This is a genomic window from uncultured Aquimonas sp. (assembly GCF_937888285.1).
GTDB lineage: Bacteria > Pseudomonadota > Gammaproteobacteria > Xanthomonadales > Xanthomonadaceae > Aquimonas.
The window spans coordinates 112,684-168,550 of sequence record NZ_CALART010000015.1 but is presented as its reverse complement, the minus strand read 5'-3'; the positions used below and the strand labels follow the sequence as shown (position 1 = coordinate 168,550).

50 protein-coding genes (2 of these 50 running past the window's edge) are annotated in these 55,867 nt (G+C 70.7%); 27 read left to right on the top strand and 23 right to left on the bottom strand.

What is annotated here, in order from left to right; all coding sequences use genetic code 11:
- Both Q0654_RS05320 and Q0654_RS05315 read right to left on the bottom strand, forming a co-directional pair.
- Positions 1 to 189, bottom strand: the 5' end (the start) of a protein-coding gene (locus Q0654_RS05320; protein ID WP_298851241.1) for a hypothetical protein. The gene continues 435 nt to the left of window position 1, outside the view; 189 of the gene's 624 nt are visible here — the first part of the coding sequence; the start codon lies at positions 187 to 189; the stop codon falls past the left edge of the window.
- A gap of 128 nt (positions 190 to 317) precedes the next feature.
- Positions 318 to 1,148, bottom strand: a complete 831-nt coding sequence (locus Q0654_RS05315; protein WP_298851239.1) for an outer membrane protein assembly factor BamD — start codon at positions 1,146 to 1,148, stop codon at positions 318 to 320.
- A gap of 117 nt (positions 1,149 to 1,265) precedes the next feature.
- On the opposite strand from Q0654_RS05315, the gene rluD reads away from it, so the two are divergent.
- Together rluD and pgeF are read left to right on the top strand one after the other, a co-directional pair.
- Complete coding sequence (gene rluD / locus Q0654_RS05310) at positions 1,266 to 2,261, top strand: 23S rRNA pseudouridine(1911/1915/1917) synthase RluD (RefSeq protein WP_298851237.1); 996 nt, start codon at positions 1,266 to 1,268, stop codon at positions 2,259 to 2,261.
- A gap of 34 nt (positions 2,262 to 2,295) precedes the next feature.
- Positions 2,296 to 3,075, top strand: coding sequence for a peptidoglycan editing factor PgeF (gene pgeF, locus Q0654_RS05305; protein WP_298851327.1), 780 nt, complete (start codon positions 2,296 to 2,298; stop codon positions 3,073 to 3,075).
- A gap of 286 nt (positions 3,076 to 3,361) precedes the next feature.
- On the opposite strand, the gene Q0654_RS05300 is transcribed toward pgeF, so the two are convergent.
- Positions 3,362 to 3,997, bottom strand: coding sequence for an alpha/beta hydrolase (locus Q0654_RS05300; protein ID WP_298851235.1), 636 nt, complete (start codon positions 3,995 to 3,997; stop codon positions 3,362 to 3,364).
- A 6-nt stretch (positions 3,998 to 4,003) separates the two neighbouring features.
- Positions 4,004 to 5,764, bottom strand: a complete 1,761-nt coding sequence (aspS, locus tag Q0654_RS05295) for an aspartate--tRNA ligase (RefSeq protein ID WP_298851234.1) — start codon at positions 5,762 to 5,764, stop codon at positions 4,004 to 4,006.
- A gap of 183 nt (positions 5,765 to 5,947) precedes the next feature.
- Between aspS and Q0654_RS05290 the strand changes: the two genes are divergently transcribed.
- Entirely contained in the window at positions 5,948 to 7,429 is a 1,482-nt protein-coding gene (locus tag Q0654_RS05290; protein WP_298851232.1) for a tetratricopeptide repeat protein, read from the top strand.
- A gap of 60 nt (positions 7,430 to 7,489) precedes the next feature.
- On the opposite strand, the gene Q0654_RS05285 is transcribed toward Q0654_RS05290, so the two are convergent.
- Entirely contained in the window at positions 7,490 to 8,200 is a 711-nt protein-coding gene (locus Q0654_RS05285; RefSeq protein ID WP_298851230.1) for a hypothetical protein, read from the bottom strand.
- 135 nt (positions 8,201 to 8,335) lie between these two features.
- Between Q0654_RS05285 and Q0654_RS05280 the strand changes: the two genes are divergently transcribed.
- Both Q0654_RS05280 and Q0654_RS05275 read left to right on the top strand, forming a co-directional pair.
- Positions 8,336 to 9,271, top strand: a complete 936-nt coding sequence (locus Q0654_RS05280; RefSeq protein WP_298851228.1) for a hypothetical protein — start codon at positions 8,336 to 8,338, stop codon at positions 9,269 to 9,271.
- A gap of 20 nt (positions 9,272 to 9,291) precedes the next feature.
- Positions 9,292 to 10,038, top strand: coding sequence for a hypothetical protein (locus Q0654_RS05275; RefSeq protein ID WP_298851226.1), 747 nt, complete (start codon positions 9,292 to 9,294; stop codon positions 10,036 to 10,038).
- Positions 10,039 to 10,516: 478 nt separating this feature from the next.
- On the opposite strand, the gene Q0654_RS05270 is transcribed toward Q0654_RS05275, so the two are convergent.
- Entirely contained in the window at positions 10,517 to 11,746 is a 1,230-nt protein-coding gene (locus Q0654_RS05270; RefSeq protein ID WP_298851224.1) for a membrane dipeptidase, read from the bottom strand.
- A 151-nt stretch (positions 11,747 to 11,897) separates the two neighbouring features.
- Positions 11,898 to 12,794, bottom strand: coding sequence for a hypothetical protein (locus tag Q0654_RS05265; RefSeq protein WP_298851222.1), 897 nt, complete (start codon positions 12,792 to 12,794; stop codon positions 11,898 to 11,900).
- 370 nt (positions 12,795 to 13,164) lie between these two features.
- Here Q0654_RS05265 and Q0654_RS05260 point away from each other — a divergent pair, with 370 nt between their 5' ends.
- Positions 13,165 to 13,326, top strand: coding sequence for a hypothetical protein (locus Q0654_RS05260; protein ID WP_298851220.1), 162 nt, complete (start codon positions 13,165 to 13,167; stop codon positions 13,324 to 13,326).
- A 7-nt stretch (positions 13,327 to 13,333) separates the two neighbouring features.
- Here the strand turns inward: Q0654_RS05260 and Q0654_RS05255 are convergent, their stop codons facing one another.
- Both Q0654_RS05255 and Q0654_RS05250 read right to left on the bottom strand, forming a co-directional pair.
- Positions 13,334 to 14,191, bottom strand: a complete 858-nt coding sequence (locus tag Q0654_RS05255) for an SAM-dependent methyltransferase (protein WP_298851217.1) — start codon at positions 14,189 to 14,191, stop codon at positions 13,334 to 13,336.
- Positions 14,192 to 14,253: 62 nt separating this feature from the next.
- A complete protein-coding gene (locus Q0654_RS05250) occupies positions 14,254 to 15,459 on the bottom strand; it encodes an alkane 1-monooxygenase (protein WP_298851214.1) in 1,206 nt (401 codons plus the stop codon).
- 105 nt (positions 15,460 to 15,564) lie between these two features.
- Between Q0654_RS05250 and Q0654_RS05245 the strand changes: the two genes are divergently transcribed.
- A complete protein-coding gene (locus Q0654_RS05245) occupies positions 15,565 to 16,593 on the top strand; it encodes an AraC family transcriptional regulator (RefSeq protein ID WP_298851212.1) in 1,029 nt (342 codons plus the stop codon).
- A gap of 150 nt (positions 16,594 to 16,743) precedes the next feature.
- Here Q0654_RS05245 and Q0654_RS05240 read toward each other — a convergent pair whose 3' ends face one another.
- The 7 genes from Q0654_RS05240 to Q0654_RS05210 form a co-directional block, all read right to left on the bottom strand.
- Entirely contained in the window at positions 16,744 to 18,828 is a 2,085-nt protein-coding gene (locus Q0654_RS05240; RefSeq protein ID WP_298851210.1) for a bifunctional diguanylate cyclase/phosphodiesterase, read from the bottom strand.
- Positions 18,829 to 18,999: 171 nt separating this feature from the next.
- Positions 19,000 to 19,926, bottom strand: coding sequence for a class A beta-lactamase (gene bla / locus Q0654_RS05235; protein WP_298851207.1), 927 nt, complete (start codon positions 19,924 to 19,926; stop codon positions 19,000 to 19,002).
- 83 nt (positions 19,927 to 20,009) lie between these two features.
- Complete coding sequence (locus tag Q0654_RS05230) at positions 20,010 to 22,022, bottom strand: TonB-dependent receptor (RefSeq protein ID WP_298851205.1); 2,013 nt, start codon at positions 22,020 to 22,022, stop codon at positions 20,010 to 20,012.
- A gap of 171 nt (positions 22,023 to 22,193) precedes the next feature.
- On the bottom strand, positions 22,194 to 23,675 hold the full coding sequence (locus tag Q0654_RS05225; RefSeq protein ID WP_298851203.1) for a DUF4331 domain-containing protein: 1,482 nt from the start codon (positions 23,673 to 23,675) through the stop codon (positions 22,194 to 22,196).
- Positions 23,676 to 23,704: 29 nt separating this feature from the next.
- Entirely contained in the window at positions 23,705 to 25,795 is a 2,091-nt protein-coding gene (locus Q0654_RS05220; RefSeq protein WP_298851200.1) for a DUF4394 domain-containing protein, read from the bottom strand.
- Complete coding sequence (locus Q0654_RS05215; protein ID WP_298851198.1) at positions 25,792 to 26,622, bottom strand: DUF4198 domain-containing protein; 831 nt, start codon at positions 26,620 to 26,622, stop codon at positions 25,792 to 25,794. The genes Q0654_RS05220 and Q0654_RS05215 overlap by 4 nt, the downstream gene beginning before the upstream one ends.
- Positions 26,623 to 26,847: 225 nt before the next feature.
- The gene (locus Q0654_RS05210) at positions 26,848 to 27,621 is read right to left on the bottom strand and encodes an RcnB family protein (protein WP_298851196.1); all 774 of its coding nucleotides are present in this window, start codon (positions 27,619 to 27,621) and stop codon (positions 26,848 to 26,850) included.
- Between the two features lie 494 nt (positions 27,622 to 28,115).
- On the opposite strand from Q0654_RS05210, the gene Q0654_RS05205 reads away from it, so the two are divergent.
- On the top strand, positions 28,116 to 28,844 hold the full coding sequence (locus Q0654_RS05205) for a class I SAM-dependent methyltransferase (RefSeq protein WP_298851192.1): 729 nt from the start codon (positions 28,116 to 28,118) through the stop codon (positions 28,842 to 28,844).
- An 8-nt stretch (positions 28,845 to 28,852) separates the two neighbouring features.
- On the opposite strand, the gene Q0654_RS05200 is transcribed toward Q0654_RS05205, so the two are convergent.
- Together Q0654_RS05200 and Q0654_RS05195 are read right to left on the bottom strand one after the other, a co-directional pair.
- Positions 28,853 to 29,992, bottom strand: coding sequence for a tetratricopeptide repeat protein (locus Q0654_RS05200; protein WP_298851190.1), 1,140 nt, complete (start codon positions 29,990 to 29,992; stop codon positions 28,853 to 28,855).
- Positions 29,993 to 30,099: 107 nt separating this feature from the next.
- Positions 30,100 to 30,351, bottom strand: coding sequence for a DUF3297 family protein (locus Q0654_RS05195; RefSeq protein ID WP_298851188.1), 252 nt, complete (start codon positions 30,349 to 30,351; stop codon positions 30,100 to 30,102).
- Positions 30,352 to 30,483: 132 nt separating this feature from the next.
- On the opposite strand from Q0654_RS05195, the gene Q0654_RS05190 reads away from it, so the two are divergent.
- Positions 30,484 to 31,011: a phosphoglycerate mutase family protein gene (locus Q0654_RS05190; protein WP_298851185.1), complete on the top strand. Its 528-nt coding sequence runs from the start codon at positions 30,484 to 30,486 to the stop codon at positions 31,009 to 31,011.
- Between the two features lie 3 nt (positions 31,012 to 31,014).
- On the opposite strand, the gene Q0654_RS05185 is transcribed toward Q0654_RS05190, so the two are convergent.
- From Q0654_RS05185 to Q0654_RS05170, 4 genes are all read right to left on the bottom strand, one after another.
- A complete protein-coding gene (locus Q0654_RS05185) occupies positions 31,015 to 32,520 on the bottom strand; it encodes an aminotransferase class V-fold PLP-dependent enzyme (protein ID WP_298851181.1) in 1,506 nt (501 codons plus the stop codon).
- A 127-nt stretch (positions 32,521 to 32,647) separates the two neighbouring features.
- The gene (locus tag Q0654_RS05180) at positions 32,648 to 34,435 is read right to left on the bottom strand and encodes a sensor domain-containing diguanylate cyclase (protein ID WP_298851179.1); all 1,788 of its coding nucleotides are present in this window, start codon (positions 34,433 to 34,435) and stop codon (positions 32,648 to 32,650) included.
- A 72-nt stretch (positions 34,436 to 34,507) separates the two neighbouring features.
- Entirely contained in the window at positions 34,508 to 37,819 is a 3,312-nt protein-coding gene (locus Q0654_RS05175; RefSeq protein WP_298851176.1) for a S41 family peptidase, read from the bottom strand.
- Positions 37,820 to 38,004: 185 nt separating this feature from the next.
- Positions 38,005 to 38,916: an Hsp33 family molecular chaperone HslO gene (locus Q0654_RS05170; protein WP_298851174.1), complete on the bottom strand. Its 912-nt coding sequence runs from the start codon at positions 38,914 to 38,916 to the stop codon at positions 38,005 to 38,007.
- A gap of 12 nt (positions 38,917 to 38,928) precedes the next feature.
- Between Q0654_RS05170 and mtgA the strand changes: the two genes are divergently transcribed.
- From mtgA to Q0654_RS05085, 17 genes are all read left to right on the top strand, one after another.
- The gene (gene mtgA / locus Q0654_RS05165) at positions 38,929 to 39,672 is read left to right on the top strand and encodes a monofunctional biosynthetic peptidoglycan transglycosylase (RefSeq protein ID WP_298851171.1); all 744 of its coding nucleotides are present in this window, start codon (positions 38,929 to 38,931) and stop codon (positions 39,670 to 39,672) included.
- Positions 39,673 to 39,688: 16 nt separating this feature from the next.
- Positions 39,689 to 40,705 carry a glycosyltransferase family 2 protein gene (locus Q0654_RS05160; RefSeq protein ID WP_298851169.1) on the top strand — a complete coding sequence of 339 codons (1,017 nt, stop codon included), beginning with the start codon at positions 39,689 to 39,691 and terminating at the stop codon, positions 40,703 to 40,705.
- Positions 40,706 to 40,708: 3 nt separating this feature from the next.
- Complete coding sequence (locus Q0654_RS05155) at positions 40,709 to 41,251, top strand: sigma-70 family RNA polymerase sigma factor (RefSeq protein ID WP_298851167.1); 543 nt, start codon at positions 40,709 to 40,711, stop codon at positions 41,249 to 41,251.
- The gene (locus tag Q0654_RS05150) at positions 41,244 to 41,711 is read left to right on the top strand and encodes a hypothetical protein (RefSeq protein WP_298851166.1); all 468 of its coding nucleotides are present in this window, start codon (positions 41,244 to 41,246) and stop codon (positions 41,709 to 41,711) included. The genes Q0654_RS05155 and Q0654_RS05150 overlap by 8 nt, the downstream gene beginning before the upstream one ends.
- Positions 41,712 to 41,914: 203 nt before the next feature.
- Positions 41,915 to 42,508, top strand: coding sequence for an LON peptidase substrate-binding domain-containing protein (locus Q0654_RS05145; protein WP_298851164.1), 594 nt, complete (start codon positions 41,915 to 41,917; stop codon positions 42,506 to 42,508).
- Positions 42,509 to 42,590: 82 nt separating this feature from the next.
- Positions 42,591 to 43,601, top strand: a complete 1,011-nt coding sequence (gene mltB / locus Q0654_RS05140; protein ID WP_298851162.1) for a lytic murein transglycosylase B — start codon at positions 42,591 to 42,593, stop codon at positions 43,599 to 43,601.
- Positions 43,598 to 44,581, top strand: a complete 984-nt coding sequence (locus Q0654_RS05135) for a septal ring lytic transglycosylase RlpA family protein (RefSeq protein ID WP_298851160.1) — start codon at positions 43,598 to 43,600, stop codon at positions 44,579 to 44,581. The genes mltB and Q0654_RS05135 overlap by 4 nt, the downstream gene beginning before the upstream one ends.
- A 26-nt stretch (positions 44,582 to 44,607) precedes the next feature.
- Positions 44,608 to 45,846, top strand: a complete 1,239-nt coding sequence (locus tag Q0654_RS05130) for a D-alanyl-D-alanine carboxypeptidase family protein (protein WP_298851157.1) — start codon at positions 44,608 to 44,610, stop codon at positions 45,844 to 45,846.
- Positions 45,847 to 45,971: 125 nt separating this feature from the next.
- Positions 45,972 to 46,484: an EF-hand domain-containing protein gene (locus Q0654_RS05125; RefSeq protein WP_298851155.1), complete on the top strand. Its 513-nt coding sequence runs from the start codon at positions 45,972 to 45,974 to the stop codon at positions 46,482 to 46,484.
- 9 nt (positions 46,485 to 46,493) lie between these two features.
- Positions 46,494 to 47,093: an RNA polymerase sigma factor gene (locus Q0654_RS05120; RefSeq protein ID WP_298851153.1), complete on the top strand. Its 600-nt coding sequence runs from the start codon at positions 46,494 to 46,496 to the stop codon at positions 47,091 to 47,093.
- On the top strand, positions 47,090 to 47,524 hold the full coding sequence (locus Q0654_RS05115; protein ID WP_298851151.1) for a hypothetical protein: 435 nt from the start codon (positions 47,090 to 47,092) through the stop codon (positions 47,522 to 47,524). Before Q0654_RS05120 ends, Q0654_RS05115 begins: the two co-directional genes overlap by 4 nt.
- On the top strand, positions 47,521 to 48,054 hold the full coding sequence (locus tag Q0654_RS05110) for a periplasmic heavy metal sensor (RefSeq protein WP_298851149.1): 534 nt from the start codon (positions 47,521 to 47,523) through the stop codon (positions 48,052 to 48,054). The genes Q0654_RS05115 and Q0654_RS05110 overlap by 4 nt, the downstream gene beginning before the upstream one ends.
- Before the next feature lie 96 nt (positions 48,055 to 48,150).
- Positions 48,151 to 48,447 carry a DUF493 domain-containing protein gene (locus Q0654_RS05105; protein ID WP_298851147.1) on the top strand — a complete coding sequence of 99 codons (297 nt, stop codon included), beginning with the start codon at positions 48,151 to 48,153 and terminating at the stop codon, positions 48,445 to 48,447.
- A complete protein-coding gene (gene lipB, locus Q0654_RS05100) occupies positions 48,444 to 49,139 on the top strand; it encodes a lipoyl(octanoyl) transferase LipB (RefSeq protein ID WP_298851145.1) in 696 nt (231 codons plus the stop codon). The genes Q0654_RS05105 and lipB overlap by 4 nt, the downstream gene beginning before the upstream one ends.
- On the top strand, positions 49,136 to 50,128 hold the full coding sequence (lipA, locus tag Q0654_RS05095; RefSeq protein WP_298851142.1) for a lipoyl synthase: 993 nt from the start codon (positions 49,136 to 49,138) through the stop codon (positions 50,126 to 50,128). Before lipB ends, lipA begins: the two co-directional genes overlap by 4 nt.
- A gap of 230 nt (positions 50,129 to 50,358) precedes the next feature.
- On the top strand, positions 50,359 to 52,536 hold the full coding sequence (locus tag Q0654_RS05090) for a carboxy terminal-processing peptidase (protein ID WP_298851140.1): 2,178 nt from the start codon (positions 50,359 to 50,361) through the stop codon (positions 52,534 to 52,536).
- Positions 52,537 to 52,619: 83 nt separating this feature from the next.
- Complete coding sequence (locus tag Q0654_RS05085) at positions 52,620 to 53,624, top strand: metal-dependent hydrolase (protein ID WP_298851137.1); 1,005 nt, start codon at positions 52,620 to 52,622, stop codon at positions 53,622 to 53,624.
- A gap of 476 nt (positions 53,625 to 54,100) precedes the next feature.
- Here Q0654_RS05085 and lrp read toward each other — a convergent pair whose 3' ends face one another.
- Positions 54,101 to 54,589 carry a leucine-responsive transcriptional regulator Lrp gene (lrp, locus tag Q0654_RS05080; protein ID WP_298851134.1) on the bottom strand — a complete coding sequence of 163 codons (489 nt, stop codon included), beginning with the start codon at positions 54,587 to 54,589 and terminating at the stop codon, positions 54,101 to 54,103.
- A 193-nt stretch (positions 54,590 to 54,782) separates the two neighbouring features.
- Between lrp and ald the strand changes: the two genes are divergently transcribed.
- Positions 54,783 to 55,867: the 5' portion of an alanine dehydrogenase gene (ald, locus tag Q0654_RS05075; RefSeq protein ID WP_298851132.1), read on the top strand. It continues 34 nt past the right edge of the window; only the first 1,085 of its 1,119 coding nucleotides appear in the window; the start codon lies at positions 54,783 to 54,785; the stop codon falls past the right edge of the window.

Sequence of the window (55,867 nt, the reverse complement as noted above, 5' to 3'; positions counted from 1 at the left end):
GCTTGGAACCGGCCCCAGGTTCGTCACCGTCAGCGCCACCTTCGCCACCTCGCCGGGAGCTACGAAGGTTCCGCCGGGCAGGAAGACTTCACCGCGAAGGTCCGCGGCTGCCTGCGCTGGCGCAAACACGCATCCGCTCAGCACTACAGCCGTAAGCAGGCGCCCGATCGCTTCTGCATGCGTTGTCATGGATGCGGGTCGTCCGTCCGCGGCAGTCGGCCGAGGCCGAGCCTAACGCAGGCGCAGGGGAGGCGCCCAACGCAAGAAGGCCGCGCAAAGCGCGGCCTTCCTGTTAAACACCATCGCAGGCCGGAACCTCAGCCGCGCGTCTCACCCATGAAGGGGATCAGTTGCTTCCACTTGGCCTGCTCGCGCGGCCAGCCGCCCTGGAAGTAGGCGTGGTTGGGGTGGTTCAGCTCCAGCACGCGGCGGGCGTCGGCTTCCAGCGTGGTCTGGCCGAGCTGGCGGTAGCTCTCGGCCATCACCGCCACGGCGTCGCCGGTGAACTCCGACTGCGGGTAGTTCTCGAGGATGTACTGCGCGCGGTTGACGGCGCCGACATAGGCGCGGCGCTTCAGGTAGTAGGTGGCGACGTTGATCTCGTAGCGGGCCATCTGGTTGCGCAGGTAGATCATGCGCTGGCGGGCGTCGGCGGCGTAGCGGCCGTTGGGATAGCGCTGGATCAGCTCGGCGAAGTCGTTGAAGGCTTGGCGTGGCGCGCCCTGGTCGCGGCGGGTCATGTCGAGGCCGGCGATGCGCGAAAAGGCGCTGCGCTCGCGGTCGAAGTTGATCAGGCCGCGCAGGTAGTACGCGTACTCGATGCTCGGGTGGGTCGGGTAGGTACGGATGAAGCGGCCGACCGCCGAGGTGGCTTCCTCGGACTGGCGGTTGCGGTAGTAGACGTAGGCCAGCTCGATCTGCGACTGCTCGGTGTAGGGGCCGAAGGGGAAGCGCGCGATCAGGCGCTTGTAATAGCGCTCGGCCTTGGGCAGGTTGCCGTTCTCCAGCGATTCCTTGGCCTCCGCATACAGCGCCTCGACGGGCAGGGTCTCCAGCGGGTCGTCCTTGCCGAAGCGGCCGCAGGCGGCGAGCAGGAGGGCGAGCAGGCTGAGCAGCAGCAGGCGGGGCAGTCCGGCGGTGAAGGTCATGCGGAACGCGTTCCTGTTCGGGGTCAAGGCGAGTCGGGCATCATAGCAGCCCGCTTCCGGCGCGGTCCGGGCCCCTGGCCCGAGCCCGCACGGGGCGCCCACTAAAGCGCGCAATCGATGAATCCCTCTGGAACACCCGCCGACGCGACCTCGACCGAGGTCCGCGAGCTCACCCTGCCGATCGAATGCGCGGGCCTGCGCTTCGACCAGGCCTTGGCCGAAGCCCTGCCCGAGTTCTCGCGCTCGCGCCTGGCCGCCTGGATCAAGGCCGGCGACGCCCTGATCGAGGGTCGAACCGCGAAACCCAAGGAGCCGGTCAACGGCGGCGAGCGGGTGCGCCTGACGGTGCGGCTGGAGACGGTGGAGCACGCGGCACCCCAGGACATCGCCCTCGACCTCCTCTACCAGGACGCCGACCTGCTGGTGGTCAACAAGCCCGCGGGGCTGGTGGTGCACCCCGGTGCGGGCAACCCGGCCGGCACCCTGGTCAACGCCCTGCTGCACTTCGACGAGCGCCTGAGCGCGCTGCCGCGCGCCGGCATCATCCATCGCCTCGACAAGGACACCAGCGGTGCACTGGTGATCGCGCGTACGCCGCAGGCCCACGCCAGCCTGGTCGAGCAGCTGGCCGCGCGCGAGGTGCACAGGCAGTACGAGTGCGTGGTCTACGGCGTGCTGGTGGCCGGCGGCACGGTCGATGCGCCGCTCGACCGCCATCCGGTCGACCGCCTGCGCCGCGCGGTGGTCGAGGACGGCAAGCCGGCGGTCACCCACTACCGCGTGCGCCAGCGCTTCCGCGCGCACAGCCATCTGCAGGTCAACCTGGAAACCGGGCGCACGCATCAGATCCGCGTGCATATGGCGCACATCCGCCATCCGCTGCTCGGCGATCCGCTCTACGGCGGCGGGCTCAAGCTGCCCAAGGCCGCCTCGCCCGAGTTCATCGAGGCCCTGCGCGCCTTCAGGCGCCAGGCCCTGCACGCCGAGCGCATCGCCTTCGCGCATCCTCGCAGCGGCGAGACGATCGATGTGGAGGCACCGCGGCCAGCTGATCTGCAGGGCCTGCTCGATGCGCTGGCGGCCGATCTGGCCGAGGCCTCGGTCAAGCGTTGAGGCGGGCGTGATCGATCCGCGCATCGCCCAGCCTCTGGAACGCGCGCTCGACGCCCAGGCGCGGGCTTCGGTTCGCCTCGACGCCGACTGGCCGGCGCATCCCCGCGTGCGCGGCTTCTGCAGCTTGCGAAGTGGGCTGAATGTCGGTGTGTCCGGGCCGCCGTTCGACACCTTCAACCTGGGGGCGCACTGCGGCGATGAGCCGCAGGCGGTGGCCACCAATCGCGCCGCGCTGGGCTGGGCGGGCGCCCTGCCTTCGGCGCCCTGCTGGCTGCGCCAGGTGCACGGCACGCGGGTCTGGCGTTTCGATGCACCTGCTGCGGTCGAGATCGAGGCCGATGCCGCGGTGACCTCGACGCCCGGCGTGGTGCTGGCTGTACTCACCGCCGACTGCCTGCCGGTGCTGTTCGCAGCGAGCGACGGCAGCGAAGCGGGCGCGGCCCATGCCGGCTGGCGGGGGCTGTGCGCGGGCGTGCTGGAGAACACGGTCTCTGCGATGCGCAGCGCGCCGGTCGATCTGATCGCCTGGCTCGGGCCTGCCGCAGGTCCCCAGGCCTACGAGGTCGGCGACGAAGTCCGCGCGGCCTTCGTCGCGCGCGATGCCGCGGCGGCGTCCGCCTTCGTCGCAACGCGATCCGGCCATTGGCTCTGCGATCTGTATGCGCTGGCGCGCCAGCGGCTCGCAGCCGTGGGCGTGACCGCCGTGTACGGAGGCGGGCGCTGCACGATCCGCGAGACGACGCGATTCTTCTCGCACCGCCGCGACGGCCGCAGCGGCCGCATGGCCAGCCTGGTGTGGATCGAGCCGCGCTAGGCGCTCCTTGATCGTCAAGCAGGCGCAGGCGCATCGCAGCCGTCGTTCGCGCGTTTCGGGGGGCGTGCGTGGTGCGCCACAGGCGCACCCTACGAAAGCGCGCCACGCCCTGCCTCGCGCACCGTCTACGCGCCGGCTCGCATAGGGTGGGCCCTGGCCCACCGTGACCTCGAACGCCCGCCGGTGTGCGCGTTGCCGGTGTTCGTCGCGGGGGACTGCCAGCCATTGCGCTCCAGCCTTTCAAGCGATGCGGCTGCGCTCCGACCCAGGCGCAGTCTCCTCCGCCTCAACGCGTAAACCGCCCCTCGCGCAAGAACGCCGCCGCCTGCTGTGCCACCCCTCGCGAGTAGATCAGGCCGGTATGGCTGGTGCGCACTTCGAGATGATCGACGATACCCGCCACGCGGGTTTCCGCCACCGTCACCGTACCGTCATGGGCGCCTTCAAAACGCCCGAACCAATGGCCCAGCCCCAGCGGCAGGGTGCCGGCGATCACGCCGACCTCGAAGCCCTCGGGCAGCGGCAGCACGCCGGCGCGCAGCAGGTGCACGGCGCGGCCGAGCACGCGCCCCAGCGGTCCACGCGCCGCGACTCCGGCGGCGGTGCTGCTTCCCGTCAGCGGTGAGCCAAGACAGAGAATCCGCCCGATCGGCAGCTCCGGGTGCGCGCGCGCGCACTCGATCGCAAGCAGTCCGCCCATGCTGTGGCCGACCAGATGCACCGGCCCGCTGCCCGGCCATTCGCGGATCCGCCGCTCCAGCCGCGCGAGATGCTCGCGCGGGCTCTGGAACACCGAGCGGTAGTCGAAGCACTCGGCCTCGAAGCCCGCCGCACGCAGCCGCGCGCGCAGCGGAATCAGCGTGGCCCCGCGCAGCCACAGCCCGTGCAGCAGCAGCGCGCGCGGGCGCGCTGGATCCGACACGGCCGCTCAGCCCTGCGGCAGGTCGACCTTGACCGACAGCTCCTTCAGCTGCGCGGCCGGAATCGGCGACGGCGCCGAGGTCAGCAGGCACTGCGCGCTGGCGGTCTTGGGGAAGGCGATCACGTCGCGGATCGACTCGGTGCCGGCGATCAACGCGGCGATGCGGTCGATGCCGAAGGCGATGCCGCCGTGCGGCGGTGCACCGTGGTTCAGCGCTTCAAGCAGGAAGCCGAACTTGAGCTGGGCCTCTTCCGCCTCGATGCCCAAGAGCTCGAACACCGCCGCCTGCATGTCGGTGCGGTGGATGCGGATCGAGCCACCGCCGATCTCGTTGCCGTTCAGCACCATGTCGTAGCCGCGGCTGACCGCGATCTTCGCGTTGGCGCGCAGGTCGGCGATGTCGTCGACGGCCGGCGCGGTGAAGGGGTGGTGCAGGGCGACGTAGCGGCCGCCTTCCTCGTCCCACTCGAACATCGGGAAGTCGGTGACCCACAGCGGCTTCCAGGCGTTCTCAACGCGGCCCAGATCACGGCCGAGCTTGAGGCGCAGGGCGCCCATGAAGTCGCTGACGACCTTGTAGGTGCCGGCGCCGAAGAACAGCAGGTCGCCGTTCTCCGCACCCGCGAGCTTGAGGATGGCGGCGATGGCCTCGTCGCTGAGGAACTTGGCGATCGGCGAGTTGATGCCTTCGCGGCCGCGGGCGAGGTCGTCGACGCGCATCCAGGCCAGGCCCTTGGCGCCGTAGCGGGCGACGAAGGCGGCGTAGTCGTCGATCTGCTTGCGCGAAAGCTGCGCCTGCGGCGCGCGCAGCGCGACCACGCGGCCGTCGGCGTGCCCGGCCCATTCGGCGAAGACCTTGAACTCGCAGCCGCGCACGGCCTCGGCGATGTCGATGAGCTCAAGGTCGATCCGCAGGTCGGGCTTGTCCGAGCCGTAGCGGCGCATGGCCTCGGCATAGGTGATGCGCGGGAAGGGCTGATCGAGCTCGATGCCGTCGACCTCGCGCAGGACCTTGCGGATCATGTCCTCGACGAAGTCCTGCACGTCGCGCTCGCGGACGAAGGCGAACTCCATGTCGAGCTGGGTGAACTCGGGCTGGCGGTCGGCGCGCAGGTCCTCGTCGCGGAAGCAGCGGGCGATCTGATAGTAGCGATCGAAGCCGGCCATCATGAGCAGCTGCTTGAACAGCTGCGGCGACTGCGGCAGGGCGAAGAACTGACCGCCGTGCACGCGCGAAGGCACCAGGTAGTCGCGCGCGCCCTCGGGCGTGGCCTTGGTCAGGATCGGGGTCTCGATGTCCTGGAAACCGGCGGCGTCCAGATGCCGGCGCAGGGCCTGCACGAGCCTGATGCGGGTGCGCATCATGCGCTGCATCTCGGGGCGGCGCAGGTCGAGGTGGCGGTACTTCAGACGCGAGTCCTCGCCGGGGTTCTCGTGCCCGTAGAAGGGCAGCTTGCCGGCCTTGTTCAGGATCTCGATCTCGCTGGCGACGATCTCGACGCGGCCGGAGCGGATGCGCTCGTTGACGCTGTGGCGCGCACGCACTGTGCCGACCACGCGCAGCACGTCCTCGTAGCCGAGGCTGGCCGCCACTTCGAACAGCGCCGCCTGGTCGGGCTCGACCACCACCTGCACCACGCCCTCGTGGTCGCGCAGGTCGATGAAGCAGACGCCGCCCAAGTTGCGGGCGACATCGGTCCAGCCGCAGAGGGTGACGCTCTGGCCGAGCAGGGCCTCGTCGACGAGACCGCAGAAGTGGGTACGCATGGCAGCTCCGGGGCGCCGCGCAGGGCGCGGTCGCGATCAGCTAGGGAAGGGGGATCGAGGTGCGACGAGAGGCCGTGGCCAATCGCGCGGGCCGCATAGCGTAGGCCCGCGGCCGGTCTGCGGCAATGCGGCATCCGGGCTATGCTCGCCGGCTTTCGCCAAAGCACCGGACCCTATCGACGCATGAGCACCCCCCAGCTGGACGCCGCCTTGAATCTTCACCGTGCCGGGCGCTTCGACGAGGCCGAGCAGGCCTATCGGGCCCTGCTGCCGACCCAGCCGGCCAGCGCGGGTCGCATGCTTGGCGTGCTGCTGCTGCAGCGCGAGCGCTGGGCGGAAGGCGCCGCGGTGCTGGCGCCGCTGTCCAAGGCCGAGCCGCGCGACGCCGAGCTGGCGGTGAATGCCTCGCTGGCCCTGCGCCGCAGCGGCCAGGCCGAACCCGCCCTGCTGGCCGCGCGCTGCGCTACCGCCGCTGATCCGCAGCGGATGTCGGGCTGGAATGCGCTGGGCCTGGCGGCGATGGAGAACGCCGCCTTCGACGAGGCCCTGGCCGCCTTCGAACGTGGCCTGCAGTTGAGCCCCGGACATCCGGCGCTGCGCCTGCACCGCGCCCAGTGCCTGCGCCGTCTGGGGCGACTGAACGATGCCGGCCAGGCCTTCTACGAGCTGGTCCAGGCCGATCCCAACCTGCTGGAGGCCTGGCGTGGGCTGGCGGCGGTGAACGCGGCGGTCGGCAACAACGACCTCGCCCTCGAATGCCGTACCCGCGCGCTGGCGCTTCGGCCACTGGATCCCGAGCTGCGCCTGGAGCTCGCGATCGCGCAGCTGCTGCACGAGCAGGCCGACGCGGCGGTGGGCTCGATCGAAGCCCTGATCGCCGAGGGGCATGCCGATGCCCAGGCCTGGGCCTGGCTGGGCCGTGCCCAGCTCAAGCGCGGTGAGCGCGAGGCCGCGCGGGTGGCCTTTGTCGAGGCGCAGCAGCGCGATCCGCAGGACCAGGTCGCAGCGCATTTCCTCGCCGCCCTGACTGGTGAGCTGCCGAGCGGCGTCGAGAGCGACTACATCCGCCGCCTGTTCGACGACTTCGCCGGCCACTTCGAGAGCACCCTGGTCGGCAAGCTGGGCTATGCGACGCCGGCGCGGCTGGCTGCCTTCATCCGCGAACAGGCGGGCGATGCCTTCGCCAGCGTGCTCGATCTCGGCTGCGGCACCGGCCTGATGGCCGTCGAGCTGGCCGCCGAGGGCCGCGTCATCGACGGCGTGGATCTCTCCACGCGCATGCTCGATGGCGCCCGCGCGAAGAGCGTGTACCGCTCGCTGTATGCGGCCGAAGTGCTGGAGTTCCTGCGCGGGCTCGATCAGCGCTGGGCGCTGATCGTTGCCGCCGACGTGTTCGTCTACATCGCCGAGCTTGCGCCGGTGTTCGCGGCGGCCTTCGAGCGCCTGCCGCCCGGCGGGGTGTTCGCCTTCTCGATCGAGCGCAGCGCGGGCGATGCCACCGAGCTGCCGGCCGAGACCGGCCGCTACCGCCACGCGCCGCAGGCCCTGCGCGCGCAGCTGGCAGCCTGCGGCTTCGTCGACATCGCCGAGCAGCAGGTCGAGATCCGCCTGGAAAAGGGTGAGCCGGTGGCCGGGGTGCTGATGCTGGCGAAGCGGCCGGGCTGAGGCGCGCAGCCGATACCGCCCAGAAGGACGGTATCGGCTATATCCGACGCCTTCCCTGCCTCAGCTCTCCGCGCGCTTCTCGCCGTCGCCGTCCAGCGGCGGGTGGCCCCAGGGGGTGGGCGGGACGTCGACCGGCGTGCTCAGGTCGAACTCGACCTGGAACAGGCGGCCGCCCGGTCGCGACAGTTCATACAGGTAACGCTTGCCGGGCTCGATCTCGATCGCCCAGGTGTTGGTCGTCGAAACCGCACGGTCCTGCGCATTGAACAGGTCGATGCTGAACTGATCGACAGGGAATTCCTGGCGCTGGGCCGTGCCCTCGCTGGCGGTGTCGCCGCCGTACTGGGTCATGGCGTCTTCGCTGCCGTCTTCGTGGCGGTGATCGTGCTTGAGCCGCAGGCCCGTGTCGGTGCGGGTGATGACCCAGGTGCGCGAATGGTCGTCGCCGACGTGGAAGGGCACCTTGACCTCGCTGTCGCCGCACTCGCGCACGTGCATCACCAGCGCCTTGCCCTCGAAGGGATCGTTCGGCTCGGCCGGCACATTGGTGACGATGCGGCCACCGAAGGCCTGGCCGCAGTGCTGGCGCAGGGCATCGAGAAAGGCATCGGGTGCGGCGCGTACGACCTGCGCGACCGGTGCTTCGGCGGCAGCCGGTGCAGTGGCCGCGGGTGCCGGTGGCGGCGTTTCGGTGCTGGCGGGTGGAGCGTCATTGCCGCAGGCAGCGAGCAGACACAGGGCGGGCAGCAGGGCCAGGCGCGGAAGCTTCATCGGACGTGTCCTGTGAAAGTGGCGGGCCCGGGACCGTAGCAGAGCGCCGCGAACCGTGCATCGCCAGCGCCGTACAGGCCGCGCGCGGCGGCCGTTTCGGCGCTAGCATGCGCCACCGCCACCGGAGTTGCCGTCATGCGCCATCCCATCCGCTCGGCTGTTGTGCTCGGTCTGCTCTTGCTGTGTCTGCTGCCGGTACTCGCGCAGGCGCAGGCCACCCGCACCTGGGTGTCCGGCGTGGGCGACGATGCCAATCCCTGCAGTCGCACCGCGCCCTGCCGCACCTTTGCCGGCGCGATCAGCAAGACGGCGGCAGGCGGCCTGATCTCGGTGCTCGATCCCGGTGCCTACGGTGCGGTGACCATCACCAAGGCGATGACGATCGAATCCGAGGGCGACATCGCCGGCGTGCTGTTCTCGGGCACCAACGGCATCGTCATCAACGCCGGCGCCAACGACGTCGTCAGCCTGCGCGGGCTCAGCCTCAACGGCGCCGGCACGGGTCTTAGCGGGGTGCGCTTCCTGGCCGGCAAGGCGCTGATCATCGAGGACCTCAGCATCGAGTCGATGACCACGCATGGCGTCGATTTCCAGCCCGCGGGCCCTGCCAGCCTGGTCATGCGCAAGGTGCAGATCCGCAGCGTCGGCGGTACCGCGGGCGCGGATGCGGCCGTGCACATCAAGCCCGGCGCCGCGGGCTCGGCCGCGATCCAGCTGGAGCGCCTGCAGATCGCGCAGGCCGAGGTCGGCCTGCTGCTGCAGGGACCGGTGAGCGGCGACGTCCGCGACTCCACCATCCAGGGTGCGACGACGTACGGAGTCCACGCGCTCGCCACTCCGACGGCGGCGGTTGATCTGCACATCGGCAACTGCAGCGTGATCGACAGCGCCGAAACCGGTGTGCGCGTCGAAGGCGGCGCGGGCGTACTGCGGCTTTCCGGCAGCACGGTGACCGGCAATGCGCTGGGCCTGCAGTCTGTAGCGGGCGGGCAGCTGCTTTCCTACGGCGACAACCGGGTCAGCGGCAATCTGAGCAATGGCGCGCCGACCGGCACGCTGGGCCGGCTGTAATGCCCGTCGCAGGGTCGCGCGTGCGCGTCCTGTCGGCAGTCGCCTGCGGCTGGCTGCTGGCGTGCGCGCCAGCGTTGGCGCAGCAGGTCGTCACCCCGGGTTTTGGCGGCTGCGGCAGTTTCGATGCCGAGCGACGCCTCGAATTCAGCCTTGCCACGCCGGTGAGCGCGGGCCAGACGTTGAGCCTCGCGGTCGCCGTAGGGCCCGGGCTGGCCAGCGGGCTGAGCCTGGGCGACAGCCGCGGCAACGTCTATCTGCCCTTGGCGGCCAGCCGTGCCCGCGAGCACGGCGCGGCCGCTCTGCTCTGGGGCGGTCGACTGCAGCAGGGTCTGGGGGTCGGTGACCGTCTGCAGCTGCGCCTGGACAGCCTCGCCTCCGACGCCCGGGCCTGCGTACTGGCCTTGGGCTACGGCGATCTGCTGATCGAGCCGCGGGCCCTGCGCTCGGCGAATGCAGCGCGCGGGCAGAACGCACAGCCCAGCCTTGGCCTGCTCAACACCACGCCTGCCGTGGCCCAGGCGGCGCTGGCGGTGTTCGCCTTCGAGTCGAGCCCGGGGGCGCTGACGGCGGCGGCCGATCTCGCCGTACTCGGACCGATCTGCGCCAGCGGCGGTACGCCCTGCCTGGCGCTGGCGCACGCGCAGGGCGACAGCGGCAGCGCGATTGCGCCGAGCCTGGTGCTCACGGCAGCACAGGCCGCGGGCTGGCAGGGCGCCGCAGTGGTGCTGCCGCGCGCCAGTCTGTTCCGCGATGGCTTCGAGCCCTGAGAGGGTCTCAGCCCTTGGTTGCGGGCCGGGTGTTCGCAAAGAAACGAGGATTCACCGGCTTGCGCTGTATCCAGCCTGCTTGCAGGCGACCGCAGCCTCCGTTCTGTGCCCGCCCTGCGTGTCGCGAGCAAGCTCGCTGCTACAAGCAGGCGGCCTTCGCGGGGGCGGCGATAGGAGGGGGCGCAATCGACCTGTTTGTGGACATCTTTGTTGTCCCGCGTCGCGGGCCATGAGCCCGACCTCGCGAGCATGAAGGCCATGGTGGGCCAGGGCCCACCCTATGCGCGCTTCGCTCCCCTCTCCCCTTGAGGGAGAGGGGTCGGGGGAGAGGGGGCGGGGCTTGCCGCGACGCTTATCGCAGAATCGGGTGCTCGTCTCTGCCCCCGGGAAAGCCCCAAGCGGCAAGGCCACGGTGGGCCAGGGCCCACCCTATGCCCCTTCCGCTGTCACGCGCCTTGCCGCGGCGCATGCAGCGCGCTCAGCGCTGACCTGATGCAGCCTGTGCCGCGCGCAGGATGCGCAGCACATTGCCGCTCCACAGCTTGCCGATCTCGTCCTCGCTATAGCCGCGGCGCATCAGCTCCCAGGTGACGTTGAGGGTCTCGGCGGCGTTGTCCCAGCCGACCACGCCGCCGCCGCCGTCGAAGTCGGAGGCGATGCCGACGTGGTCGATGCCGATCAGATCCACCGCGTAGTCGATGTGGTCGACGAAGGCGTCGAGGCCGACGTCCGAGTAGCGCGCGCGCAGGTCGAGCACGCCCTGGTTATAGGCGGCGATGTCGGCTTCGCTGGCTTCGGCCCAGCCCTTGGCGATATGGGTGTTGCGCAGCTCGACGATGCCGGCGGCGACTTCCGGCGCCAGTGCGGCGACGTAGGAGCGGAAGGCCACCATCTGCGCCACGCCGCCGTTGTCGCGGATGGCCTTCAGCTGTTCGTCGTCGAGATTGCGCGCGTTCTCATAGCGGCCCGAGGCGCCGGAGTGCGAGGCGATGACCGGTGCGCGCGACAGCGCCACGGCTTCGAGCATCGAGCGTTTGCCGACGTGGCTGATGTCGACCAGGATGCCGTGATCGTTCAGCGCCTTGACAAGCGCGCGGCCCAGCTCGGTGAGGCCTTCGTCTTCGGAGGCGTCTCCCAGGGCAGGATTCGGATTGGAGCTGCCGCCGAACTGGTTGTGGCCCATGTGGGTCAGGCCGACGTAGCGCACGCCACGCTCGGCCCACAGCGGCACGCCGTCGATCGAGGGCCCCAGCGGGTAGGCGTTCTCCATGCCGATCAGGGCGACCTTGCGGCCGCTGGCGTGCACGGCTTCGACCTCGTCGGCGGTGGTGGCCAGCGCGATCTGGTCGGGGTAGGCATCGATCGCGCGGCGAATCGCGCGATAGCTGTCCTCGGCGCTGGCGGCGGCCTTGGCATAGCCCTCGGCGTCGCGCGGGCCCTGGCCGGTGTAGACGATCAGGAACTTGGCGTCGAGGCCGCCGGCGCGCATCTTCGGCAGGTCGACCTGGGCGCGGGTGAAGCGGCCGGGATCGAGCTGGTCGGTGGCATAGCCGCGACCGATGTCGACATGTGTATCGAGCGTCAGCACGCGGGCGTGCAGGGTGCGCGCTTCGGTTTCGGAGACGTCGCGCGGCGTGCGCGCGGCTTCGCTGGCGAAGGGCAGGGCAAGACCGGCAAGCAGCAGGCAGGACAGGACGGTTCGAGTCATCGACGGAGTTCGCAAGGGAGAGCCAGACCCGAGTGTCGCGGCGCGGCCTTCGCCTGCACAGCGCCGAAAGTCCCGTCCGGCGCGTCCCTGCGCCTGCTGCAGCGACCGCGGCGGGGTTCCGGGTGCCCGCCGCGGTCACTGCCCGAGTGTGTCAGCCCTCGGCTTCCACAGGCTCTTCGCCGTCGAACTCGATGTGCACGTGCCGCTTCCAGTCGCGCGCGGCCTCCTTCGTGTACCAGCGGCCCTCGACCAGCACCAGCGACTGTTCGAAGTGCAGGGGGGCGTCGAACACGGTGACCGTGGTGCGCACGCGCGCCTCGTCGCCTTCGACTTCCAGCACCTCCATGCGCGCGGTCGAGACGATGGCATCGAGGTCGATCCCGTACAGCTTCACCGCCTGCTTGCCGGCGCCGAGCATGCGCCCGCCGTGGGCCAGCAGCTGCTCGAAGCTGAGCATGCGGATCTGGTCGAGGTCGCTGATGCCGGTGCGGCGGGCGGCGTCGGCCACCAGGGTGAGCGCCTGGCGCAGGGTGTCGACGCTGAAGAAATCGGTCTCGATCACCCAGGCTTCGATGCCGGGCAGGGCGCGCTTCAGCATGGCGCGCTGCTCCTCGGTGAGATCGGAGTCGGGCGAGGTCACCGCCATGTTCATGGCGCCCAGGCCCATCAGGATCATGCCCTCGGACTGCACGGCGCGCTCGCGCATCTTCGGTTCGATCTCGGCCATCAGCTGGTCGACGGCGTCGGGCGTGATCAGCTTCTGCAGGCCCTCGGCGAAGTCGGCGCGGTCCTTGTCGCTGATCGGCTTGCTGCGGGCTTCCTCGTACTTGTCGAGCAGGGTCTGGTAGTGGGCCGGTGGCAGGCTGCCGCGGACGATGGCGGCCAGGTCATTGCTGCGGAACTGGCGAACCAGATCCTGCAGCTGCACCGAAGGGTCGGCAGCGGCGACCGCGCTCATCGCCACCGTCGTCGGCGTCTGCGCGGGCAGGGTCTGCGGGGCCAGGCCCAGACAGGCCAGGAGCGAAAGGGTGAGCATCGTGCTGCGCATGGGCATCCTCCTTGTGCGGCGCCGGGCGGGTTGCCGCGGCCGCGTGTCCCGATCGAGACTCCCGGCTGGCGTCCTGCCGGCCGGGGGTCGGTGTCCTGCATGCCGTCATCCGCTCGCAGCAGGCCCTGCTCGGCAGCGGTTGCGGTGGGCGTCCGGGGCAGCAGGTGGGTTTAGTGTTGTAGATAACTACAACACCAATCAGTGCCGGAAGTCATGGCTGCTGGCCGCGCGCCGTCACGCACCGCCTTGGGCAGGGTCTTGCGCCGGCGATCGCGCGCCGGCGGATGGCATGTTCGTTGACCGTGGCCTACCGTCGCTGCAGCGCGGGCCCTGCGCCTGCTTACGTCACGTCAACTTCAAGGAACCCACCATGCTGAGACTGTGGATCGCCCTGCTGCTGGTGCTGCTGCTGATCGGCGCGGTGGTCGGCGCGCTGACCCGCACCGAGCCCAAGCGGCTGCGGGCCTTTGCCCTGGGGCTGCTGTGCGTGGGCCTGATCGGCAGCGGGCTGCTGTGGATCTTCGCGCCCTGAGCAAGGGCTAGCGGCGCCGGTCTGCCGCCCTGACCGCGAGCACGCCGTCCAGCGCCAGCTCGGCCTTGAAGCCCGCTTTGTCCAGACGCCTGGCGACCTCGCGCGGCACGTCGCGGCCGCTGGTCAGCCGGTTCGGCGCGCCGGTGTAGTGGAACAGGCGGCCGCCGGGCTTCAGCACCCGCGCCAGCTGGTCGTAGAAGGCCTGCGAGTACAGCTCGCCGGCGATGCCGAAGCGCGGCGGGTCGTGCAGGGCGGCGTCGAAGCCGGCTTCGGGCAGGTCCGCGATCGCCAGCGAGACATCGCCCTGGCGCAGTTCCAACCGGCCTGCGGCCTCCGCCGAGTCCGGATCGGGCGACCACGGGTTGAGGCCGCGCAGCCAGTGCACGGAAGGATTCTTCTCGAAGCTCAGGATCTGCGCGGCGCCCTGCTCCAGCGCGCAGGCGGCGAAGTAGCCGAGGCCGCCGCAGGTATCGAGCAGGCGCTTGCCGCGCGGCTGCACCAGCTCGACCTTGCGGCGCGCGTCCTCGACGGGCGAGAGCTTTGCGGTCGGCAGCATCTTGATGCCGTCGATCTCGAAGGTCGGCGCGCCCCACTCGGTCGGCACCAGCTTGATCAGCGCGCCGGCGAAACGCGAAGCCGCGCTGAACTCGACGCCATCGAACCAGTACAGGGTGCGGTCCTTGAGCTCGCCCGGCCAGGGGTAGTGGGCGCCGTGGAGCGTCCAGCCGTCGGTATCGAGAGCGGCTTCAGCCTCGCTGCGGCCGAGGTCGAAACTGCCGCGCAGGACCGGCTGCCCGGCAGCGCGAGCGGCGTGCAGGGCATCGGCCATGGAGCGGGTCAGCAGCGGGCCGCGGTAGCGAGCCAAGCGAGTGTCCATGGAGGAGAGGGGCTCGCGGACCTTATCAAAGCCCTGCAGCGCGCGCCCGCTCAGGACAGCGCACGCTTCGCCGCGGTGGCGTGTGCGGGCATACCAAAGCGATCGCGCAGCCGTGTCTCGTGCAGCGGATCGAAGTTGATCCGCTCCGCATCGCCACCGGACGCCGCGACCACCCGCGGGTCCATCACCCGGAACCACAGCGGCGGCACGTAGGCCAGCAGGAACATGCCGAAGTAGCCGGTCGGCAGCTGCGGGGCTTCCTCGAAGTGGCGCAGGCTCTGGTAGCGACGCGCGGCGTGGGCGTGGTGGTCGGCATGGCGCTGCAGGTGGAACAGCACCCAGTTCGAGACCAGCGAATTGCTGTTCCAGGAGTGGCGCGGCGTGCAGCGTTCGAGCCGGCCCTCCGCGTCAAGCCGGCGCTTCAGCCCGTAATGCTCGATGTAGTTGGCAGAGGAGAGCTGGAAGTTGGCCCAGGCCGAGGCCAGCAGCAGGAAGCCCAGCACCCCGGCGCCCAAGCACAGCGTGAGCGCGGTCCAAAGCGTCAGCGTGAGTGCGCCGGTCTGCAGGATCTCGTTGTCGGGATGCCAGGTGCTGCGGCCCTCGCGCTGCAGTCGCCCGGCTTCCAGCGCCCAGGCGCGACGCCAGGCGCCCGGCCATTCGCGCCCCACGAAGCGCCAGATCGATTCGCCCAGGCGGGCCGAGGCCGGGTCGGCGAAGGTCGCCACGTCGCGATGGTGGCCGCGGTTGTGCTCGACCACGAAGTGGCCATACGCGGTGGGCGCCAGCACCCACTGCGCAAGAGCGCGCTCAATGCGCGATTTCTTGTGGCCGAGTTCGTGCCCGGCATTGATGCAGAAGCCGCCGACCACGCCGGTCGACAGGGCCAGCGCCAGCCAGCCGTGCCAGGGCAGGTCGGCGCGCGTGGCGTACCACGCACCGACGATGAACCAGAACCACAGCAGCGGGACGACCGCCCAGGTGATCCAGCGGTAGTAGCGGTCCTCCTCCAGCTGCGGCACCTGCGACTCCGGCGGATTGCTGCGGTCCTCGCCGATCGCCCAGTCGAGCAGGGGCAGGACCACGTAGACCAGCAGCAGCGGTGCCCACAGCGCCAGCGGTGTATCCACGAGTTCTGCTAGCAGCGGGCCAGCGCCGATCAGGCTGGGCACGGCCAGCGACAGCAGCCAGAGCGGGCGCTTGCGGTCGCGCCAGGGCGTGACTTCATGCGTGGGGGCAGGCACGTGGGGCTGGAACACGGTGTGGACTCACTCGGCGCGTGTCGCACAGGCTGGCGCTTGGCTGCCGCGTTCTCCAGCGTCGAAGCTGCCAGCGACTCGTCAGTTCGTGCCAGCATGCCGGACATGCCCTCGCCGTCCGCGCCCGCCCTGCATCCCGCCTACCTGCGCCTGCTCCTGCTGCAGCTGCGGCGTGCGGGTCTGGACAGCGAGGCCCTGCGTGCGGAGGCCGGGATCGCTGCTCACGAGATCGAACGCGATGAGGCCCTGATCGACGTCGAGCGCATGCGGCGTCTGGTCGCGGCCACGCTGCGCTCCAGCGGCCGGCCCTGGCTGGGGCTGGAGTTCGGCGCCGCGGTGCCTGTCCTGAGCCACGGGCCGCTGGGGCTGGCGGCCTCGGCCAGTGGCAGCCTCGGCGAGGCGCTGGCGCTGATCGTGCGTTTTCTTGCCCTGCGCGCGCCGCTGCTGAGCCTGCAGGTGTCGCCCGCGAGCGGCGGCCTGTGGGCGCGCTTCGAGCCCGCCGCGGATCTGGGCGAGGCGCGCATCTTCGTGCTGGAGGCCGCGCTGGTGATGCTGGAGCGTCTCCTGCAGGGTTTGAGCGCCCGCGATTTCAGCGATGCGCGGATCGAACTGCCCTGGTCGCGACCGGCCTGGGCCCGCCACTACGTGGCCTTCCTTGCCTCGCCGCTGCGCTTCGACGCACGCGCAGCGCGCCTGTGGCTGCCGAATGCGTTGGCGCAGGCACCCTGCCTGTCGGCCGACCCGTCGGCCTTGGCGTTCGCACGCGCCGAGTGCGAGCGGCGCCTGGCCTTGGCCAGCCCGCGCCTCGACTTCGTCGCCGCCATCCGCCGGCGCCTGCAGGCCTGTGAGGGTGTCTATCCCGATGCACTGCAGATGGCCGCCGAGCTGGGCCTGTCGCCGCGCAGCTTGTTCCGCCGGCTGGCCGATGAGGGCCTGCGCTGGCGAGGGCTGCTCGACGAAGCGCGCTGCGCGCGCGCCCTGCAGCTGCTGCGCGAAACCGATCTGCCGGTCGAGCAGATTGCCGAACGCCTGGGCTATGCGGACGCCAGCAACTTCAGCCGCTGCCTGCGGCGCTGGTGCGGCCTGAGTGCGCGCGAGCTCCGCCAAGGGGCGGGACGCGTCGAAGCCGGGTAGGCCAGCACGTGCGGATCAGGCGAGCGGCCACGGCCGCCCGCATTCCGTGACCGCATGCGGCGTCGACGGCTGCGTCCACGGGCCGAACGCATCGAAGCATGCGATCTCCACAGGGGCAAATGCCGGCACGCAGCCCTGGCGGAGCCGAAGTCAGCCGGTGTGACCGGCCTGCAGACGTCGGCCGAACTCGGCGGCATCCAGCGCCGGTGCGTACAGGAATCCCTGGAAGGCTTCGATGCCGCGGCTGCGCAGCCACTCCAGCTGTTCCGGCGTCTCCACGCCTTCGGCGACCGCGCGCAGCTCCATCAGCCGGCACAGCTGCACGATCAGGTCGGTGAGCGCGCTGTTGCCGGGCAGCTCGCGGATGAAGCTGCGGTCGATCTTGAGCGTCTGGATCGGGTAGCGCCGCAGGGTGGCCAGATTGGAATAGCCGGTGCCGAAGTCGTCGAGCGCCACCGCCAGCCCGAGTCGGGCCATCGCGCGCAGGGTTTCCAGCGGGCGCTCGTCGCTGCCCAGCAGGGCCGACTCGGTGATCTCGATCTGCAGGCCAGCCGGATCGCAGCCGGTTTCCGCCAGCACCCGTGCGAGGTCGGCGATGACGTCAGGTTCGGAAAACTCCTGGGCCGACATGTTCACCGACACGGTCAGCGCATGCCCGGCGCGCGCCCACTCCGCCTGCTGGCGCGCGGCCTGCAGCAGGACGATGCGGTCGAGGGCGCGGATCAGCCCCAGGCGTTCGCAGGCCGGGATGAAGGCGTCGGGGCCGACCAGGCCGCGCTGCGGGTGGCGCCAGCGCACCAGCGCCTCGGCGCCGACGATGCGCTGGTCCGAGACGCTCAGGATCGGCTGGTAGTGGACTTCGAAGTCCGACTGCGCGATCGCGGCGCGCAGGGCCTGTTCGAGTTCGGTGCGCGAGCGCAGTTCGGCGCCCATCGCTGCGTTGTAGCGCGCCAGCGTGTTGCGGCCGGCCTGCTTGGCCGCCTGCAGAGCCAGGTCGGTGCTGCGCAGCAGGGTGTCGAAGTCCTCGCCGTCGCGGGGATGCAGGCCTGCGCCCATCGACGCGGTGACGCGCAGGCTGCGTCCCTGCAGGCGCACCGGGGCGTCGAGCGCCGCGCGGATGGCCGATTCGGCCGCCGCGAGTTCGGCTTCGCCGCTGTGGCCGTCCAGTATTAGCAGGAACACATCCGCGCCGAAGCGCGTGACCAGATCCTGTCGGCGCACAGCACTGCGCAGGCGCCGCGCCACCTCGGCCAGCAGTTCATCGCCGGCAGCGTGCCCGAGGCTGTCGTTGATGGCCTTGAACTCGTCGAGGTCGACCAGCAGCAGGGCTGCGGGCGAGCCCGCGTCCTGTCTGCCCGCGAAATGCTGGCGCGCATAGCTTCGGTTGGGCAGGCCGGTGGTGGCATCGTGCTGGGCCAGGTAGCTCGCCTGTGCCTCGCTGTCCTTGAGTTGGGTGACGTCGACCTCGCTGACCAGCCAGGCGCTGGCGCCCGTGGCCGGATCGCGGCAGGCGCGGGCCGACAGCTCGTGCCAGCGGCGGCCGTGGGCGGTTTCGACCGGCAGGGTCAGGCTGGCCTCGCCGGTGGCGCGAAGCGCCTCGCGCAGGCGCTGGAACCGCAGCTCGTCGCGCAGGCGCTCGCGCAGGGTCTCATCGACCGAGCGGACCGTCCGCCGTGCGCTGGGATTGCGGTACAGGGCTTGGCCGCGCTCGTCGTACAGGGTGACCATGACCGCGGTGTGCAGCAGGGCGTCGACCGAGCGCAGAGAATCCGGCGCCGCCGCTTCGCCGCGCGAGGCCTCGCACAGCATGGCCATGCGGCCGCCATCAATTGCGAGTCCACGGAAGCGCACGTTCACCGTCACCGGCTGGCCGGCTGGATAGAGCGTCCACTGTTCGTGGAAACGGGCGTCGCGCGCCAGGAAGTCCTGCTGGTACTGGGCGAGCCGCTCAGCGACCGACCGCGACATGCCCTGGCCGAGATCGCGCGCGCGCAGGCTGTCGATGTCCCTGGCCCGCCACAGCTCCAGTGCGGCCGGGTTCGCCCAGTGGATGCGGGCGCGGTCGATGTCGAAGACCCAGGCGGCCGACTGCAGATGGGCGAGCACGGCAAACGCGTCCCCTGCGTCCGGTGAGCGCAGGTCGACGCCCGCCAGTTCCGACGCGCGCATCACGCTGCCCGCCGCAGGCAGGCTGCCTGGCGGGGCGGTTTCGGATTGTCCAAGGGGGTTTTCCACGCGCCTGCTTCGCTGCGCGGGGCATCCTGCCACGCGATGCGCGGAGCATGCCTCCTCGCGGCCCCGCCTGTCTCCCCCGCAGCCTGCCCCGGCGCCGATTCCGACCCGGAATCACCCCGCATCCGGGCGCGAGCCCGGGGCGAGGCCTGGGCTTAAGTCGCCAGCGGTGGATCAGCCCAGCCAGGCGCGGACCAGGCCGCCGACTTCGGCCAGTACCGCGTCATCCTCGGCCCGCATCACCGGATAGTGCCCGTCCGCCTCGTAGTAGCCGGCGATGACGACCGGCGGGCGTTGCGGTGGCCAGGTCACGGCGACGTCATTGTGGCGATTGGACAGTCCGGGGATGAGTGCGGTGCCGGTCTTGTCGCCGGCCCGCCAGTCGGCGGGCAGCCCGGCGCGCAGACGCTGCAGACCGGTGCGGGTCTCCACCATCCAGTGCGCCAGCACGCGCTGGCTGCTGGCGTCCAGCAGGCCGGGACCGAACAGACGTGCGGTCAACCGTGCCATCGCCTGCGGGGTACTGGTGTCGCGCAGCTCGTCGGGGCCGACGCGGTTCATCTCGGTCTCGTAGCGATCAAGGCGCGTCACCTCATCGCCCAGCCCGCGCAGCAGGGCGGTAAACCGCGCCGGTCCGCCAAGGAGATCGAGCAGCAGGTTGGCGGCGACGTTGTCGCTGGTGGTCTGGGTGGCCCGGGCCAGCTCCAGCGCGCTCAGGTGCGTGCGGCCCGCTGCGCGCGCGGCCTCGACGGCGGGCGCATGCGGGACCGTCGGCGTGGAAGCGAGCGCGATCGGCGCATGCCCATCCAGCCGCCCGGCCGCATGTTCGCGCAGGATCACCGCGGCCAGCGGCAGCTTGAAGGTCGAGCACAGGCCGAAGCGTTCGCCGCCGCGGTGGGCGAGGCCAAGGCCGCTGCCGGTATCCAGCACGAACACGCCAAGACGTCCACCGGCCTTGGCCTCCAGTGCGGCGAGGCGGGACTGCGCTTCGACCGTGGACAGGCGCCGCACGCTCGGTGTCGCAACGGCGGGCAGCAGGGGCAGGGCACAGCCGGCAGCAAGTGCGCCGACCAGGCGACGACGGATTCCCAGGCGCGACATGTGGCACTCCAGTTCCAAGGTGTGCCAGAGACTGCGGGGTCGAGATGGCGATTCGCGGGCAGCGCCGGGCAGTAGTCGACGCATCAGTCGAAGCGGTACTCCAGGCTGATCCGCAGGCTGCGCGGCTCGAACGGGTGGACGTGGCGATCGACAACGCCCTCGAACGCTTCGCCGGGCAGGCGCGAGGCATACAGGTACTCGATGTCGAAATCGTCGGAGTCGAACAGGTTCAACACCTCCAGCCCCAGCTCGACCCGTTGCCAGCGTTTGCCGATACGCAGATGGGCCAGCTGGCTGGAGGCCGCTTGAACGCTGCCGTCCTCGATCAGCGGGTAGCGGTCGAAATGGCGCAGCCGCGCCTGCGCATACCACTGGGCCGGACCTTCCCAGCGCAGCGCCAGGCTGGCGACGAAGGGCAGGGCGCCGGGGATCTCGCGCCCTGCGGGGTCGGACTCACGAAAACGCGGATTGGTCAAGGCCAGCTCAAGGTCGCCGGACCACTGGCGACTGCCGCTCCAGTACAGCCCCAGCTCCAGGCCGTGACGACGGCTGGCGCCGCTGGCCTCGGTGCCGCCGGCGTCACCGACGAACAGGAGTTCGGAGTCGAGATCGAGCTGCCAGGCGGCGGCTGCCAGCGACCAGTCCGGGCCGGGCTGATAGCGCAGGCCGAGTTCGCTGCCGCGCGAGCGCACCAGCGGATCGGCCGGTTCCGCCGGCGCGCCGCTGAGTGGATCCACGCGCAGGGTGGTGCCGCGGGCATCGTTCGAGTGCAGGCCGCGGCCATGGCTGGCGTACAACTCGATGGCCTCGCTCGCACGCCAGGCGAGGCTGGCCTTGGGGGCGCTGGCGCTGGCGCGCCGGCGGCCACTGTTGTCGGCGCGATCGGCGCCCACCTCGAAGCGGTGCCAGTCGTGGCGCAGCGCCAGCTGGCTGCGCAGGCGCGGGCTCAGGGCGCTCTCCAGCAGCAGATGCACACCGGTGCTGCGCTGGTCGACGGCGTCGGTGCGGATCGCCTCGAGCGGCTGCCGATTCTGGCTGCGCCGCAGCCCGACCGCGGCGATGTCGTCGCGGCGCAGGTCGACGCCGGCCTGCAGGCGGTGCCTGCCCAGCAGCCAGTGCTGCTGCAGGCTGCCGCCGCTGACGCGACGCTCATCGAACTGCTGGAGCTGGTCGCCGTCCACCGGCGATTCGAGGAAATAGGTGAAGTTGGAGAACAGCTCGAACTCGTAGTCGATCAGATAGGCCGACGCCTGCAGCTGGCCGCCGAGCAGCGGACGCTCATGCGTGCCGGACAGGCTGCTGCGCTCGCTGCGTCCGCCGAGGCTGGGATCGATCGAGCCGAAGCGGTCGATGCGCCCGGATTCGACGGCGCGGAGCGGGATCTGATCGGCGCTGTTCCAGCGGTTGCGATAGTGCATCAGGCTGAAGCTTGAGCCGGCGCCCGGCTCGCCCTCCACGAGGCGCCAGACCGCATTGCGCTTCGCCACGTCTTCCTCCAGCGCGCGCCAGGGGCCCTCGTGGGTCTGGGCCTCGAAGCCGAAGACCGAGTCGAGCCCGGCGATCTTCGCGCCATCCAGCAGCAAGGCGCGGCGGTAGCCGTACTCGCCTGCTGCCAGCTGGACCCGCGTTCCGGGCGCCCGTCGCAGCAGGCTGAGCTCGGCGCCGCCGGCCGAACTGAAGTCACCCACTTCCGCGGCGTACGGCCCTTTGCGATAGCGCAGCGAGTCGACCAGCTCGGGGATCAGGAAGCCGAGATCGGTGTAGCCCTGGCCGTGACCGTGGCTGCGCAGATTGACCGGCATGCCGTCGACGAAGGTCGCGAAGTCGGTGCCGTGGTCCAGATTGAAGCCGCGCAGGAAGAACTGGTTGGCCTTGCCGCTGCCCGAGTGCTGGGTGGCGACCAGTCCGGGCACGAACTCCAGCACGTCGCCCGTCCGCAGCAGCGGGCGCGCCTGGATCTCATCGCCCTCGACCCGGCCTTCGGACGCGCTGAAATCGCGGCCCAGTCCGTCAAGACGGCGTCCGACCACCTCAATGCGATCCAGCTGGGAGGTATCAGCGGACGCGCTCAGGAGCGCTGCCAGCAGCAGAGTCATGGGTCATTCCCGGAAGCGAGGGGCAGGCGCGTCGAACCGAGCCTGCCCCTGGGGGCCATCAGAAGGCGGAGAGCCGCCGCAGTGCGGTCTTTGGGGGGACGACTCGTACTCCGGCGACCCTCGCGCGGGGAAAGCGCGGGCGCCCAGGGCACCCGCGCCCGGGACGCGGGCTCAGGGCAGGCGTGCGCCCGGCAGCGGCGTCACCAGATAGGGGAAGGCTTCGCTGAACTGGCCCGCATTGACCTCGACGCCGTCGACCACCGGCAGCTGGCCCGAGGGTGCATCGGCCGGATCCAGCAGCACGCCCAGCATCACCCGCAGCAGGATGTCGACCACGTCGTCGCCCGGACGACGGCCGTTGGGAAAGCCCGAGGTGTCGCCGCCGATGACGCCAAAGCGGTTCTGCGTCGCGGCGCCGACAACCGGCGTGCCGGTGTTCAGGCGAAGCATCTCCGAAGGCGTGACGCTGGCCGGCTGGTTCAGCCCGGCAACGCCGGTCAAGGCCGCGGCCACCAGGTCAGTGCGCGGGAACAGGGTCGGCGCCTGCACGCCTGCGCCGCCGAAGATCACTTCCAGCAGGGCGGGGAGGGTCGGGTTCGTGACATACACGACGAACTGACCGTCATTGCGCGGCTCCGAGGCATTGAAGCGATCCTTGTCGCCAAGGCCGATCACCACTTCGTTGACCAGCGGCGTTCCCAGGCGTGAGACCTGCACGAAGGCGCCGCCCTCGACCGCCGCCGCGCTGCCGGCGGAATTGGGCACGGCGGATGTGCCGCCGGGCGCTGCATTCAGCGTACGCGCGCGCCGCAGGCTGGCCGTGGTCCAGGCGCCGATCACCGGATCGCCGTCGACCAGGCAGCTGATCGGCAGCTCCAGGGCCAGGCTGGTGATGTTCTTGTCGCCGGTGTCGTCCAGCCCCTGGTTGCCGTTGCTGGCTGCCAGGGGATTCAGATTGACCAGATCGAACACCTCACCCAGTGCGACCCGGAAGCCTTCGCGACGCTGACCGACGAAGACCCGCCCGGGCTGCGCGCAGCCCGGCACCGCGATCGGGAAGATGTGGCTGTCGGCATAGCCGGCGTAGTCGCTGAAGGTCTTCTCGCCGATGTTGTCGAGCGGCTTGCGGAACACCGTGCTGTTGCCGTCGGCGGGGTTGGTCGCGAGCTGCGGCGCGCTGCCGCGACGGGGGCCGCGCACCACGCCAACGGTGTAGGTCTCGACCAGGTTCTTGAGGCCGTCGCCGGCATCGGGCGTGGTGCCGGTGATCGTGCCCAGCGCCAGCAGGGGGACCGGCACCGTCTGCCCGCCGATGTTCAGCGCGGCGTTCTGGTACTGGTTGTTGAACCGGAACTGGAAGCTGATGTCCTCGATGGCGTCGCCGTCGTTGTCGACGTGGATTTCATAGAGGGCCTCGGGATCCAGGCTGAAGTAGTTGGGGCCGCCGTAGCTGTCCTGCAGGGGAACGTAGTTGGCGATGAGGGTGATGTAGTCGGCGCGTCCCGGCTCGTAGCTGCGGAACAGGTAGAAATCGGCGCCGTCGACCTTGGGGTGTTCGGTGATGAAGGGCGCTTCGCGGTGGCTGGAGGCGAAGCTGGTCGCGGCGCAGCAGAGGCCGATCGCGGTGGCGGCGGCAAGCATCAGGACTTTCATGGGGTGGGCTCCGGAAGGAATGAAGGGATTCACGGGGATTCAAAGCCGTCGGCGAACAGGGCGTCGCCATCGGCGACGATGCGCACGCTGACGATGATCGGGTCGAAGCCGGGCTGTTCGACCAGCACCTCGAAGAGACGCCCGGGCTGGGCTTCGGCGCTGATGGCGATGTCGAAGCTGGCGCGCGCGCTGCCGCCGCTGACGAACACGCTGCCCGCACGCGCGCTGTAGTCGCTCCCGGCCAGGGCATCGCCGTCGCGCGTGCGCAGATGGGCGACGCCGCTGCTGCCCGACAGCAGCACGACCTCGATGCGGGCGCTGCCGCCGCGCGGCGCGGTCACCGTCCGCGCGACCACGTCCAGCTCGCGCGCGGCGTCGGCCACGACCAGGCCCGACAGACCCGCGGCCGGCGCATTGGCGACTGCACCGACACGCTCGGCGCTGGCATCGTCCAGGCGCAGGGCGTATAGGCTGGGAACGCCTTGGGTGTCGTTGGCAGTGAAGTAGCCAAGCCCCACCGCCACCGCGTTCGCTGCAGCACCGGTGACGCCGGGCGGAATGTCGAAGCCGCTGCCGCCGGCGAAATCGAAGTCGACGCCGTCCAGGCGCACGCGCCGCGCTTCGGTCTGCACCCCGTTGTTCGGCGGGTTCTGGATCGACAAACGGCCGAAGCCCTGGTCGAGGGTGTACTGGGTGGTGAAGGGCGCCATCGGCACGCTGCCGGTGTACGCGGTGCCGACCAGCTGGGTGCCCAACTCGGCCTGGACCATGCCGTCGGGATTGATGCCGGCGCTGCCGGCATCACCGTCCACGGCTGCGCCGTTTTCCGGATTGATGCGGGCGTTGAGGCCGGAGGCGTCGACGAAGCGGATGCGGTCGACGGTCGGATTGAAGTCGAAGCCGGCGGGCAGATCGCTCAGGTCCACCCGCTGCCCGCTGCCATCGACCCAGGCGATCTGCCCGGGCGTGCCGACCGCGGTGGCCGTGGCGGTCGCGCCGCTCTGCGGATCCAGCAGGTAGAGCGTCGCCGCGTCGGTGTCGGCGTCGATACCGAGCGCGTACAGCTGACCGGTGGCAGGGCGCAGGTCGAAGCCGACCAGGCGCTCGCCGGCGGCGACGCCGCTGATGCTGACGAAGCGCGCAGCCGACGGATCGGCCAGCGGCAGTCGCCCGAGCTGGTCGCCGTTGTCGGCCAGCACCAGGGCGGTGGGCGCATCCGGCAGCAGGGCGAAGCCGAGCACGCTGAGGCCGCCGAGGCTGCTTTCGCGCGTTGCTGCGCCGCTGCCGAGGTCGATCCGGTACAGGCCGGCGATGCCGCCGACGGTCAGCGCCGCCACCGCGGCACCGCTGGCGGGCTGATTGCTGGCCGCCGCCGACACCGAAGGCTCGATGTCGAGGCCGCCGGCGCTTCCGAAGTCGAGCGGGCTGCCGTTGAAGCTGATCGGCAGCGGCTGCACCAGGCTGCCGGCATTCGGCGGGTTCTGCAGGTAGAGCGTGTTGCTGGCGGCGCTCAGGCTGTACTGGGTGGTGATCGCGGTGTTGATGACGCTGTTGCTGTAGGCCGTGCCCATCGCGCCCTCGGCGCTGCCGGCGGCGTTGAGGTTGCCGTCGGGATTGACGCCCGGCGACGGCGTGCCGGGCGTGCCGAAGTCACCGTCCACGAGCGCGCCGGTGTTCGGATTCATGCGGAAGTTGAGCCCGCCCGTGCTGACCACGCGCAGGCGATCCACGCTGGGATTGAAGTCGATGTCGAAGCCGGCCGCCAGAATCGGCAGCGGACTCCCATCCGCGCGGGCGAGCTGCGCCGCGCTGCCGAGCGCGGTCGCGCGCAGCATCGGCCCGGCCAGATCCAGCAGGTAGAGGCGGACCGTGCCGGTCTTGGGGTTGTTGCCCAGGGCATAGAGTCGACCGTTCTGCGGGCGAACGTCGATTGCGACCAGCTGGTCGCCGGCCTCGACGCCAGTGACGCTGCGCGCTGCGGTGGGTTCGGCGCCGCGCTGGGGAATAGCGAAGGCGAGCTGGTTGTCGGGCAGCAGCAGGGCATAGGCGGAGGTCTGCGCGAGCGCGGGCGTGGCCGTGCAGGCCAGCCCGAGTGCGCAGGCCAGAAGCGTTCGTTTCATGGAGAACTCCCGGTGGTGGACGAAGAATCCCCGGCCGTGTCGACGAACACGGTCAGGCTGGCGAAGTGGCTTTCCCAGTCGAACTCGGCGCTGCTGGAGGGCCGCAGCCAGACGCTGCGCAGCAGGTAGCCGGAGGGGCGGCGGGGGCGGAATTCGACGCAGCCGTCGGCGCCGGTACGCGCCGCGCTGCTCTGGCCATCCGCCTCGATCAGGCCGATCTGCAGGTCGGCCAGCGGTGCGCCGGCGCCGAGCGCGCAGACGGTCACCGCCTCGCCTTCAGCCAGCACGGTCGGGTCGCTGCGCGGCACCAGCTCCAAGGTCTGGCCGCTGGGCACGCTGGCACGTGGATCGGCGGGGCCGGGGCGCAGCCGCGCCAGGCTGCGGGCATGCTTCTCGAAGCGCTCGCGCCAGCGGCCGAGTTCGGCATGGCGCTGTGCCGCTGCACCGGTATCACCGGCTTCCTGCAGGTAGGACTCGACCTGGCCGGCGTCCAGCTCGATGGTGGCTGGCCACAGGCTCAATGAGATCTTCAGCAGCGCCTGCTCGCCGGCGGCGACCTTGAGGGGCAGCCAGCGCGCCTGCGGCGGCGCCGGCAGCAGGGGCAGGCGGCGGTCCGCGAGTTCGAGCTCGGCGCGGGCGATACGCGCCGTGCTGCTGGCGTCCTCGGGCTCGGGGAAATGATGGCCGGTGCTGAGCCGGAACTCGCGCAGCAAGGCGCCGGGGGCCGGTGCCGGGGCCAGGCTCAACCAGCTGTCGTGTGCCAGCACTGGCATCGCCAGCAGCAGGGCTGTCAATGCGCTCAGCGCACGCGTGATGTCGTTCCGCATACCCGTCTCCACGCGGTGGGCGAAGCGGGCTGCTTCGCTCTCACTGGATCGGAGTACGCATGCGGCGCGTGGGCTGGATGCAGTCCCGTGTGCGCGCGCTGCGCCTTCCTGTCAGGGCAGGGATACGCAGCGCGCGGGGAGACTGGATGCAGCGCCTGAATTGTTCACGAGATGCTCACGGAAGGGCGATGCGTGTCGGCCTTGCGTCCGCCGGAGCCGGGCTTGCTAGTAGTAGAAGAAGCCATACAGCGCGTCGACGATCTCGCCGCTGCGCTCGTCGACCAGCAGCAGGTCGCCATCGACGCGCAGCCAGCGGCAGCCCCAGGGCGGCGGCGCCAGGCGGTAGGCGCGCCAGTCCACGTACCAGTGGTTGACGATGAACACCGGCGGCAGGTGGTAGCCGATGCGCCAGCTGCGCGCGTGGTAGCCGCGCGGATACACGTAGCGCACCGGCGCACGGTAGCGATGGCCCGACCAGCCGTGGTTCCAGTCGCGGCGCCACTGCGGATGACGCCAGTCGTCATGGCGATGGCGCTCGTGCCCATAGCGACCGTCCCAGCGCTGATCGCGACGATAGTCGTCATGACGCCAGCCCTTGTCGCCACGCTCGTCGTGGCGCCAGCGCGAGTCCGAGTGGCGCAGATCGCGTCCGCGCCCCTCCGCGCGCCAATCGTCACGCTGGCCGCGATGGCCGCCGTGATCCTGCGACTCGCGATAGCCGCCCTGAAAGCCGGCGATGCGGGTGTTGCGCTCGCGTTCGCCGTAGTCGCGCTCCTGGCTCGGGTAGCCGCCGCGGCCGCCCGCATCGCCCACCGAGGGCGAGGGATCGGCGCGCTCGCCGCGCCAGCGGCCTTCGCTCTCCACGCGGGCCGGCGCATCGCGGAAGCCGCTCTTGTCGCCGTAGTCCGCGCCGCGGCCCGGACGGTCGTCGCGGGCTTCGAGCACGGGGGCGGCAAGGCCAAGCAGCAGGATCAGGGTGCCAGCACTCAGGGCTTTCATTCGGGTGACTCCAGCAGGTTCCGGCGGCGCGCCCTCCGGGCCGCTCACCGTGATGCTGCCCGGCGAGGCCGCCAGCACTGGCGGCTCTCGCGCCTGGCGTCCTTGCCAGGCCATCGGAACGCGAGCCCCGACGGCGCCGACCGGCAGCGGTCGACGCGGACGAAGCATTGGGCCCGCAAGCTGTACGCAGGGTGGCCGGAACGCCCTCGTCGCGGAGGCGTTCAGCTGACGCAGGGCTTGCTGCCCGGGAGCTGAGCCCCGGCAGTCGCAAGGTGTCGGGTACGGCCCTCCGGCGCCGTTGGCTCGCGCGCATCCGCGGGACGAGCAGGGCGATGTGGGCGCAGGTTCCCTGCGGTCCGCTGCTGGCAGTTCGCACTGGCTGCCCCGACGGAAACCACATTGCTCGCTGGATTCGGGGCTTCGTGTGTGACTCAGTTCACATTAAACTCGCCGTCGTCAGTCCGCTTCCCCGTGTCGGCTCACAAGGAGATGCCATGCCCAATCTCGCCCTGCGCGTGACCCGCCGCCTGCAGCGCTCCCTGCGCACCCGCGGATTCGTGGGCAGCCTCGCGCATGCGCTGGACGCGCTGGGTGCGCGCCTTCGCGGTCGTGCGCCTGCGCACCCGGATACGGCCGCCGATGACGACTTCGATCGCCATTTCGGCGTCGACACCGGCGGCGTCATCCCGCAGGCCGACCTCGATGTCGACGATCCGAACTGGGTGCATGGTTCCGCCTACGTCGCCACCAGCCCGATCGATTTCGCCGAGGTGCTGGCTCCGTTCGCACTCGACCCAGCCCGCGCCGCCTTTGTCGACCTCGGCTGCGGCAAGGGCCGCGTATTGATGATGGCGGCTGCGCTGCCGTTTGCGCAGGTGCTGGGGGTCGAGTATTCGCCGGCCCTGTCTGCGATCGCGCGCCGCAATCTTGAGCGTTACCGTGGGCCGCGCCGCACCCGGGCCGTGGAAGTCGTGACCGCCGACGCCAGCGAGTTCGCCTATCCGGACGGTGATCTGGTCGTGTTCATGTACCACCCCTTCGACGAGGTGGTGATGCAGCGGGTCATCGACGCGCTGCGGCGCCGCCAGCGGACCTCTCCGCATCGCCTGCTGGTGCTGTATTTCAAGCCGGTGCACGGCGCGCTTTGGCAGGCCGCGGACTTCGTTGAGACCCGCTTCGAATCACCGCGCTACAGCGTCTACGAGGCACCGCCCGTCAGCTGAGCCGGGTCTCAGGAGGAGCGGCGGCCGTGCAGCCAAGGGCCGTTCGCAGGACGCGCGCGCAGCCCGTCCAGCTTGGCCTGGTAGCGCTGCTGCTGTTCGCCCGCGCTGAGCTCGCGGGCGGTCTGCAGCGCGCGCGCGGCGCGATCACCGCGATCCAGCGCGATCCAGGCGCGGGCCTGGGCGAAATGGAAGCGGTGGTCATGCCGGTGCAGGCGCACCGCGCGCTGGAAGTGCGCCAGCGCGCCGCGGGGGTCTCCCGCAGCCTCGCGCTGCAGGCCGAGCACGAAGTGATGGAAGGGGTCGCGCTGCAGCTCGTGGCGCAGCCTTTCCTGGGCGTCGCGCGCGAGGCTGCCGCGGCCGCTGCGCGCATACAGCTCGGACAGATTGAACAGCGCGCCGGGGTGCCTGGGGTCGATCGACAGCGCACGCAGATAGTCCTGCTCCGCGCCCGCCGGGTCCTGCATGCGCGCGCGGATCACGCCAGCATTGCTGAGCGCCGCGGCGTGACGAGGATCCACCTGCAGCGCGCGTTCAGCGTGCGCGATCGCAGCCTGGAGCTGCCCCGCGGCCAGCAGTTCGGCGGCGCGATTGCTGTAGTAGTGGGCCAGCAGGCGGGCGTCATCGATCGGCTGTGGCGGCTCGCGGGTAATTACCTGATTGGAGGCGATGTCGACGCTGAAGCGCCGGCCCTCGATCCGCACGCCCGCATTCACGTGCTGGGTGCGATAGACGCTGCCGCCCTCCTGGTGCCAGCTGACCGCATCGGCGTCCTGCCCGTAGGCCTTGAAGCCGAGCTCGCGGGCCAGCGCGACAGTGACCAGGGTGAAGGTCAGGCAATTCCCTTCGCGCCGTTCGAAGGCCTCGGCGACGCTGAGTGTGGCGTCATGCCGGTAGCGCAGCCCCAGGCCCTCGGGCCGCAGCAGGAAGTCGGCGAGCGCTTCCAGCTGGCGGTCCGGCCCCGGCCGCGGCAGCACCCGCTGTCGCACCAGCTGGCGCAGTGCGTCGGGCACCGCCATCAGGGATTCCACGGGCGGTGGCGTGGACATCGCGGGCGGCGAGTCCGGCGAGTCCGACGCGGCACTGGCGGGCGACGTCGGGACGAGCCAGACACTGATCAGCAGCAGGGCGAGGCGAGGGAGCAGGGACATGGCGGACGCTCCGGGCCGCACGCACGGCGGCCGCTCGACGCCAGCCTAGTCCCCTTGCGGCCTGAGCGTCGAGCGCCGCCGGTCCGCTGCTTTTGCGCCGCCTGCACTCAGGCGGGGGCGTCCTGGTCGAGGAACCACACGACCACGGTGCCGCCGTGCTTGAAGCACATCGGCCGGCCGCGGCGATCCAGGCTGCGCCCCACCGGCAGCCGCACCCAGCCTTCGCTGACGCAGTACTCCTCGACATCGGTGCGCTCGACGCCGTTGAAGCGCACGCCGATGCCGCGCTCCAGCGCCTCGGCGTTGTGGAAGCGGCTGCGCGGGTCGGCGCACATGCGGTCGGGAGGGGTATCGCTCATCGGAAGGGGCTCGTGGAGGGTCGGGAAGCGCGCAAGGATAGCCGGGTGCGGAAGGCGCGACATCCCCGCCCGCTTGACCCGAGGCTGCGAACCCCTACCGTGTACGCTTTCCACACAGACGAGGGTGGTCCGATGGTTCCGCGATGGATGCTGCTGGCGGCGCTGGCCTGGCCGCTGTCCGCCCCTGCACTGGCGTGGCAGGTGCCGCCCGAGGGGCTGCTGGTCGTGGTCGTGCGGCATGCCGAGAAGGCGCAGGATGATCCGCGCGATCCGAGCCTGAGTGAAAGTGGGCGCCAGCGCGCCGAGGCGCTCGCCGAGCGGCTGCGCGACCTGCCCCTGGCGGCGGCCTACGCCACGCCCTTTCGCCGAACACAGTTGACCGCCCGGCCTGTTGCCGCTGCGCAGGGCATCGAGGTCGAGGTGCGCGAGTTCGTGAGCCGGGATCACGACGAGGACGCGCGCGCCCTGCGCGAGACCCTGCTGCGCGCGCACCGCGGCGAGGCGGTGCTTGTGGTCGGCCACAGCAATACGGTGCCGGCGATCGTCGAGGCCCTGTCCGGCGAGGAGGCTGAGGCCATGCCGGAATCCGAGTACGACCGCCTGAGCCTGATCCGCATCGAGTCCGACGGCCGCGCGGAGCTGCGCGTCGAGCGTTACTGACGCCTACAGCGGCGCGAAGAAGCCCGCCGACGTGCTGTCCACGAAATCGCAGTCCTCTCGGTGGAACCACTCGTTGCGGCGCTCGCAGTAGCGGTAGTCCTGCGCCCATTCGCGGTGCCTGGCCGCGAGATCGCGGATCGCCTCGACGATGAAGCGGGCCTCGGCATCGGTCATGGTCGGATGCAGCGAGAGCCGCACCCAGCCGGGCTTGTCGCAGAGGATGCCGGCGTTGATCTTGTCGGTGATCGACTTCGAGCGCTCGATGCTGACCTGCAGCAGGTAGTGCCCGTAGGTGCCCGCGCAGGAGCAGCCGCCGCGCACCTGGATGCCGTAGCGGTCGTTCAGCAGGCGCACGGCGAGGTTGTAGTGCAGGTCCTCGATGTAGAAGCTCAGCACGCCGAGCCGATCCGGATGGTCGGCGGCGAGCAGGTGCAGGCCGGGGGTGGCCGACAGCGCGGGCCAGACGATGTCCAGCAGCTCGTGCTCGCGGGCGAGGATGTTGGCCACGCCCATCTGCTCCTTCAGCTGGATGGCGAGCGCCGTGCGGATCGCCTGCAGGAAGCCCGGCGTGCCGCCGTCCTCGCGTGCTTCGACATCGTCGACGTACTTGTGCTGGCCCCAGGGGTTGGTCCAGTCGACGGTGCCGCCGCCGGGGTTGTCGGGCACGCGGTTGCGGTAGAGGCGCGTGTTGAACACCAGCACGCCCGAGGTGCCGGGGCCGCCGAGGAACTTGTGCGGGCTGAAGTAGATCGCGTCGAGCCCGGCCTGCGGCCGGCCCGGCGGGTGCATGACGATGTCGATGTAGGGCGCGCTGCAGGCGAAGTCGACGAAGCACAGGCCGCCGGCGGCATGCATGCGCTCGGCGATGTCGTGGTAGGGCGTGAACAGGCCGGTGACGTTCGAGCAGCTGGTGATGCTGGCGATCTTGACCGGCCGTTGCGCGTACTTCGCGAGCAGCGCGTCGAGCGCGGCCAGATCGACTTCGCCGTGGGCATCCGGCGGGATCACTTCCACGTCGCACAGGGTTTCGAGCCACGAGGTCTGGTTGCTGTGGTGCTCCATGTGGGTGACGAACACGATCGGCCGCTGATCCTGCGCCGGGCTGACCCGGTCGAGGTAGCTCTCGTGCACGCGCAGCCCGAGGATGCGCTGGAACTTGTTGACCACCGCGGTCATGCCCGAGCCATAGCAGATGATCGCGTCCTCGGCCGAGGCGCCAACGTGGGCTTTGATCCTCTTCAGCGCCTGGTGGTAGGCGCGGGTCATCAGCGTGCCGGTGGTCGACGTCTCGGTGTGGGTGTTGGCCACGAAGGGGCCGATCACCTCGCTCATGCGGCGCTCGATCGGCGCGTACAGCCGACCGCTGGCGATCCAGTCGGCATAGACGATCGGCATCTCGCCGTAGGGCGTGCGCAGCGTCTGCGCCTGACCGAGCGTGTTCCTCCGGAACGGCGCGAAATGGGCTTCAAGGGCTCCGGGAGCGGATGGCAGCTGGGGCAGGGCGGACATGGCGGGCGCTCATATGCGAAGCCACTAATGTACGCGGGGTGCGTCCCGCCCGCATCCTGCACTGCGTTGAAGTGCGGCCTTGGGCCTCACTACCGCGACCGTGGGACTGGCGCGACGGCGTGCGGCCTTACGGCGCCAATGGCGCGCCCGGCAAAGGCAGGCCGGCCGCCAGTTCGAGCCGGTTGCGGCCAGCGTTCTTGGCCGCGTACAGCGCGGTATCGGCAGCCGATACGATGTCTTCGGGCCCGGTCCCCGGCTGCCACTCGCCCCAGGCCAGGCCCGCGCTCAGGGTCACGCGCCCGGCCGGCGCCCGCGCATGCGGCAGGTCCAGCGCCTCGACCCGGGCCAGCAGCTCGCGGGCCGTCGCGATGCAGCGCTCGATCCCGTGGCCGACCATGACCATGGAGAACTCCTCGCCGCCGCTGCGTGCCAGCTGGGCGCCGCATTCGCGGGCCACGCCCTGCAGCAGCTCGGCGATCCGGCGCAGGCACAGGTCGCCGGCGGGGTGCCCGTAGCTGTCGTTGTACTGCTTGAAGTGATCGATATCGATCTGCAGCACGACCATCTGCTCATGGCTGCCGGCGATGCGCTGCCAGGTTTCCTCGATGGCCTGCCGGTAGGCGCGGTAGTTGCCGACGCCGGTCAGTGAATCGGTGCGGCTCTCGTCGCGCAGTGCCGCCACGGCGCGACGCAGCGCTGACGTGCGGCGTTCGATCTCGTGCTCGCGCTCGCGCAGCGCGGCATCGAGCTGGGCATAGGCCTCGCGCTCGCGCAGCCACAGGGCTTCGACTTCGCTGGCGATCGGCTGCAGCTCGCGCGGCAGCTTGAAGCCGAGCGCATCGCCGGCATTGACGGCGAGGCCCGGCTGCAGGCGGCGGATGCCCTGGCGCAGCTGCCGCACCGGGCGGGTCAGCCAGATCCCGCCGAAGTGGGCGGCGACCCAGACGCCGATCAGGGACAGCAGCAGAACCGGCAGCGCCATCCTCAGCGCACTCCACAGCACGCCGGTCAGCGCCGGCTCTGGCAGCAGCGCCACCGCGGTCCAGCCGAAGTCGGTGCGCTCGGCCATCGCGTAGTGGCGCGTCCCGCCAAGCTGGATCAGGCCGGGCTCGTCGGTGGCCGGCAGCTGGGCGATCTGCTGCAGCGCGCCCGCTTCCATCGGCACGCCGGGCTTGAGGCCCAGCCCCGCGCTGGCGAACACCACCTGCCCGGCGCGATCGAGCAGCAGCCCCTCGCGATTGCGGTCGACCAGTTCGCCCAGGCGGCGCTGGATGACATCGAGGTTGAGCGTGGCCTGCAGTACGCCCAGCGGTTCGCCGGCGCCGTCCAGCACCGGCGCCGAGAGCGCGACCACGGGTTCGTTCCACAGGCCGCGGCCGATGAAGACGTCGCTCAGATAGGGCCGGCGTTCGAACCAGGCGACCCGGAAGTACTCGCGATCGGCGACCGAGGCGCCCACCCGGCTGCGCAGGGCTTCCGCGCTTTCCGATTCGCGCTGCAGCGAGACGATCCGCCCCTCGGGATCGGCGACCAGCAGGGTGCGCAGTTCCGGATTGCGCTGCGACAGCTGCTGCAGGCGACGTTCGGCGGTGGCGCTGTCGACGTCCAGCCAGGGCAGGCGGGCCGCCAGCTCGATCGCGGTCAGGTGGCGCTCGACCAGGCCGCTGCTGCCCAGGGCGAGCGCATCCGCGACCGAGCCCAGCGCGTTGCCGATGCGGACCTGGGCGCTGTCGACATAGCTCCACAGCAGCACGCCCAGCAGCAGCAGGCTGGGCAGCAGGGCGAAACTCGCCAGCAGGACGACGCCGCGCGCATGCAGGCTGCGGCCGTGCGAATCGACGGACGCAGGCGCGGAGCGGGAGTCCGCGGCCGGGCTCAAGGCATCGATATCGGTGGCTGGGGGCAGGGCGCTCATGGGCAGCCGCGCATGCTAGCAGTCGGCCTCCCGCATGCGGAGCGGCCGACTGCCGATGGAACGCTTGCGGCCTCAGCGGCTGCCGTCGTGGCCGTGCGCTCCGCGGGGGGGAATCGGCTGGGCCTGCAGGGTCGGCAGCGGCGCCTCGCGCAGGCGCTGCTGCAGATGGGCCAGCGCGGCGTCCAGCTGTGCATCCGCGCCCATGAAGCTCGCGTACGGCGGGTTGTCGACCTCGATGTCCGGCGCCACCCCGCGGCCTTCGATCAGCCAGCGTCCGCTGCCGACCTCGAACTGGCCGAACTCGGCGATCCGCGCGGTGCCGCCGTCGACCAGCCGGTTGCGGTCGGACAGCCAGATGCCGGCGCCTGCCGTGCGCGTGCCGATGACCGGTCCCAGCTGCAGCGCCTTCACGCCGGCAGCGAAGGTTTCGCCGTCGGAGTAGGTGAGCGCGTCGGCCAGCACGACCAGATGGCCGCGGAAGGTCTGCTGCATGTTGGTGTAGGGCGCGCCGCGCGGCGGCTGCCAGAATGCCCAGGCGCGGCGCAGCAGCTTCTCGATGATCCAGCTGTCGATGTTGCCGCCGCGGTTGCGGCGCACGTCGATGATCAGGCCCTCGCGGTCGAACTGGGCATAGAAGTCGCGGGCGAAGCTGGCCATGTCCTGCGGCCCCATCGCGCGCAGGTGCAGGTAGCCGACGCGTCCGTTGGAGTCGGCCTGGACGCGTGTGCGCCGTCCCTCGACCCAGTCGCTGTAGCGCAGCGCGGCCTCGCGATCCAGACGCACCGGCAGCACCACCGTGCGGTGCGTGGCCGCCGATCCGCGCTTCAATTCCAGCAGAACCTGCTGTGCCGCCTGGTTGACCAGGGCCTGCGCCAGCTCCGCGCGCGTGCGCAGGGCGCGACCATTGACCGCCAGCAGGCGGTCGCCGACGCGGGCGTCGACGCCGGGCTGCGCCAGTGGACCGCGTTCCGAGGGCAGCTCCGGGTCGCTGCGGTAGATGTGCTCGATGAACAGGCCTTCGGCATCGGCTCCGATCTGCGCGCCCAGCGCCGCCGGCACCGGCGCATCCGGCGCCACGCGGTACTCGCCCGGGCGGATCTGCGAGTGCAGCAGGCCGACCTCGGCGATCATCTGCGCCAGCAGGTCGTCGAGTTCGATGCGGTCCTGCACCCGCGGCAGCAGCGGCGCGAAGCGGGCGCGCAGGGCGTCCCAGTCGACGCCGCGCATGGTCGGATCGAAGCTGAACTCGCGGTGCATGCGCCAGGCGTCATCGAACATCTGCGCCCATTCCTCGCGCGGCGCATTCGACAGCCGCCAGTCGCCCAGACGGACAGCAGCCCGCGACAGGTCTTCGGGCGCCTTGGCGCCGGCCTCGACGATCAGCACGTCGCCGATGCCGCCGCTCTCGCCCTTGGCCTTCAGCAGAAGCAGGTGCTTGCCCTCACCGGAGAGCGCATAGCCGGCGAGGCCGGTGGCGAAGGTCTCGGGCTTGGGCGGCGCATTGCCGATCGCCAGCGTGCGCAGCGCCGCCTGGCTGTTCGGCGCGCTGTCGCGATCGAGGAAGTACAGACGCTTGTCGTCGGCGGCGAGCTGGCTGTAGTTGCCGGGCGGCAGGGGGGCTTCGAACAGGCGCTCGGCGAGGCCTTCCCACTGCAGCGCCGACGACGCTGGCGCGGTCCTGGTCTTGCCCTTCGCATCATCGCCGGCAGCATTCGTCTCGGCAGGCGGCGGGTCGAGCTCGCTGGCCGGCGCGAACGGGAACCGCGCCTCGGGATCCAGCGCCAGCGCATACAGGCGATTGCGGCGATCGAAGAAGGGCCCGGTGTTGCGATCGCCCCAGGGGCCGGGCACCGAGCTCGCATAGCTGCGGCTGGCGAGGAAGTAGAGAAAGGCGCGGTCGCGCGAGAAGGCCGCCGACACCACCGGATAGCGATCCGAGCTCAGCGTGGCGCGACGACCCGTCGAGACTTCGATCAGCACCAGCTGGTTGACCAGGCGCGCGCTGTCGACGCGGATCACCGCGAGATGGCGACCGTCCGGCGACCAGTTGACCTCGGCATAGGCGTCGTCGCGGGCGAACTCGCCGTGGTCGATCTCGCGGTCGCGGCCACTCTCCAGATCGAGCACGAACAGCCGGCCGGCCTTGTCGGTGTGGGCGAGCAGACGGCCGTCCGGCGAGGGGTACAGACGGAAGCGGTGGCTATCGCCGCCGCGCGTCAGCGCCTCGCCGCCGCCGCTGCCGTCGGCCGGGAAGCGCCAGATCTCGCTGCTGCCTTCGAGGTCGGTGATGGCAAGGACATGGCGGCCGTCGCCGGACAACACGGCCTCGCGCAGTCGCGCCCGGTCGGGCGCGGCGATCTCGACCCGCCTCAGCTGTTCCAGTCCGGCCACCACGGCGCGACCACGCGCAGTCAGCACGACCCTGCTGCCGTCGGCGGCGAGGCTGGCGCTCTGCAGATGCTTCAGCGGCTCGCCGAGCTGGCGCTCGCGGCTCTGCACGAGGTCCGAGCTCAGCGTGATCGGAATGCGTGCGTCGCTGCCGGTGACGAGATCGAGCAGGCGCAGGTCGGCGCCGTGCTGGTAGACCACGCGACCGCCGTGCAGGCTGGGTCGACGCACGTCGAAATCGGCGTGGCGGGTCAGTGCCTCGGCGGCGCCCTGGCCGCTCCAGCGCCACAGGTTCACCCGTCCCGCGTGCTCGCCAAGCAGGACCAGCCCCTCGGCGCCGAGCAGGGGCCGCTGCGGTTCGCGGATTCCCGCGGGCTGCAGCTGTTCGGCCTCCTCGCGCGAGCCCAAGCGCCAACGCCACAGCTGCGCGGCAGCACCGCCCGCATAGTCGCGGGCATTGTCGTGGGTCACCGCCAGCCCGAAACGGGTGAAGTAGAGCAGACCGGCCTCGGCGTCGAAGGCGGCCTCGCGGGCATCGGCCAGCGGCAGGGTCTCGGTGAGGCCGCTGAGCGGATCCACCAGCCGCAGCACGCGCATCCACGAGGGGCCCACCGTCGCCTCGCTGGCGTAGACCACCCGGCCATCGGGCGCGAAGCCCTGCACCCAGACCCGCGCATTCTCGAAGGACAGGCGCTTGGGCGGGCCGCCGGCCAGCGGCATCGCGTAGACCTCCGGTGCGCCGTCGTAACTGGCAACAAAGGCGAGCGTGCGGCCGTCTGGCGACAGCGCGGCCTGCGCCTCTTCGGCCGGATGGGTGGTCAGGCGCTGGGCCAGGCCGCCCTGCGCGGGCACCCGCCAGAGGTCGCCTTCGGCGGTGAACACCACGGTGTCGCCATGCAGGGCCGGGTCGCGATACCAACCCTCGGCAGCGTTGCAATCAAAGGCAAAGAAGAAAGCGAAACCGGCCACCCAGGCCGGCAGTCTGGACATCGACATCGAAAGCCCCCACGGCCCAAAGCCCGCAGTCTCGTGCGCGGCCCCACGAGGAGCAATAGCCCTTAGGTGGGGGCGGTGACGAAAGGGGCGACTGCGGAGAGGCGGTCGACGATGGCGCCTCGCCTGCGCCGCGCGGACCGAGGGGCGAATCTGGCGTGGACGTCCTCGCCCGCGGCGAGCAGGCGCTACTGCAGCGTTCCCGCCTCGCCGCTGCCGCCGCCGGCGAACAGCTGCTCCAGGTCCACCGGATCGAAGTGGTAGTGCTGGCCGCAGAATTCGCAGATCACCTCGACGCGGCCGTCCTGCAGTGAATCGAAGGCTTCCTGGCGGCCGAGCGAGATCAGCATGCCGCCGACGCGCGCGCGCGAGCAGGAGCAGCCGAAACGCAGCGGCTTCTGCGCCACCAGGCGCACGCCCTCTTCGTGGAACAGGCGGTAGAGCAGGGTTTCGGCGGGCAGGGCCAGCAGCTCGTCGCGGCCGAGGGTGTCGAACAGGGCCTGGGCCCGCGGCCAGGCGTCGGCGTCATCGCTGGCCCCAGGCAGCTGCTGCAGGATCAGGCCGCAGGCCTGCTCGCCGTCGGCGGCCAGCAGGATCCGCGTCGGCAGCTGTTCGGACTGGCCGAAGTAGTCCTCGAACGCCGCCGCAAGGCTGTCCGCATCGAGGCCTACCAGCCCTTGATAACGCTGCGGCTCGCGGTTCTCGCCGAGGCTGCTCTCGATGGTGATGGCGAGCATGGCGTCGGCGCCGAAGTGGCGCGGGTCCAGCCGTTCGGGCAGCGGCGCCTCGAAGCGCGCCAGGCCGCGCAGGCTGCCCGCCGAGGTGCACTCGGCGAACACCGTGCGCAGCGCACCGCTGCCGCGCAGCTGGATCGACAGGCGCCCGTCCACCTTCACATGCCCGGTGAACAGGGCAGCCGCGGCGCTGGCTTCACCCAGCAGGCCGGCCACCGCGTCGGGGTAGGCGCTGCGGCCGCGGATGCTGCGCCAGGCTTCGTCCAGGCGGACGTGCACGCCGCGCAGGCCGCTGCGCTCCAGCAGGAAGCGGCTGAGCAGGCCGCCCCCATCGGACGCCAGGGGGGTGGAGTCTTCGAATGCCATTAGGATGCCGCCATGAAAAAGTCAGCCCGCGACTATGGGGACGGCCGCCGACGGCCGCAAGCGCGCCGTCGGCGGCCCTGGCTGCGCCGCCTGCTGCTGGCCACGTTGGCGATGGCCCTGCTGCCGGTCGGGCTGGTGCTGGCCCTGCGCTGGATCGACCCGCCGGGTTCGGCCTTCATGCTGGCCTACCGGATCGAGCAGGGACGCTGGCCCGAGCATCGCTGGCGACCGCTGGAAGCGATCTCGCCGCAGCTGGCGATCGCCGTGGTGGCGGCCGAGGACCAGCGTTTTCCCGAGCACGCCGGCTTCGACGTCGAGGCGATCCGCAGCGCGCTCGACGAAGCGCGGGACGGCGGCCGCCGGCGCGGCGCCAGCACGCTCAGCCAGCAGGTCGCCAAGAACCTGTTCCTGTGGGAAGCCTCCAGCTGGCCGCGCAAAGGCCTGGAGGCAGGCTTCACGGTGCTGATCGAGGGCCTGTGGCCGAAGCGACGCATTCTCGAAATGCACCTCAACCTGGCCGAGTTCGGCGAGGGCGTCTATGGCGCCGAAGCCGCCTCGCAGCGCTTCTTCTCGAAGCCGGCAGCCGCCCTCGGCCCGGTCGAGTCCGCGCGCCTTGCGGTGGTGCTGCCGGCGCCGCGCCGCTACAGCGCGGTGCAACCCTCGCCAGCGCTGCAGCGGCGCGCAGCCTGGGTGCAGCGGCAGGTGCGCCAGCTCGGCGGCCCGGCCTACCTGCAGGACTGCTGCGGACTGCCCTGAACGCGGGCCTGCTAGCATGCGCGCCCGATCGCCTGACGCCGCAACGAGCCCGCCCGTGAGTTCGCGACTGACCGTAGTGGTGCCCGCCTACAACGAAGGCGAAGGCCTGCGCGCCTTCCACGCGCGCACCCGCGCCGCGCTCGACGCGCTGCCGGATCTGGTGGGCGAGATCCTCTACATCGACGACGGCAGCCGCGACGACACCTGGCAGGTCATGCTTTCGCTGGTGCAGGAAGACCCCCGCTGCGGCGCGCTGCGGCTGTCGCGCAACTTCGGCAAGGAGCTGGCGCTGACTGCGGGGCTCGATGCGGTCGACGCCGACGCCGCTGTGGTCATCGATGCCGACCTGCAGGACCCGCCCGAGCTGATCGCCGACTTCGTCGCGCGCTGGCGCGAGGGCCATGACGTGGTCTACGGCACCCGGCTTGAACGCGAGGGCGAGAGCTGGCTGAAGCGTTTCACTGCGGCCGGCTTCTATCGCCTGATGGAGCGCCTGTCCTCGACCCCGGTGCCGCGCGATACCGGCGACTTCCGCCTGCTCTCGCGACAGGCGCTGGATGCCCTGCGCCAGGTCCGCGAGCGCCACCGCTTCATGAAGGGCCTGTTCGCCTGGGTGGGATATCGGCAGTGCGCGATCGGCTACCACCGTGACCCCCGCCACATCGGCACCAGCAAGTTCAACTACTGGAAGCTGTGGAATTTCGCGATCGAGGGCATCACCTCGTTCAGCACGGTGCCGCTGCGGATCGGCACCTATGCCGGCGGGCTGGCGGCGCTGGCTGCCTTCGTCTACGGCCTGGTGATCATCGCCAAGACCCTGCTGTGGGGCGATCCGGTGGCGGGCTATCCCTCGCTGATGACCGTCGTGCTGTTCCTCGGCGGCCTGCAGCTGATGGCGCTGGGGGTGATCGGCGAGTACCTCGGCCGGCTCTACATGGAAGCCAAGCAGCGACCGCTGTATCTGATCGAAACCGCCCTGCGGCCGGGTGCTTCCGCCGCAGCGCCGGCGCCGGCGGCCTGCGCGAACGCCTGACCGATGCAGGCTGAACTCAAGCTCCGGCTGGAGGCGCTGCTCGCCCGTTTTGGCGCGCGCGTGCGCGCCCAGATCGAGTCCAACCGCTTGAGCCAGCACGGAATCGACCCCGAGGACGTCGAACAGGAAGTTCGCATCCGGCTGTGGAAGACGCTGGAGCGTGACCCAAATGCCGAACTCCCTGCGTCTTATATCCAGAGAACGGTGGCCAGTGCCCTGGTCGATGCGGTGCGACGTGCGCAGGTACGTCCCACCGAGGCGCTTCCGGAGACGGAAGAAGGTCTCGTCGATCTGCCGGGTCTTGGCCATGGTCCGGACCGCAGTACGCTCGATGCCCAGAACGTCGAGCACCTGCGGGCCTGCATGCAGGCACTGCCGCCGCGGCGGCGGCTGCCGCTTCAGCTCTACCTGCAGGGCTATGCCCTGCAGGAAATCGCCGACCTGACCGACCTCACTCTGGATGCCGCCCGCAAGCTGGTCTATCGCGGGCTGGATGAGATCAAGCAGCGCCTAGCGGCGCTTGGACTGGATGACTTCGATGACTGACGCACCCGCCCCCCGCCGACTTGCCGAGCTCTACCGCGCCGCGATGGCGCAGTCGCCCGCAGCCGAGCCCCAGGCCCTGCTGTCCGCACTCGATGGCATCGGCAGCCGCGAGTCGCGAGATGAGGTTCTGAGTCTGGCCGCGGCAAATCCCGCCCAGGCCGCCATCCTCCGCACTGTGGCCAGCCTGCGCGCCGACAGCGAGTCGCTGCGGGGCGAGCTGCGCGGCCTGCGCCGCAGGCCGGCCAGCCAGCGACCGCTGTGGGCTGCCCTCGCGGCGTCGTTCGCGCTGGCGGCCGTGGTCGCGGTCGGCCTGCGTCCGGGCGTGCCTTCAGGTGAGGCGCCGCAGGGCATGGCGCAGGATTCCGCTCCGGAGTCCGATCGCATCAGCGCGGTGTCCTTCGAGTCCGTCGCCGACTCCGCGGCCGAGGCCACGCTGTTCCGCGGCAGCTTCGACTCCTGAGCCGTCGGCCCGAGGGCCCCGCTGGTTCCGGGTCTGCTTCACTGAGCTGCGCAGCGCTTGGCCCAGAGTGAAGTTGGCTTTGTGCGGCGCGTATGTCGACAACGTCCGGGGCAGGCGTGGCGAGCATGCGCAAGCCCGCCCGCCATGCATGCTTGCCGCGAAGGCGTTCGACCAAGGGCGAAGCGCTGCACTAGACTCCGTCAATGGCCGTCCGCGACCTGCCGCTGTTTCCGCTGCGTACCGTCCTGTTTCCGGGCGGTGACCTGCGTCTGCGCGTGTTCGAGCCGCGCTATCTCGATCTGGTGCGACAGTGCAGTCGCGACGGCAGCCCCTTTGGCGTCGCGCTGATCCTCGAAGGCGTCGAAGCCGGTGGTCCGGCGCTGCCGGCGGCCACCGGCACCTTGGCGCGCATCATCGATTTCTACACCCTGCCTGATGGACTGCTCGGTCTCCGCTGCGTTGGCGAGTCGCGCTTCCGGGTGCGCCAGACCCGCATGCGTGACACCGGCCTGATCATCGGCGAGATCGAGTCGATACAGGACTTCGCGGCCGAGCCGGTGGCGCCCCAGCATGGCCTGCTGGCGCAGCTGTTGGAGCGCCTGCTCGACCACTTTGGCGGGCCGCACGCGGACGCCGGCAAGGCCCAGCTCGACGATGCGCACTGGGTCGGGTTCCGCCTTGCCGAAATGCTGCCCTTCACCGACGAGGCGCGGCAGGCGCTGCTGGAACTGGACTCGGCAGCGGACCGCTTGGACCGCATTCTCGACGCGCTGCCGCAGTTCCAGTCCGAGGGCTGAGCCGCGTTCAGCAGGTCAAGGGGAGCCGCGCGCCGCAGCGTGTAAGATGCCGGCGTTTCCAGCTGTCCGCGTGCCGTCCCCGATGCAGATCCTGCGTGCTTCCCGTGTTCTCGCCGTCTCTGCGGCCCTCCTGCTGCCTGCGGTAGCGCCCGGTTCGACGCGGCCCCAACTGTCCAGTGAGGCGCGGGCAGCCTTCGTCGCCGAAGCGGCTGACAAGCATGGGCTCGATCCGGCGAACATCGAGCGCTGGCTCGGCGAGGCGCGCTACCAGCAGTCGATTATCGACGCCATCACCCGACCCGCCGAGGCCAAGCCCTGGCGCGACTACCGCCCGATCTTCATGAACGAGCGGCGGATCAACGATGGTCGGGCCTTCCTGCGCGAGCACTGGTCCTTGCTGTCGCGCATCGAAGCTGACACCGGCGTGCCCGCCGAAATGGTCGTCGCGATCATGGGGGTCGAGACCAGCTACGGCCGCATCACCGGCAGCCACCGGGTGCTCGATGCGCTGTACACCCTCGCCCTGTTCTACCCGCCGCGTGAGGCCTTCTTCCGCAGCGAGCTGGCGACGATCTTCAAGTTGGCCCAGGAAGAGGCGATCGACCTCAACACCGCGAAAGGCAGCTATGCCGGCGCCATGGGCTGGGGCCAGTTCATGCCGTCCTCGTACCGTGCCTACGCGGTGGATGGCGATGGCGATGGCCGCCGCGACCTCTGGGGCTCGCTGCCGGACATCACCGCCTCGATCGCCAACTACTTCGTGGCCCACGGCTGGGAGCGCGGCCAGCCGGTGGTGGTGCCGGCGAAGTTCGAGGCCGCCGAGGAGTTCGCGCCGGGCAACCTGGAAGCGACCCATGGCCTGGCCGACCTCGCCGAGCGCGGCTACCGGCCGCGCTATGCCGTGGGCGCCGACCTGCCGGCGACCGTGCTCAACCTCGACGGCGCGGACGGCCGCGAGCACTGGATCGCCTTCAAGAACTTCTACGTGATCTCGCGCTACAACCGTAGCCAGCTCTACTCGCTGGCGGTGTTCCAGCTGGCCGGCGAGATCGCGCAGGCGCGCCCCGACGGCGCCACCCCGCTGGCACCGTGAGGGCGCTGCATCGCCTGCGCGTGCTCGCCAGGCCCGCGCTTGCCGCCACCCTGATCCTGCTGCTGCTCGCCGCCTGCGCATCGTCGCCCAAGCCGCGCCGCGACGAGGGCCACGTGCCGCCGGCGCGTCCGGCGCCGACGCGTCCCAGTCGACCGCCTTCGCAGGGCGAACCCGCCGATGAGCAGGGCGGTGGCCTGTACGCGCCGCACATCCGCGACGGCGGCCCGGAAGTGCCGCCCGACGTCAGCGGCCTGCCCGAGCCGGTGCCGCGCGCCGAGCCGCGCGCCCGCTACGGCAACCACAGCCCTTACGTGGTGCTCGGCCGCCGCTACCACGTGATGGACAGCGCCGAGGGCTATGTCGAGCGCGGCGTGGCCAGCTGGTACGGCACCAAGTTCCACGGCCGGCCGACCTCGAGCTTCGAGCCCTACGACATGTACGCCTTCACTGCGGCGCACAAGACCCTGCCGCTGCCGACCTACGCGCGCGTCACCAATCTCGAGAACGGCCGCAGCGTGACGGTGCGGATCAACGATCGCGGGCCCTTCCACGCCGACCGCCTGATCGACCTGTCCTATGCGGCGGCGGTGAAGCTCGGCATCCACATCCGCGGCACCGGCCCGGTCGAGGTGCGCGCGATCGTGCCGCCGGGCATGCATGCCGGTGTGGGCGAAGCGCCGCCCGCAGCGCGCGCGGCCGCCGGCGCACGCCCGGCCGCGGAACCGCCGCCGCCGATGCTGGTCGAGGCCGGCGACGTGCTGCTGCAGGTCGGCAGCTACGGCGAGCGCGGCAACGCGCGACGCGTGCAGGACCAGCTGGAGCGCGCCGGGCTGCGGCCGGTGCGGATCGAGCGCGCCGAAGTCGGCAGCGGCACGGTCTACCGCGTCCGCATCGGACCGATCGACGTCGACCGCCAGACCGCCGTGGTCGAGCGCGTGCAGGCCCTGGGCCTCGGCACGCCGCGTCCGGTCCGGCCCTGATTCCAGACATTCAAGCGAGGACATCCATGAAACCACTCCATCAGCGCCTGCTGGCCGCCGCCTTCTGCGGCGCCGCGGCCTTCGCCACCGCCGCCCTGGCGCAGACCCCGACGCCCCAGCCCGTGCCCAGTCCGCAGCCCGTGCCGCGACCCGTGCCGGTGCCGAGCGCACCCGCACCCGCGCCGCAGCCGCCCAGCGTCGAAGGCACCGCCTGGCTGCTGATGGACTACGCCACTGGCCAGGTCCTGCTCGGCGAGAACATCGACGCCCGCGTCGAGCCGGCCAGCATCACCAAGGTCATGACCAGCTACGTGGTTTCGGCCGAGGTCGCCGCCGGCAAGGTCGGCATGGATGACGAGGTCACCATCTCCGAATACGCCTGGCGTCGCGGCGGCGGCGGCACTGACGGTTCGACCAGCTTCCTGCCGGTGAACTCCAAGCACCGCCTGCAGGACCTGCTGTACGGGATGATCGTGCAGAGTGGCAACGACGCCTCGATCGCGCTGGCCGAGCACGTCGCCGGCAGCGAGGAAGCCTTCGCCAGCCTGATGAACCGCTACGCCCAGCAGCTCGGCATGACCGGCAGCTCCTATGCCAACGCCACCGGCCTGCCCGATCCGAACCTCTACACCACCGCCCGCGACGTGGCGATCCTGGGCCAGGCCCTGATCCGCGACTTCCCCGAGAGCTATGCCGTGCACTCGCAGAAGGAGCTGACGCTGAACGGCATCACCCAGCACAACCGCAATTCGCTGCTCTGGCGCGACCCCACCGTCGACGGCATCAAGACCGGCCACACCCGCGCCGCCGGCTATTGCCTGGTGACCTCGGCCCAGCGCGAGGGCATGCGCCTCATCACGGTCATCATGGGGTCGTCCGGCGAGAAGAAGCGCGCCGACGACAGCCAGGCACTGCTCAACTACGGCTTCCGCTTCTTCGAGTCGCATCAGCTGTACGCCGGCGGCGACGTGCTGGCCGAGCCGAAGCTGTGGAAGGGCGAGCGAGGCACGCTGAGGCTTGGCGTCGCCGAACCGCTGCGGATCACCGTGGCGCGCGGCAAGTACGAGCAGGTCAAGGCGCTGATCGACGTGCCCAAGCAGCTGGTCGCGCCCTACGCCAAGGGCGATGCGGTGGGCACCCTGCGCCTGGTGCTGGATGAGCAGACTCTGGTCGAACGCCCGCTGATCGCGCTCGACGACGCGCCCGAGGCCGGCTTCTTCGGCCGCACCTGGGACGGCCTGATGCTGTGGTGGGAATCCGACTGAGGCGCAGCGCGGGCTGGAAGCTCGGCACTCGCTGAACGGATCCGCAGCCACGGGCGACGGATCCCGTGGGCTGCGGCGTTGAACGGCACAAGGCAATCCGCCTTGGATCCACAGGAGTCGCGAGCATGAAACCCACACTCTCCCGTTCCCTGCTGGTGCTGGCCTTGGGCGGCACCTTCGTGAGCGCCACTGCGCTGGCGCGTCCTGCGCCCGGCGAAGCCGCACCCGGCGCTCGCGCCGAGCGGGCTGAAGCCATGCGCGCCCAGCTGCTTGCCCGCTTCGACGGCGACGGCGACGGCCGCATCAGCCAGGCCGAGATCGACGCTGCTGCCGCGCGCCATGCGGCCGAGGTGGATGCCAATGCCGATGGCGTGATCAGCGCCGCCGAGCTGGAGACCTACCGCGAGGCGCGTCGCGCCGAAGCCCGGGCCCGCCGCCAGCAGCACATGCTTGAACGCTTCGACGCCAACGGCGATGGCCAGCTCAGCGCCGAGGAGTTCGCCGCCGCCCACGCCCAGCGCCTGCAGCGCATGGACCGCAATGGCGACGGCGTGATCGAGGCGGATGAACTCAGTCGCCGGCACGAGCGCGGTGAAGGCCGTCGCCATGGCCACCGCCATGGCCCGAGCGGCGGCTGATCCGCGCCGATGCTGAGCCTGTGGCCCGCCGCGCCTCGCGAAGCGCGCGAGGACGACCCGGACGCCGCCGTGCTGGCGGCGGCCGGGCGCGGCGAGCCCCGTGCCTGCGCCCAGCTGGTGGACCGGCATCTGGGCCGCGTCCACCGGCTGGCGACCCGGCTGCTGGACGATCCGGCCGAGGCCGAGGATGTCGCCCAGGAACTGTTCCTGCGGCTGTGGCAGGCCGCGGCCGGCTGGCGTCGCGGCGAGGCGCGGGTGTCGACCTGGATCCACACGGTGACCGTGAACCTGTGCCGCGATCGCCTGCGCCGGCGTCGGCCTCAGCTGGCGATCGACGAGGCCGTCGAGAACACCCTGATGGGCGACGAGTCCGCGCAGCCGGAGCGCGCCCTGCAGCTCGACCAGCGCGAGGGCGCCCTGCGCCTTGCGATCCAGGCCCTGCCCGAGCGCCAGCGCGAGGCGCTGCTGCTGTTCCACTACGAAGGGCTCGACCAGGGCGAGTGCGCGCAGGCGCTCGGCGTCAGCGTCGATGCCCTTGAATCCCTGCTGGCGCGCGCGCGGCGCGCGCTCAAGCAGCGTTTTGCGGCGACCGAAGGAGGCACGCCATGAACCCCAACCGGGTGAGGGACCTGATCGCAGCCTACGGCGCGGACCCGGGCCGCTGGCCGCAGGGTGAGCGTCTCGCGCAGGAGGCGGTGCAGGCCCTGGCGGCGGAGTCACCGGCGCTGGCCGAGGCACTTCAGCAGGCGCACGCACTGGACGCCGACCTGGACGCCGCGCTGCCGGCGCCAGCGCCGTTGGCGGGCCTGCGCGCGCGCATCCTGGCGCAGGCTCCGCAGCCACGCCGCGCATGGTGGCGCGAGCTGGGCCTGGCGCTCGGCGGCCCGCGCCTGGTCGGCCCGGCCTTCGCCTGTGCCTTCAGCCTCGGCCTGGCCCTGGTCTGGATGCTGCCGCCGCCGCAGGCGGAGACCGACGCCGAGATTGACAGCTGGCTTGCGCTGGCCTGGATCGACCCCGCCGACAGCGAGGAACTGCCGTGAGCACGCTCAGCACACCCATCCGCATCGTCCTGCTGCTCTCGCTCTGCCTGAACCTGCTGCTGGCCGCGGGCCTGGGCGGGCTGTGGTGGCGCGTCCGCAGCGCGCCGGCGCCAAGCGAAGCCATGGAGGCGCGCAGCCTGCCCGATCCGCGGCGCATCGCGCGCGCCCTGCCGCCGGAGCGGCGGGCGCTGGTCCGCGCTGCGCTGGCGCCGGACCGGGCCGGCTTCGTCGCGGACCTGCGCGCCCTGCGCGCCGCCCATGGCGGGGTGCGCGAAGCCCTGCGCGCGCAACCCTTCGAGGCCGCCGCGCTGGCGGCGGCCCTGGCCGAGGTGCGCGAGCGCGAGCGGGCGATGGCGGAGCGCGTGCATGGCGGCCTGCTGCGGCTGTCCGCTGAGCTCACCGACGCCGAGCGCGCACAGCTGGCCGACAGCGTGCCGCGCCGCGATTACCGTCGGTGGCGCGAAGGCCGCGAGGGCCGCGAGGGCAGGGAGCACGAGCACGACAACCGCCATCGGCCGCAGGACGACTGAAGCCCCGGGTGATCGGTGCCTGGCTGCCTGCGCCGCTGCGCGGGCACGACCCCGGCCTTGCTTGGGAATCCACATCGCCGCCCCGATAATGCGGCGATGAACAGCCAGCCCCCATCGCCTTTCGGCGGCGCGCCCGAGCAGCGCGGCTTCGAATTTCCCTGCAGCGTCGAGATCACCGCGGTCGGTCTGGCCGCGCCGGACTGGGTCGAGCGCGTCACCGGCGCGATCACCGCGGCCGGGCTGGCGCTGGATCCCGACAGCGTGCGCTCGCGCGATTCCTCGGGCGGCAAGTACCAGTCGGTCACGCTCGCCTTCCACGCCGAGGCGCGCGAGCACTACGAGGCTGCACACGCCGCGCTGCGCGCACTGCCCGGCATCAAGTGGACGCTGTGAGCTCGCTGCAGGTCTGCCAGCTGGGGCGCCAGCCGTATGAACCGGTCTGGCGGGCCATGCAGGCCTATACCGACCAGCGCGGGCCGGACAGCCCGGACCAGCTCTGGCTGGTCGAGCACGAGCCGGTGTTCACCCTCGGCCAGGCCGGCAAGCCCGAGCACGTGCTGCTGCCTGGAGACATCCCGGTGGTGCGCGTCGACCGCGGCGGCCAGGTGACCTACCACGGCCCCGGCCAGCTGGTCGCCTATCCGCTGCTCGACCTGCGCCGCCTCGGCATCGGCGTGCGCGAGCTGGTCTGCCGCATCGAGACGGCGACCATCGATGCGCTCGCCCAGTGGGGCGTCAAGGCGCATCGCGTCGATGGCGCGCCCGGCATCTACGTCGAGGGCGCCAAGGTCATGGCGCTCGGTCTGCGCGTGCGCCGCGGCTGCAGCTTCCACGGGTTGGCCTTCAACGTGGCCATGGACCTGTCGCCCTATGTCCGCATCAACCCCTGCGGCTACCAGGGGCTGGCGGTGACCCAGCTGCTAGACTTGGGCGGTCCCGACACCCTCGAAGCCGCCGCCGCCGTGCTGGTGTCGGCCCTGGCCCGCGTGTTCGGGCTGGACCCTGTCGAGACACCCGCGCCGGATCTGACCGCGCTCGCCGCGCAGGCCGCCGTCGCCACTTCCCCAGAGCCGAGCCCCGCATGAGCGATATCGCCACCAAGCCCGAGTCCCGCGAGATCCCGCTGCTGGTGATGGGCGAAAAGCAGCTCGGCGAAACCAAGATCGCGCGCAGCCCGGTCAAGTTCGACGAGGCACCCACCCTGCGCAAGCCGAGCTGGATCCGCGTGCGCCTGCCTTCCGGCAACGCCGTGCAGCAGCTCAAGTCGCGGCTGCGCGAGAACGCCCTGGTCACGGTCTGCGAAGAAGCGAGCTGCCCGAACATCCACGAGTGCTTCAGCCACGGCACCGCGACCTTCATGATCCTGGGCGAGGTCTGCACCCGCCGCTGCAGCTTCTGCGATGTGGCCCACGGCCGGCCCAAGCCGCCGGACGCGGCCGAACCCTTCAAGCTCGCGCAGACGATCGCCGACATGCGGCTGAAGTACGTCGTGATCACCTCGGTCGATCGCGACGACCTGCGCGACGGCGGCGCCCAGCACTTCGTCGACTGCATCCGCGAAACCCGCGCGCTGTCGCCCAACATCAAGGTCGAGATCCTCACCCCGGACTTCCGCGGCAAGGGCCGCATGGACCGCGCGCTGGAGATCCTGGCGACGAACCCGCCGGACGTGTTCAACCACAATCTGGAAACCGTCCGCGAGCTCTACACCAATGTCCGCCCCGGCGCCGACTACGACTGGTCGCTGCAGCTGCTGAAGCGCTTCAAGGCCCAGCATCCGGACGTGGCAACCAAGTCCGGGATCATGCTCGGCCTGGGTGAGGACATGGACCAGGTCGTCGGCGCGCTGCGCGATCTGCGCGATCACGATGTCGACATGGTCACCATCGGCCAGTACCTGCAGCCCACCCCGCACCACCATCCGGTGATGCGCTACTGGCACCCCGACGAGTTCGCCGAGCTCGAGCGCATCGGCCTCGACATGGGCTTCACCCACGTCGCGTCCGGCCCGCTGGTGCGATCGAGCTATCACGCCGACCGCATGGCCAAGGACGCGGGATTCGTCGAACTCTGAACCGCTCGCGCCCGGTCTGCCCTTCGGCACACGCCGTGCCGACATCCGCGGGTGCAGGGTAGGGGTGTCTGAATCGCCCCGGAGGCTCGCGGGAACTCCGTCCCCGCTGCGGACTCCGTGCGGTCCTTCGCCGATTTCGTGCGCCCGAGCCGTCGCCCCGACGGTGCCGGGCTGGCATGATCGGTCCGCGGCCCCGCGTGGGCTCCGACCTCGACCTCAAGGTGCATGGCATGCGTTCTCCGGTTTCCCGTTTCGCCCCCCTGCTGCTGGCCCTGCTGCTGCCGCTGGCGCCGCTGTCGGCCAAGACCGAGCGCAGCCGCGTCGACGCGCTTTCGCTCGAGCCCAATGCCCAGCAGACCGAGGCCGCGCGCTGGATGGCGCAGCTGGTCAGCAACTCGCGCTTCCACTACAGCCCACAGAAGCTCGACGATGCCCTGTCGGAGCAGATCTTCGACCGCTACCTGGAATCGCTGGACGGCGACAAGCTGTTCCTGCTGGCCGATGACGTGGCGGCCTTCGAGTCCTACCGCCTGCAGATGGACGAGGCGATCCTCAGCGGTCGTCTGGCGCCGGCCTTCGAGATCTTCAAGGTCTACCGGCAGCGGGTCGAGGAGCGCACCCGCGCCCTGCGCGAGGCACTGAAACAGGATTTCGATTTCAGCGTCGACGAGAGCTACAGCTTCGACCGCAAGGACGCCGCCTGGGCGACCAGCAGCGAGGAACTCGACGAGCTGTGGCGGCTGCGGGTCAAGAATGACGCCCTGCGCCTGGTGCTGGCCGGCCGCGAGATCGACAAGATCCGCGAGACGCTCGACAAGCGCTACAAGAACTTCGGCGAGCGCGTGCGCCAGATCGACGCCGAGGACGTGTTCCAGACCTTCATGAACGCCTATGCCGGCGCGATCGAGCCGCATACGGCCTACATGAATCCGCGCACCTCCGAGAACTTCAACATCTCCATGCGCCTGTCGCTGGAGGGCATCGGCGCGGTGCTGAGCCGCAGCGACGAGGAGTTCACCGTGGTCCGCTCGGTGGTGCCGGGTGGCCCGGCCGCGCTGTCCGGCAAGATCAAGCCCGGCGACCGCATCCTCGCGGTGGGCCAGGGCGAATCGGGGCCGATGGTCGACGTGGTCGGCTGGCGACTCGACGATGTTGTCGACCTGATCCGCGGCCCCGCCGACTCGGTGGTGCGCCTCGACGTGCTGCCGGCCGAGGTCGGCATCGACGGCGAACACGTGCTGCTTTCGCTGTCGCGGCAGAAGGTCAAGCTGGAGGAGCAGGCGGCCAAGAAGCAGGTCATCGAGATGGGGGAGGGCGAGGACGCGCGCCGCGTCGGCGTGATTTCTCTGCCGGCCTTCTACCAGGACTTCGAAGGCCGTCGTCGCGACGAGCCCGACTACCGCTCGGCCACCCGCGATGTCGCCCGCCTGCTGGAAGAGCTGAAGGCCGAAAACGTCGAGGGCGTGGTCATCGACCTGCGCAACAACGGCGGGGGTTCCCTCAACGAGGCCGTCGAGCTGACGGGTCTGTTCATCGACACCGGCCCGGTGGTGCAGGTCAAGGATGCGGGACGGCGCGTGTCCATCGAAACCGACCGCAAGCCCGGCGTGGCCTGGGATGGCCCGGTTGCGGTGCTGATCAACCGTGCGTCCGCCTCGGCTTCGGAGATTTTCGCCGGCGCGATCCAGGATTACGGCCGCGGCCTGATCATGGGCGAGCCCACCTTCGGCAAGGGCACCGTGCAGAACCTGGTCGACCTCGACGCGTTCTCGCGCGAGAACCCGGGCCTCGGCCACCTCAAGATCACCGTCGCGCAGTTCTTCCGCATCGCCGGCGGCAGCACCCAGCACAAGGGCGTGGTGCCCGACATCGCGTTTCCGGTGACCTGGGACGCGACCGAGTATGGCGAGAGCGTGTACGACAACGCGCTGCCCTGGGCGGCGATCGCCCCGGCCAAGTTCGACAGCTACGGCGACTTCAAGCCGATGCTGCCTCTGCTGAAGAGCAAGCACGAGGCGCGCATCGCCCAGGACCAGGAATTCCAGTGGTGGATCGAGGACGTCAACGAGTACCGCGAGCTGCGTGAGCGCAAGACGCTGTCGCTCAACGAGGCCACGCGTCGCGCCGAGCGTGAGCGCGAGGAAGCCCGCCGCACCGCGCGGGAGGCCCAGCGCAAGGCGCTGGGTCAGGAGGTCGACGAGGATGCCGTCGCGACGCTCGACGACGGTCTGCAGGCCGATGAACGTCCGATCGAGGCGGACGAGGACAGCGCGGAGGAGAAGCCCGATGCGCTGGTCCGCGAGACGGCTCACCTGCTGATCGACGCCATCGACCTGCTGCGCGCCGACTCCAAGCTGGCGGCGCGCGTCATCCCGGACTCCAGTCCGCTCAAGGTTGCGCTCGACTGAGCGGATGCCTGAAGCCCGGCCCGTGCGCGCCCTCCTGGGCTTCGCGCACGGGCAGCCGCTGGTCTTGAGGGAGCCGCAAGCGCATGGATTCGCTGAGCCAACTGCTGCTGGGCGCGGCCTGCACGGCTGCCTGTGTGCCCGCGCGCCATCGCCGTGCCGGGCTGCTGGTCGGGGCGGCCTTGGGCACCCTGCCGGATCTCGACGTCATCCCGCTGTCCTTCTTCGATCTTGACCCGGTGCAGCAGATGACCCTGCACCGCGGCGCCTCGCATTCGCTGTTCCTGCTGCCCCTGCTGGCCTTGTCGATATGGGCGCTGCTGCGACGATGGGCACCGGTGCGCGAGGCGCCGCGCGCCTGGCTGGCCGGCATCGCGCTCGCCCTGTTCACCCATCCGCTGCTGGATGCCCTGACCGTCTACGGTACCCAGCTGGTGTGGCCGCTGCAGCCGCACCCGGCGATGTGGGCCTCGCTGTTCATCATCGATCCGCTGTACACCGTGCCGCTGCTGATCGGCTGTGCGCTGGGCTGGCTGCTGCGCCACCGCCCCGCGGGCACGCGCGCGGTACTGGCCGGGCTGATCCTGTCGACCGGCTATATCGGCTGGTCGCTCACCGCCAAGGCCGTGGTCGAGCGCGAGGTCGAGCGCAGCCTCGCCGGCACCGGCCATGAGGATGCGCCGCGCTTTTCCGTGCCCATGCCGTTCCAGACCCTGCTCTGGCGGGTGGTGGTGATGACACCCGATGGCTTCCTGGAGGGCGAGCGCTCGCTGTGGGCCGATACCGGCCCGATCCGCTTCCGTGAATACCGCAGCGATGTCGCGGCGCTGGACGCGGTGCGCGCGCTGCCGGCGGTGCAGCGCCTGCTGTGGTTCAACCGCGGCTTCATGAAGGCCGAGGTGCGCGAGGGGCAGGTCGTGCTGTCCGATCTGCGCATGGGTGCCGAGCCCGACTACAGCTTCAACTTCGCGGTGGCGCGGGTGACCGAGGGTGGAATTGAAGAGATCCGCCCCGAGCAGCTGTCCTGGCCCTGGCAGGCGAGGCGCCGGTTGGGCGAGATGTGGACGCGGATCTGGGTGCAGCCGGTCTGAGCCGGGATTGGGGGTGAGATGGCTCGTTTGCGCGGCACTGCCGCGCGAGCCATCGAACGCCTGAGCGCTGTGCGCGAGGGCCGGGGCCGCAGGCAGATGGCTCGTTTGCGCGGCACTGCCGCGCGAGCCATCGAACGCCTGAGCGCTGTGCGCGAGGGCCGAGCGGGATTCGTAGAGCAGGGTCGCGCAAGGGTTCCCGCCAGGCGCAGGCACTGGGCGCGGTAGATGGAAGACTGGTGAGTGGGCTGCATGAGCTCGCCGATCGTCTCCCCTCTCCCCTTGTGGGAGAGGGGCTGGGGGAGAGGGGGGTGAACCTTGCGACAAGGACTCCCTCTGCCCGACAGGCCTTCGCTTTGCTTGGACGCCAGAGAGCGCGTCCCTCAGGCGGAGAGGGGAGTACGGCCATCGGCCGCTCGAACACGACGCGAGGCAGGCTTGCCAATCCCGAATCCCCAATCCCCAATCCCCAATCCCCGCTACCCATCCACCTCCAGCTCCAGCGTCTCCTTGACCTCCTCCATCACCGCATAGCTGCGCGAGCCGGAGACATGCGGCAGGGTCAGCAGGGTCTCGCCCAGCAGGCGGCGATAGGCGGCCATGTCGGGCACGCGGGCCTTGATCAGGTAGTCGAAGTCACCCGACACCAGGTGGCATTCCAGCACCTGCGGCAGCACCACCACGGCGCGCTTGAACTCCTCGAAAACCTCCATCGCCGTGCGCAGCAGGCGGATCTCGACGAAGACCAGCAGGCCGGCGCCCATGCGGCCGGGGTCGAGGCGCGCGTGGTAGCCGCGGATGTAGCCCTCGTCCTCCAGCTTCTTGACTCGCTCAAGACAGGGCGTGGGCGACAGGCCGACACGCTTGGCCAGCTCGACATTGGCCAGACGGCCATCGCGCTGGAGTTCGCGCAGGATCCGGCGATCGATCTTATCCAGTTGATTTAAAACTACTTTCTTCTGCTTCACGGAGATCCTGCTGCGAAGTCGCGCTTGTGCCGACGATTCGGCGGTCGATCCTCAATCTACAGCAGGAAACTCTGGAGATCCGCGCCTAGACTTCGCGGCTGTTTTGCCTTGGACGCTTGGGGCAGCGGATCTGCTCTGTTGCGGCGCGTCATGGCAGGGCATTCCTCTCATCCACCGCATCGAGGTCGCAGCCATGCTGATCGGCGTTCCCAAGGAAATCAAAAACCACGAGTACCGCGTCGGCATGGTCCCGGCCTCGGTCCGCGAACTGGTGCAGCACGGCCATCAGGTCGTGGTCGAAGCGAATGCCGGTGCCGGTATCGGCTGCTCGGACGCCGACTACGTCGCCGCCGGTGCCACGGTGCTGGCCACGGCCGACGAGGTCTTCGCCCGCGCCGAGATGATCGTCAAGGTCAAGGAGCCGCAGGCCGTCGAGCGCGCCCGCCTGCGCGAGGGCCAGGTGCTGTTCACCTACCTGCACCTGGCGCCGGACTGGCCGCAGACCGAAGACCTGATCAAGTCCAAGGCCACCTGCATCGCTTACGAGACCGTCACCGCCGCCAACGGCAGCCTGCCGCTGCTGGCGCCGATGTCGGAAGTGGCTGGCCGCATGTCGATCCAGGCCGGCGCCACCGCCCTGCAGAAGGCCAATGGCGGCCGCGGCATGCTGCTCGGCGGCGTGCCGGGCGTGGAGCCCGCCAAGGTCGTCATCCTCGGCGGTGGCGTGGTTGGCGCGAATGCCGCGCTGATGGCGGTGGGCCTGGGCGCCCAGGTGGTGATCCTCGACCGCAACGTCGACGTGCTGCGTCGCCTGGTCGCCCAGTTTGGCACCCGCGTCGAGACCGTGTTCTCCAGCGCCGACGCGGTCGAGCGCCACGTGCTGACGGCCGATCTTGTGATTGGCGGCGTGCTGATCCCGGGTGCTGCGGCGCCCAAGCTGGTCAGCGCCGATCTGGTCCGCCGCATGAAGCCGGGCGCAGCCGTCGTCGACGTCGCCATCGATCAGGGCGGCTGCTTCGAGACCGCGCATGCCACCACCCATGCCGATCCGACCTACATCGTCGACGACGTTGTGCACTACTGCGTGGCCAACATGCCGGGCGCGGTGCCGCGCACCAGCACCTTCGCGCTCAACAACGCGACCCTGCCTTTCATCCTCGAACTGGCGAACAAGGGCGCCAAGCGCGCCATGGCCGAGAACGTGCACCTGCTGCGCGGCCTGAACGTGCATGCCGGCCACGTGACCTACCAGCCGGTGGCGGAAGGTTTCAAACTGCC

Bases quoted from the DNA above. Each gene is read 5' to 3' on its own strand.
- Q0654_RS05315 (WP_298851239.1), bottom strand. From the start codon at position 1,148: ATGACCTTCACCGCCGGACTGCCCCGCCTGCTGCTGCTCAGCCTGCTC.
- rluD (WP_298851237.1), top strand. From the start codon at position 1,266: ATGAATCCCTCTGGAACACCCGCCGACGCGACCTCGACCGAGGTCCGC.
- aspS (WP_298851234.1), bottom strand. From the start codon at position 5,764: ATGCGTACCCACTTCTGCGGTCTCGTCGACGAGGCCCTGCTCGGCCAG.
- Q0654_RS05290 (WP_298851232.1), top strand. From the start codon at position 5,948: ATGAGCACCCCCCAGCTGGACGCCGCCTTGAATCTTCACCGTGCCGGG.
- Q0654_RS05285 (WP_298851230.1), bottom strand. From the start codon at position 8,200: ATGAAGCTTCCGCGCCTGGCCCTGCTGCCCGCCCTGTGTCTGCTCGCT.
- Q0654_RS05280 (WP_298851228.1), top strand. From the start codon at position 8,336: ATGCGCCATCCCATCCGCTCGGCTGTTGTGCTCGGTCTGCTCTTGCTG.
- Q0654_RS05270 (WP_298851224.1), bottom strand. From the start codon at position 11,746: ATGACTCGAACCGTCCTGTCCTGCCTGCTGCTTGCCGGTCTTGCCCTG.
- Q0654_RS05265 (WP_298851222.1), bottom strand. From the start codon at position 12,794: ATGCGCAGCACGATGCTCACCCTTTCGCTCCTGGCCTGTCTGGGCCTG.
- Q0654_RS05260 (WP_298851220.1), top strand. From the start codon at position 13,165: ATGCTGAGACTGTGGATCGCCCTGCTGCTGGTGCTGCTGCTGATCGGC.
- Q0654_RS05245 (WP_298851212.1), top strand. From the start codon at position 15,565: ATGCCCTCGCCGTCCGCGCCCGCCCTGCATCCCGCCTACCTGCGCCTG.
- bla (WP_298851207.1), bottom strand. From the start codon at position 19,926: ATGTCGCGCCTGGGAATCCGTCGTCGCCTGGTCGGCGCACTTGCTGCC.
- Q0654_RS05230 (WP_298851205.1), bottom strand. From the start codon at position 22,022: ATGACTCTGCTGCTGGCAGCGCTCCTGAGCGCGTCCGCTGATACCTCC.
- Q0654_RS05225 (WP_298851203.1), bottom strand. From the start codon at position 23,675: ATGAAAGTCCTGATGCTTGCCGCCGCCACCGCGATCGGCCTCTGCTGC.
- Q0654_RS05220 (WP_298851200.1), bottom strand. From the start codon at position 25,795: ATGAAACGAACGCTTCTGGCCTGCGCACTCGGGCTGGCCTGCACGGCC.
- Q0654_RS05215 (WP_298851198.1), bottom strand. From the start codon at position 26,622: ATGCGGAACGACATCACGCGTGCGCTGAGCGCATTGACAGCCCTGCTG.
- Q0654_RS05210 (WP_298851196.1), bottom strand. From the start codon at position 27,621: ATGAAAGCCCTGAGTGCTGGCACCCTGATCCTGCTGCTTGGCCTTGCC.
- Q0654_RS05205 (WP_298851192.1), top strand. From the start codon at position 28,116: ATGCCCAATCTCGCCCTGCGCGTGACCCGCCGCCTGCAGCGCTCCCTG.
- Q0654_RS05200 (WP_298851190.1), bottom strand. From the start codon at position 29,992: ATGTCCCTGCTCCCTCGCCTCGCCCTGCTGCTGATCAGTGTCTGGCTC.
- Q0654_RS05195 (WP_298851188.1), bottom strand. From the start codon at position 30,351: ATGAGCGATACCCCTCCCGACCGCATGTGCGCCGACCCGCGCAGCCGC.
- Q0654_RS05190 (WP_298851185.1), top strand. From the start codon at position 30,484: ATGGTTCCGCGATGGATGCTGCTGGCGGCGCTGGCCTGGCCGCTGTCC.
- Q0654_RS05185 (WP_298851181.1), bottom strand. From the start codon at position 32,520: ATGTCCGCCCTGCCCCAGCTGCCATCCGCTCCCGGAGCCCTTGAAGCC.
- Q0654_RS05180 (WP_298851179.1), bottom strand. From the start codon at position 34,435: ATGAGCGCCCTGCCCCCAGCCACCGATATCGATGCCTTGAGCCCGGCC.
- Q0654_RS05175 (WP_298851176.1), bottom strand. From the start codon at position 37,819: ATGTCGATGTCCAGACTGCCGGCCTGGGTGGCCGGTTTCGCTTTCTTC.
- Q0654_RS05170 (WP_298851174.1), bottom strand. From the start codon at position 38,916: ATGGCATTCGAAGACTCCACCCCCCTGGCGTCCGATGGGGGCGGCCTG.
- mtgA (WP_298851171.1), top strand. From the start codon at position 38,929: ATGAAAAAGTCAGCCCGCGACTATGGGGACGGCCGCCGACGGCCGCAA.
- Q0654_RS05160 (WP_298851169.1), top strand. From the start codon at position 39,689: ATGCGCGCCCGATCGCCTGACGCCGCAACGAGCCCGCCCGTGAGTTCG.
- Q0654_RS05155 (WP_298851167.1), top strand. From the start codon at position 40,709: ATGCAGGCTGAACTCAAGCTCCGGCTGGAGGCGCTGCTCGCCCGTTTT.
- Q0654_RS05150 (WP_298851166.1), top strand. From the start codon at position 41,244: ATGACTGACGCACCCGCCCCCCGCCGACTTGCCGAGCTCTACCGCGCC.
- Q0654_RS05145 (WP_298851164.1), top strand. From the start codon at position 41,915: ATGGCCGTCCGCGACCTGCCGCTGTTTCCGCTGCGTACCGTCCTGTTT.
- mltB (WP_298851162.1), top strand. From the start codon at position 42,591: ATGCAGATCCTGCGTGCTTCCCGTGTTCTCGCCGTCTCTGCGGCCCTC.
- Q0654_RS05130 (WP_298851157.1), top strand. From the start codon at position 44,608: ATGAAACCACTCCATCAGCGCCTGCTGGCCGCCGCCTTCTGCGGCGCC.
- Q0654_RS05125 (WP_298851155.1), top strand. From the start codon at position 45,972: ATGAAACCCACACTCTCCCGTTCCCTGCTGGTGCTGGCCTTGGGCGGC.
- Q0654_RS05120 (WP_298851153.1), top strand. From the start codon at position 46,494: ATGCTGAGCCTGTGGCCCGCCGCGCCTCGCGAAGCGCGCGAGGACGAC.
- Q0654_RS05115 (WP_298851151.1), top strand. From the start codon at position 47,090: ATGAACCCCAACCGGGTGAGGGACCTGATCGCAGCCTACGGCGCGGAC.
- Q0654_RS05105 (WP_298851147.1), top strand. From the start codon at position 48,151: ATGAACAGCCAGCCCCCATCGCCTTTCGGCGGCGCGCCCGAGCAGCGC.
- lipA (WP_298851142.1), top strand. From the start codon at position 49,136: ATGAGCGATATCGCCACCAAGCCCGAGTCCCGCGAGATCCCGCTGCTG.
- Q0654_RS05090 (WP_298851140.1), top strand. From the start codon at position 50,359: ATGCGTTCTCCGGTTTCCCGTTTCGCCCCCCTGCTGCTGGCCCTGCTG.
- Q0654_RS05085 (WP_298851137.1), top strand. From the start codon at position 52,620: ATGGATTCGCTGAGCCAACTGCTGCTGGGCGCGGCCTGCACGGCTGCC.